Here is a 47466-nt window from a genome sequence, read left to right as displayed (position 1 = left end):
CGGCTCGCGCATGAAGGTACTTGCCATCCATGCACCCGCTTGAATTACCGAATCGTCTCTGCTATCTCAATCCACACCCAACCAAGGGTGTTGGATCAATGTTTGTGTCACCACGCCAGACCTGGTAATCGAGATGCGGACCACTCGTCACACCGGTATCGCCCATTAACCCGATCACTTCGCCGGCTTGCACCTGCTGCCCATCGATCACCATCACCACTGCGAGATGGGAATAGCCGGTACGCCACGTTCCGTCAGGCGCCACGACCCACACATGGTTACCGGCAGGGTAACTATTCAGGGTTACTTTGACCTTCCCCGGATGAGTCGCAATGACCGGTGTGTACCAGCTTGATCCCGGCTCGGCGAACCCATCACCGTTACCATCAACCGCAAGATCGATAGCTCCCCAGACCTGAACAGGGGTATGTGAGCCTATCCCATACCCCTGGGTAATCACCACTTGTCCGGCTGTGGGCTGCACCGGGCAACCATGCGGCCCGTTCTCGTCGAGGTAGAACGACACGCTAGGTTTATTACTCGCTAGGTGGGGCAGACGCGGTGCAGGTGCGATGAGCGGAGCTAATGCCTCTCCTGCGGAAAGAGGGAATACGATTGAGGACTCCGTTGCGATCTCAGATGTAGTTTCGGTTGGCGTTGATGTCATCGGCGGTGGTACCGACAACGACCGAGTTACCAACCACTCACCGGCTTGTACAATAATCGGTGTATACAGATGACGTTGCTGGTCCGGCAATAGCTCGTTCATCAGCGGTGCGATCGACAGAACTGCTGCCAAACCGGTCATTAACGCCCATGGTATTACCGACGACTGCGCTTGATGACGAGATAACGAGGGTAGTGGGGTAGGTGTTGACAACCCCAACACCAAAGCAAGCGTCTCAGCTTCAGGACGACTAAGGTGACGCAGACCGTATTCCGCTTCGGCGATAGTCCGTGCTGGAATGCCGGTGAGTAACGCTAAATCGACAAACGTCAGATGACGTGAACGACGAAGTTGACGAAGTGTTTGCATCACTATCCTCTGACAACAAGACGGTCAGCTTGAAGATAGCACAACCGGGTTGTTGTCAAGATGACAAGACGGATACAAACAGCAAGGTACGATCGGCTAACAAGGCGAAGAGGCGGAGTGGGATCCGCCTCTTTTGCACAACATGCACCGTGTAGAGCGTAACTCAATCGCCAACCGCCCGTCGCTCTTTGGCAGCATACTCGGCTTCAAGCTCGGCGAGTTTGCGCTTGCGTTCCCGTTTTTCTAGCCGATTGAGCGTAATATATCCGGCAAGCACAGAGACCAGCAACGCCGGCCAGACGAGCAGCTCAAAGCCGGTTTTAATACTGATCAAGAACAATAAACCAAATAGCCCGATGAATACTCCACCGGCGGCCATATACACTTCAAAGCTGGTGCTGGCAAGATAGACTTCATCTCGTGGGCTGAACCGTTGCTGTCGTGGCATACGCAACCTCGTTATCACGCACAACCGTCTACCGACACCTGCATGCTAGCACAGCGGCCTGGCAGATGGTAGTAGCTGAAACGATGCATTTTTTGTGCAATATCTGTGCTTTTATGCAAAACACCAACTAAAAGAAACGGCGGTCACTCGTCCGCCGTTACCTAAATGTACCTTACCGTGATTGCGCCGCTGCCGGTTGGCCCTTACCCTCGATAATCATGCGCAGACGTTCAAGCTCCACGCGCATATCGAGCGACACAAATATCTGCCCAATCCCTACCACAAAGACCCGTAGACTCGGATCAGGCACCTCATACTCAACCCGATGCTGAACAATCGTGCGGTCACCGTCGGCAAACCATCGCCAGAGTTCCTGACCACACCAGAGCCCATCGATAGTCAGTAAGATGTGACCACTATCGCGTTCGGTGACGGTGTAGGTGGAGCCAGCCAATGCCAACGACTTCAAGCGCAGCTTATGTTTACTGCCTAGCGTCATTAAATTACCCTCAATTGGCTCGAACACCACCAACGGCGAGCGCCACTCGGTCAGTAATTGGGGATCGGTCAGGTAACGCTCAACCGTCGCGGGGGGAGCTTTAATGGAAACAAACTGTTCCTGCACGATCATAAATGACTCTCCTGCGGCTTACAACATATCTACCTTCCGAATCCACCACGACTCCCGGCAAACGAGACATGCGTACAACCGTTACGCATTCTCGATAGTTGCGCGATAATACTCCTCAATGCCCCGCTTGAGCAATACCGCCGGATACCCTACCACCGGCACACCGAGGGCGTTCCCGATAGCATCATTTGGCCCCAGTGAAACCACCTCGCCAAGCTCAACCGGTTCATAGGCACGCGGCGCTTTCCCTTGGGCCTCGGCAGCCAACACCTCGGCCAAATGGGCACCCTGACGGATAGCATACGAAGCGGTAGGAGGCAAGAATCCGCCTCGCCCATCCGATACTGCCGCACAATCACCGATTGCAAAGATAAAAGCTTGCCCATCAACACGCAAATAGCGGTCAACCAACACCCGACCCATCCGGTCGGTAGGAAAACCGGCTTCGGCGAGGAGTGCCGGCGCACGCACGCCCGCCCCCCAAACAATCGTTCCGGCGCGCAAAATCCGCCCGTCGGCGAAGCGAAGGCGTTGTGGCTCAACCTGAACAACCGGCGTATTGAGGAAGACATTTACTCCGAGCCGTTCAAGCCGGCGAACAGCCTCATCACTCGCCCACTTGCCAAAATGGGGCAGTAATTGATTCTCGCGCTCGATCAATGCAATACGGACTTCCGTCCGCGGAGCACCAGTTTGACGACAGAGGTCATCAGCCCAGACTGCCAATTCACCGGCTAATTCACAACCGGTATAGCCACCACCGACGATTGCCGTCGTCATCGTAATCCGCAACTCGGTTGGATCGGTCAATGAAGCTGCTTTCGTAAATTGAGCAACAATATGCTTCCGTAACGCCACAGCGTCAGTAAAGTTGTGGAGTGGCAACGCATACTCGCGCGCTCCCGGCACATTAAACGCTGTCTCGCTACCAAGCGCAATGACCAACCGATCGTATGACAAGGTACGACCATCGGCCAACGTCACCGCACGTTCGAGGGGATGGATAACCGTCACCCGGCCTTCGACCCGTTCAATCTCGCGCCCTTGCAACAATTGATCAAGCTGATAGATCGTCTTTTGGTCGGTAATCCCGGCCGTAGCGGTGAGATGCAATAACTGGATTAACTGGTGATACGGATACTGATCGACAAGCTGAATCGTCACATCAAGTGCATGCTCACGACGAAGCCGAGCGAGATCAAGGGCAGTGCGTAAACCAGCATAGCCGGCGCCGAGAATAACGATCCGCATGGTTATAACGCTCCGTGGACTGATCGCGACAACGAGAGAAGCACAACGCTTCCTCTCTTTTACAGCATACCACGGCTCGCCTGCCGGTCAACCACACAATCGAACGTGTAAAGCGACAAACACAGAGGGAGGGATACGGTGAGCGCATCCCACACCTCTGCGCAAACCCGCATCACGAAACGATCACAATCACTGCGCCGGCGGGGTCTTGGGCGGCGTTTCAACCCACTCATCAACCTTTGCCGCGCCTTGCTCAACAGCATCGGCAGCACGGCCGGCGGCTCGGCTAAAGCTGGTGCCAAGCTCCTCGGCGGCACGTGACAGCCGTTCGGTGAACGAACGCACCTGCTTACCGACTTGACGGGGGCTGGGCAACGACACCTGCGGTGGCTCAGCTGCAACGATCTCATCGACAATGCGCTCAGAGACGTTTGCCAGCTCCTTCGGGAAAGCCACCACCGCAAGCGCTACTTCAGCCATTGCCCGACGCACCCGGCGACGCGAATTGCGCGGGAGCAACACCAGCGGAACTGACGCCACTGTCAACCCGATCCGGGTCGCACCGCCAACAAAAGCGGCTGCCATCTCGAACAACCCATCGCGCTCGTTGGTCGTCTCATTGCTCATACGATACTCCTCCTTTGCTCACGGGGAGCAATCGGTGTTACTTCGTCTCGGTCTTTTCTTCGCCCTCAGCCGCCCACTTCTCGATGCTCTTACCGGCAATCTCGGCAAAATCGCGTGGCAACGAGGCGAAGGCGTACATCAACTCCTTAGTAGCGTTACGCATATGCTGGCGCGACTCGGGCGGCAGCAGCGCAAACGGCAAGGTAAAGATCGACATGCCAAGACGGACGACACCACCACCGAACTCCATTGCCGACTCGACAAAGCTGTCGCTGCGTCGCACCGGGACGCTGCGCACTCGCACCTCACCTTCAGTCTCCGTCATGTTCGCACCTCCTTAATGGTCAGCCAAAATAGCCGCCTACGAGAAAACCCGAGATTATCTGAATCAAGGCGACGAACGGATTAGAGGCCAGCAAATAGCGCACATAATTCTGCTGGGTTGGCTCACGGTAGAGCTTGATCTGATTGTAGATCGGTGCTACCAATGCCAACAGCATAAACAGTGCTACCCAATACTGACCCCATATCAACGCCAAGATCATCAGAATCGCCTCGAACGTATTAATCGTTACATACGCTACGATCAGCGTGCGCTTGACACCGATCGCTACGGTCAGCGATTTCAACCCCAATTTACGGTCACCTTCCACACTTTTAATGTCGTTGAGGAAGAGCAGACCGGCTGCCAAACCACCGTTGATCAACGCCACGATAACACTTTGCCACGTAAGCGGAGCAAAGATCAGGTGACCGGCCAACCAGCTCATACTGACATAGCCTAAGCCGACAGCCGGTGGTCCGAGCCAAAAGTGCTTCTTTAGCTTAATCGGCGGCATGCTGTAGATCACCGACAGCACAATACCGACGAAGGCAAGAACCACGATCAACGGCTGCCCAAACACCAACGACACCAGCATTGTCGCGGTACCAAGCACGATCCAATTCCAGCGCGCCTCATTGAGCGTCAGAATACCTGCCGGAATCGGACGTTGCGGATCGTTGATCGCATCAAGTTCACGATCAAAATAGTCATTGATACTCTGGCTAAAGCCGGTACCGAGTGGACCGGTCATCAGCGCACCCAAGAGCATCAGCCACCAGTGATCGGGCCGTGTCCAATCAAAACCCCGCTCGTACCCTGAAGCCAGTGCCCCACAGAAGCAGACGAGTACCGGTGAGATCCATGTCACCGGATCGGCCAGTTCGATATGGGCTCGGATCTTTCGGCTGAGCGAGACGTGCTGTTCCGTCGAAATCATAGGTGCTTACCGGATTGCCGGGCAGCAACTGCACCGGTCACAAAATGCCTACTCTACGATTTACGGTTTGACCGCCTGATACAACACGTGATCGTAGCCCTCGTCAAAAGTGACATCGGTAAACCCGATCTGACGCAACAAATCGGGATAGATCGCGTGGTCCTTAAACTCCAGCACCGAGAATCCCATTCCAATCGCGCAGAGGTAGTGGGTCAGGTAATCGTAGTTCGGACGCTGTGGGTCGCTAATCACCATATCGAGGATCAGCACCCGCCCGCCACTCGGCAACGCATCGTAAGCCTTCTTGAGCAGCATCGAACAGAACTGTGCGTTCATCGGATAGAGAATGCGCGAGAAGAGCACCGCGTCTCCGGGTGGATACGGGTCGCGGTACATATCAATGGCCACCGGTGTAATGCGATCACTCAGGCCTTTGGCCGCCACATTTTCGCGTACCAGATCTAAAGCGCTCGGCAAGTTGATCAACGTCACTTTCAGATTGGGGAAGGCCTGACAGAGAGCAGCCGCAATATCACCAATCCCACCACCGACATCAACCAGTGTCTGCACATCGGCGAGACGAGCACGCTTGACCAAAAGTTCAACGAAAAGTTGGATATTTGAGCGGTGCAACGTCTCGTAGAACAAGCTATCTTCACGAGTACGCGGTGGATGCGGCACGATGCTGGTAAAATCGACTTTACCGCGCACAACATCGGCCAAACGCAGGTAATAGTTCTCGATCAAATCGGAAATATAATCAACAAATGGCACCATCGTCATATTGCGATGGCGTTCTGGATCGGCGAAGAACTGTTCGGCAAAGGGGGTCAGCTTCCAGCGATCGGCATCGCGCGCCACTAAACCCACCTGTTCGAGCGTAATGAGAAACTTCTCCAGTCGTGGCTGGACGGTCTCGGTCAAGGTAGCGAGATCGGCTAAGGTGCGCGGTTCGGTAGCAAGCAAATCGAACAGACTGAGGTCTTTAGCTGCCTTAATCACGAAGAAATCAACCGTTCCCTTGAACACCATATCGTAGGCACGGTTGGTAGCGGCAAAGAGTTCTTGCTGCTCTAGTGCCGTGCCGGCGGTTGTGGTCGCGTCGACCGAAGGTGCATTTGTCATGTATTCCCCTTTCGCACGCGTAGATTTTGCTTATGAAACAATCGATGATGTATCCTTTGGCGCCGCAGCCAATCGGTTCAACCACGGCTGAAAAAAGATCGGGATAAAACTCAGCCACCAGCTTACATAGCCGAGCCAGGCAAAGGTGCGATGCAGACGCCGTCGCTGCGGATGGTCACGCAAACGTTCACCCCAGCGATGACCGGTAATCATTGCTCCCACCATACCGATGGTCGGCAAGGGGCCGGTAATCATAAAGTAGATCTTCAACCAACGCGGCTGGTGCTGCCCGCCGAACTGCTCATCACGGAAGAGACGGCCAATCCCTACCAGTGCCACCATCACGTTCATCAACCAATCGAGGGCGTGAGCAATGTTGGCTAACCGGTTACGCCATACCGCCCGCACCGGTTGATGGCAGATGTGCTCCTCCCGACAGAGATACAACACTGCGGTATAACACGCAAGCGATACAGCCGACACAGCCGCCATAGCGTACAACATGTAACGGTCAAAGTGCGTTGACTTCATGCAGTTTGTATTATAGTACAAATTCGCGACATTTCAAACAACAACAGGAGCGGAACTCAACAACACACGTTGCCAGTATCTTAACCCTTCCGGGTCGCCATACCACGGCCGCCCGTGGATCGGCGAGTGATGTAAGCCGGGAACCACTAAATACTCTGCCCCGGGTAGTGCGGCACACGTCAGTGTCGTGATGCCATCGCCCCACGCTTCGGCGCCGGCAGGCCCGTCGATCATAACATAGCTGTTGTACGCCATCCGTTCAATCCAGCGTCCGCGCCGATTGGCGCGAATACTACGCCCAATGATCGAGGTGTAGCGTACATGGTTATAATACGCACCCGGATAACAACGGTTGGTAAAGCCGACGGTTTGGCGCGTCCAGAACTCTTGGCTATGGTGTGGTGTGCCCAGCATAATCAAATGGTGAACGAAGCGATGACCGCCGTAGATTTCACCCTTGTACGGCTGATCGCCAAGATACATCCGCGCGACCGTCCCACCGACACTATGGGCAAGAATAGTTACCGTCTGCGCACCGGTCTCACGTAACGCTTGGGCAACCGTCTCACGGACAATCCGCAACACCGGTCGAAAATCCCAATCGCGGGTTAAGGCCCAGCGTAAGCGACCGATTGGTGTCACAAACACCTGAAAATGAAACGGTGCCTGCGTCAGCGCCTGGGCTAACGCCCGAAAATCGTGCGGGCTTGTCAGGTAACCACCAATAATGACCAACGGACGGGCCATAGTACTCCTTAGGTATCAAACCAAAGTGGTACGACCTCACGGGCGCCGTACCACGTAGTCGGGGCGTTATACGGCGCATGCCGCGCCCCTTCCAGGATCAAATTATCCGCTCCGGGTAGATAGCATGCGGCCGTCGGTACAATGCCATCACCGATCAGATTGCCATTACCGAACGAGACTTCATACGAGCGATAGGCAATCATCTCTTCAGGCGTACCAAAGCGGCGACCACGCACACTACGCCCGGCGACGGTACGGTACTTGATCTGGGGGAAGGCAGCGCCAGGATAGCGTGCCTCAAGCCAATCGGCGAACTGCTTCACCCAAATTTCAGACGTGGCATGGGCCGTGCCCAACGTTGTCAAGCTAGCCACGACTTCATGACCGGCGTAGCGCACACCCTGATACGGCTCATCGGCAAGATAGGCTCGCGCGATCCGGCCACCCGCACTGTGGCCGATCAGATCAACCTTATCGGCACCGGTTTCTGCCAGGGCAATCCGCACTGTAGCGGCCAAGGCATCGAGTGCCGGACCGAAATCCGGATCGCGCAACCGTGCCCAGTCCAGGCGACCAAAATCGACTACGTACACAATACGATTGTACGGCGGCGACGCCAAGACACGTGCCATACCGAAATAATCGGCGGGTGACGACAGCCACCCGCCCATAATAACCACCGGACGGGACATAGGTTACTCTTTAGGTTCAGTCTCTGAGCTAGTAGGAGTTGTCGATATGGCAGACGATGTTGTGGAGACACTACTCGACCCACTAGCATTACCGTTGCCGTTATCGGCTATGACCTTAATCCGCCGGATCGTTGGCGGTGTTTGCGATTGAGCAGGTTCGCCAGGTAGAGCATTGATCAGGGCATTGCAGAGATCACCACCGATTCGCAGCAGCTCTTCGGTCTGGAAGCGGAACCAATAACCGTAGAAATTCAGAACCTTTTCAGTCGTGGTACGCACCTCGCGGGTAAATGCCTCCAGGCCTTGTGGTGGCAATGCCCCCCGCGCATAAGCTCGCAATAAATAACCAATTGGCTGCACATCCGGTGACAATTCATCACCAGCCAGACTCAGGCGTGCCGGTGTCGACGGAGAAGTATCTGCCGCCGGCCGGTAGCTTGGTGCAGTAACGCTACGCGGTGTGAATGACGGTGTTCCCGGTGTGAATGACGGCGTCCCTGGCGTATACGACGATGGATATGCCGGTGAGGCAGCTCGACGCGGCAGTGAGGGTTCATCGGCATACTGGACAACATCGTCATCGAGATTCAGCAAGCGCTTTAACCACATCGGCATCCATCCATAACGCCCCCCCACACTACGACGCGGATCGTCGTTGGTCAGCCCGAACCAACGGCGAACAAAACCGGGAAGCCAACGAACGGTCGGATTTTCTTCCTCGAAGCGATTCATACGCGCTCCTCTCTATTACGAGCCAAAGGCGAAGAGACGACGACGTTGCGGCACATACGGCGCGAAACAGAAATTAATAATCCGTTCGAGATCGTCATTAGGATAGCGCCGATCGAGGGTAGCTATTGAATCGAGTACATAGAGCAACTGTTCAACCGGCGTTTCCGGTTTACAGCGTACCAATTTTTTAATCAAGTGACGGCGCAATTCCAGACTATAGCGCAATGACGTATTTGCCAAACGGGCCAGCAACTGATCACGTACATCAACATTTTTGGTCAGGCGGTCGAGCCACCGAGCCAACCCCAGTCGCTCACTCCGATCAAGGTAATAGTGGATCAGATCGACCAAACCGACTGCGGAATTCACACTGACCACTTCTGCCCAGCGTTTGGAAAAGGACATCCGATTAAAAGCCGACAACGACTCCAATTGTTCGATCAACTGGCAAGCCGAATGGTACGGCTCGCGCTCAAACGTGCGGCGCAATCCGGCTTCACGTTCAGCCAGCATCGCCAACGCCTCACGCACGACGCCATCGCTATCATCATAACCGCCGTGACGCAGATGCATTTCGTGAGCTAACTCGTGGAGGGCAATGCCAACACTGCCATCTTCATCCCACCGACCCAACAGCACCGTTGAGCCAGAGCGTGGTGAAAAACTACCGCTATCGCCCCAAGCGGTCTCACGCCCATTATCAACCGCCTCGAACGTTAATCGCTGATCAAGCACCGACAGCGGCATATCGGGCCACATCTTGGTTGCCAATCGGCGTACTTTACCGGCCAAACGGCGGGGACGATACGTATACTGACCAACCACCAACGGTCGGTCATCAGCACGTTCCATATCGATCATGATTTGTTGGCCGCCGGAGCGAAGCAACAACTGCATACCACGACCTCCCTAGCGAACGCCTTTCAAAAAGAGGCGCATAATTTGAATGACGTGCTCGGGCAATTCAAAGAGGATCAGATGGCCACATTTCGGTACTTCTAAGAATGAGCCATTCTGGGTCAACGCGACCAATTTGCGTCCATCAGCCGGACGCATAATCGGATCATTTGCGCCGGCCACCAGCAAGAGTGGTTGCCGGATCATCTTTGCCTGTTCCGCCACTGCTGCCAAAATCTCGGGTCGCGACAGCTCAGTTGCCGACACCCGCACCGCAATCGGATCGCAATAACGCAAGCCCAGCGTACCAAGCCGAATATCGCTTACCGGTGGGGTATTTTGCGCCATGACCAAACGCGCATATATAAAGGGCAACCACCAGAGATTCCGCCGTTCAATTGGACGGAGCACCTTGTTGAAGACAGTATCAAGCAGCCAGGGTACAAACGTCGAGGCCACCTTATTGTAGGGTAGGAGACTAAAGTTAAAGAAGATAAGCGAGCGCACCATATCGGGATGATGGGCAGCGACGTGCAGACCGATAAACGCACCGAGTGAAAAGGCAGCCAGATGCACTGAACCAAGATCGAGAATACGGATCAGCTCTTGCAAATCGGCGCTAAACCCGGCCACCGTATACTGTTGGCGCGGATCGTTAGCCGAAAAGCCATGCCCCTTCAGATCGTAGCTAATGACGCGATAGCCCGCCTGCGCCAACGGATCGATCACATGGTGCCACCAGAACGCCGAACAATCCCAGCCGTGGATCAATACTAGCGGCTCACCATCTGACGGCCCAACATCTTGATAATGATGCACTACACCGTTTAACTCAACAAAACGGGCACGGGCCAACAACGCGCGCTCACCTTCCAATCGGCGTCGTTCCCGCGTACTGAGCTTTCCGGCAAGGCGAGTCGCCACTTCATGAGCATACTCGACATACTTCGCCGTAGGTGGGGCATCAAATGGCCGTGTCGGTGGACGCTCAATAAGGATTGTCTGGGCAAGCACTGACATAGGCGCCCTCTTCCTACTCTACCCATAGCCGTAGCAGTTCACCCTCCACCCGCGCCCGTAGACGACCGCCATCGACTAAGCCCGGCAACAACACGTGACGGCGCAACTGTTCAAGCTGCACAACGACCTCTTCGTTGGCAACGGCAATATCGAGCGCTTTCGGATTCAGGAACGGTATCAGAAGACGGAGATCCCGATCACTACTCGTCGGGCGTGGTGGTTCGGTCGCAAAAATATCACCATCGCGGTACAGGGAGGCTCCGCGCAACGCCCATGTATCCCGATCGGTCGGTGTTAACTCCAATTGCCCAATCCGCAAGATAGGCCGTGCCCGACTAGTCTCGTGACTAAAATCGTGACGGCTTTCATCATCGACCTGATCAGGCGTACCATTGACAATCACTTCATCACTTGCCAACCCGAACAGCCCAAAAGCGGTCAGTGACTTCCGTAGGGGCGGTAAGCGAAGTTCGGGCGGCAAGACAACCATACGAACCCGAGCACCGCTCTCGGTTTCGAGCCGCGCCCGTTGTGCCTCAAGTTCAATCCGCAACTCTTGGAGAGGCGCCGTCGCGCTTGGCGCCAGGATGGCAGCCGGGATCATTGCCTGTTCCTGAGACGCACGCGACTTACCAGGTCCACGATCAAGACCAAAAATCAAGCGGACAGCCCAACGCAACACATCAGGTAAAGTTAGTGCACGGATCAGTGAATCGGGTGAGGGGCCATCGAGGATCAAGAGATCAAACCGACCTGACTGACGCGCACGTTCGGCGACCAACATCGCCGCAACTGCATCAATACCGGGAAAGGCCGGCAACTCATCAGGACCAAGATCGCGTAACCGGGCCACCAAGCCACTCCGCAACGAAGGACGTACCTGTTCCCAACGGCGAGCTACCTCCTCGTGCGGATGGATCTCCATTGCGGCGAAGTTTGGCTCGAGTTCAAGCGGGCGCGGCCCCAATGTCTGATGGAGTAAATGACCAATCAGATGGCCGGGACCACTTGACGCAAGCAGGGTCCGATAGCCGCGGCGAGCGGCGTGACAAGCTGTTGCGAGCGCAGCAGCGCTCTGTTGCAGTTGATGATGGGCAGTAAAGATCAGCGTGCGCATGCAGAAAGCTCGCAACCGGTGCAGAACGCAACCGGCATAGACAACGGAGAGACGGCCTGATTCGGCTATGCCGCCTCGACTTGCTGTTTACCATTAGCACGGGCGGGACTAGCTTCATAGAAAGCCAGCCGCAAGACACCATCTTCGTAGCGATGTTCACCCAACACACAATCGTACAAGACACGTGGCAAAGCAATGGTACGTTCGAGCCGACCAATTGTGATGGTCAGATCAGGCCCACTATGACTAACCTCAATCGCTTCATCCAACTCGATAAACGGCAAGCGGAGACAGAGATCGTACTGACCGGGTTCACCGTCTTCACTCCACTGTTCGAGCCAAATCGGTCGCTCATCGTACAACAGCTCACCGGGATCAACATCGCCAAACGTCAGACGCCCCACGTGTAACAACGCATCAACACCTATCGGCTCTCCACCTTGCAATACGGTGCGGAAGATCGGGGTTGGGGCAAAACTCGCTTCAATCTCGGCCAGATACTGTTGTTGCAAATTGACCCAGTAATCAAAATAGGGTCCGAGATCGGTTCGGTGGGGTAAAATCTTATTCACCAAGACGGCATCGAGCTGCAACCCATACAGACTCAGAAACGTATAGGCACGGCGTGTCTCAAGGAGGGGCAGCCGTTCGGGATTGAGCACCAACCGCACCGAAACTGCCGAACTCACCAAGAAATTAGCTAATTGATCCATGCGTTCGAGCAGCTTACCGACCTCTTCAAAGAAGCGGTCGTCGGGCAGATCGCGTCGGAAGGGACGAGCAACATTAGCTATTCCACGATACACGCGAAACAGCCGCTTACCGGCTTCACCACCGATGATCATTTCAGGGTAGGCCAACAAACGCAAGGTATTACCGGTCGGCGCGGTATCGAGGACAATTGCGTCCCAGCGCCCACTCTGAGCTTCATCCATAACCCGTTGCAGGGCGAGGATTTCATCAAGACCCGGTTGGTTAGCCAGCTCAGCCGCAGTCGAACGTTCTACCCCACGCGCAGTGTAGGTTGCCGTGACAAACTGTTGGAAACCACCGAGATTTTGTCGCCACTCGTAGATCGTATCCACCTCAAGCCCATAGAGATGAGGCGCCAGTGGCGTGGGCCGCTCGCGGCTAATAGAAATACCCATCACATCGGCCAACGAGTGAGCCGGATCACTCGATAGCACTAATGTCCGGCGACCGGACTGAGCCAGCATGACCGCCGTCGCCGCAGAGAGTGTTGTCTTACCAGTACCGCCCTTACCGGAATAGATAATGACTCGCGTCATACGTCCTCATTCGTCTGCTGAACCCTCATTCACCCACCCAACACCATCACTCTCCTGCTGGTTCATCGACAGTATGGCCATTCAGACGTTCGGGCGCAGACATACCGACGCCACTGCCACCGGTTGCCGCCGGGCGATCGGTACGACTCACCACCACGCGGCGGACCGTCATTGACCCATTATTCGCCTCTGCCGGAGGATCAACACGACGCACACTGATCGAGCGTCGTACCGGTTGTGGAGCGGCTGCTGAGGGCGCAGACGCAGCAGTGGTCGGCTCGGACACCGGCGATGGTTCGGCAGCAGGTATCGGTTGCGACTGGGGCTGAGCTTGCCGCACCGTCGCACGGACGGCGATCCGGCGTTGGACCGGTGACTGCTCAACCGGCGGTTCAACCGGTTCGGCGAAACGGACGGCGGCACGCACGACCGGACCAACCGACGCTAACGGTCCACCTTCGGCCTCTTGTTGGGCAGCGGCGTAATAGATCCCACGCATTGCATTACGGCGCACCGTTGGATCTTGCATATTGTTCAGCAGCTCGGTCGCGCCGCTTATAATCTCCGTTGCCCGACGCAGCCCACGCGCCAATCCACGCGGTACTTCGAGCATCAGGCGTAATGAACGGCTCACCTCATACATATTCGGCTGTTCGGGCAAGGTAGGAATTGGCCCAACCGGAGCTGCACCGGCAACCGGTGAGCCACCGCGTTGCTGCTCATACGCCGCGATCAGATTAGCCGGTGATGCCGGGACCGGCTCTGCCTCATCATCAGCAGCTCCAAACTTCCACCACGGCTTCTTCGCCGGCTTCTTCGGCTCCGGCTCTGGTGCAGGCGGTGGCGCCGGCTCACTAGCAAGGAAAAACGGCGGTAACGGCTTACGCTCGACCGCCGGGAACTCGGCTTCAAAAGCCTTGATTAGATTTTCACCAGTAACGCCGGCCAGCACCTGATCGCCCACCCACGCAACCATCTTTGCCAGCACATCAACATCTTCTGCCGGCATATAGTCAAGGGTATTCACAATCACGCACTCAGGCTGACCGGGGTCTTGCACTTCGCCAAGAGCCACCCGACGCTTGCGTGGCGAGGTCGCCGGAATCCGCAACGCCAGACTCACCCGGCCGTGCCAGGGATCCCACGTCTCGGCGCGCACCACATCGACATCACTCCACGGAAAACCATCAACAATATCGTTAAAAAAGCCGCGCGCCCACAGGATCAGCCGGCGGTCGGTCAACGCGACGAAATCGGCAAGCGCAAGACCACCGATACGGCGGCGATTCTCATCGAGCAGCGTACCATCGAACAGCGCCAGCAACGTCTCGCCTTCTTCAAGCAACTCGCGCTGGTGCAGCTCTTCAACGCTGGCCATACTCACATTGACACCGAGAAATGGGCTCATACCTGCTCCTTAGGGCGGTTGCGGCCGCCAATGCTACAAGCTCTCAGGATTGATCAGTATCGGCATCGCCTGAACCACTCAACGCAACCAACGGTGCTCGCCGCACAGGAGTGCTCCGGCGACGGAGCGGAATCTCACGCCGATCAGGCAAATCATTGGGCGACACCCGCACCGGTTTCTCCGTCGAAACCGGCGGTGCAGATGAGCGATCAGGCGCTGAAGTTTCACGGGATGACATGTTCCGTCGCCGTAACGGAATTTCATGGTAGCGCGACCCAGTCGCCGGTGGCGAATCGGGCATCGGCATTTCGACAGAGGAGGGCGAGTTTGCCGCTCCTGATGTTTGGCGAGCTGCCGCTTGCCGGTTCAGAAACGCCATTGCCATCTGCTGGGCAGCAGGATTACTGGTCACCGTTTGAACTAATTCATTAACTGCACGGATTGCTTCTGTCAATTCACGAATACTTGCCGGACTCAAATCAAACGGCAAATCCGCTTCGCGCAGCGTGCGGCGCAAGGTATCCCACGCCGAACGAGCAAGGCGTCCGGCGGTAAAGATCTGATTCGGCGGCAACATTGCCGGATCAACCACAAACGGCGCACTCGGCACTGCCGGTGTGCGCGGCGCACCACCGGGCCAGCGATACGGCGTCTCATCAGGGCGCAGCGCATCTTCAGAACCATAAATCGCCGCACCGAGGGCCGTCATCACTTCCGGGGCAGCTTGACGAGCATCAAGACCGGCTACCAAAGCGGAACGGGCCGTCTCAGCCGCTGTACGCAATAATATCATCAATGCCGGTACATAGGCTTGAGGAATCAGGGTTAGGGTAAACAATTGCTCTTCAGCTTCAGGAGCGCTAAACCCCAGCGTAACCTCACCGTGGATCGGATCGATACCGCGACCGTCAATCAACGTCAACTCAGCGAGCGGGAAGGCGTAGCACAAATGACGACCGTAATCACGCGCCCACAACACGACCCGCAAATCGGTAATCAGACAATAGTCATGCAAGGTTGGTCCGCTCAGGCGTTGACCCTGATGATCGAGCAACACACCATCGACCGCGACCAGCACCTGCTCATCAGGATCGAGCACGTCAAGCCGCGTAATCTCTTCAAGGTGAGCTGGAATGATAGTATGACTATGATAGAGCAGGTTAATCATAACGCTTCCCGGGGATCGGCGTGAGGCAGCAAGCGAGACGCCTCACGCCTGCCCGCAACCTAGCGGTTGAAGCGCGAGCGAATGCGCTTCGGACGGAACACGTTGCCCGAGCTGCCAAAAGAACTCTCGCCCGAGCCGCTCCGGGACACACCCGGGTACGCATTGCGATTGATGTTATCAACCGCAGCGGCGGTAGCCTGCAGCGCATTCGAGACCCACTGCCAGTGGCCCTGGAACATGATGTCGCCGATCTGCGCCACCTGCGCCGACGACTCCGAGAACCAGCCTCTCGTCGCCATGCACACACCTCCTTAACAATATGAACTCCCTCTATAGGTTACCGGAGGCAAGCCTCCGTGAAACCCCATCGTTCAGCCGACTCAGCGCGACGCCAACTGCGGCGCCATGAAGGGGACGATCAGCCACTCACCCTCCATCTCCGCCTGTCCGGCTTCAAGGCCGGCAAGGCTCGTCGGCAGGGTAATAACACGGCGGAAATCGCCGATCTGGACAACCAACTCATCACCGTTCTGGTAGAGATCGAGTTGTGAAACATCGGCAAACGGCAAGCGGATCTTCACCCGGTAGAATTTATCGCCAGCCTTGGTAATCTCTAGCGGTGCGCGGTCGTAGAGCACGGCCGTTGGATCCATATCGCCGTAGATATCATCCCCCATCCGGCGCAGCTTCTCAAGGCCGACAACCTCTTCGGGATAGTAGGGCACACGCCGGATCGGCAACGGCACAAATGAGTGCTCCACGTCTTGCAGATACCGCTGCTGCACATCACGCCAATGGTTCAGATAACCGCTATCTTGGTCAAGAGGTAAAATCTTATTGACCACGACCATGTCAACGGTCATCCCGTACATCGAAAGGTAGGTCAACGCCCGCTGGCTCTCCTTGATCACCATCTTTTCGGGGTTCATCACCAGGCGGATCGACGTCTCGCGCGGATTAGCCAGCGTCGCGGTTACCCCCTCCATCTGGCGGAACATCTCATCAACGGCATCGTACACCTCAGGTGGCGCGACCATTTTGTTGAGGCCGGGCGTGATCTTGCTCATTGGGCGGATCAGTGGCCGGATGACGTAACGCTCGGCACCACGCAACATATTGATCGCCCACTTGAACGTCTCAGGGGCCGAAAGGAGCCGTAGCGTCTCGCCGGTGGGCGCGCAATCGATCACCAAGAGATCGTAATCACCGCGCTCCTTATGCTTCTTGATCCGAATGAGCGGGAAGGCCTCTTCCATACCAGGCAGGACGCTCATCTCATCGGCCAACACGCCCTGTACGCCCTGCTCGGCCATAAGTTGGGCGAAGTGCTCGCGCACAATACCCCAGTTGCTTTCGATGTCGTGATAGATGCTGACTTCGAGCGCATCCAGGTTCTTCGTAATCCGAACGGGTTCAGGACCCAGCGGTCCCTCGAGATCGAGCGAATCGGCCAGTGAGTGGGCAGGATCGGTGCTCATGACCAGTGTTTTTAAGCCACGATCGGCAGCCCGTAGGGCCGTTGCTGCGGCGACGCTCGTCTTACCAACGCCGCCTTTTCCGGTAAAGATCAGAGTGCGCATCAGGGCCTTTCCAGGAGCTTACTGCTCGGCTGTCATCTACTGCCGCCAGGGCGGCGCCTCCAGAGGTTGTGAACGAACTTTACATGAAGTTTTTGCTTAAAAGCCAAAACCGGTGGTATCCCTCGCTAGTTTGGCTTGTATCGCAATAGTAGCACGAATATTGATGTGTGTCAACAAATATTACTCATATGTACCGAGACCCCGTCAGCGATTGACGGCATTCTAATGACGTATAACGACTTTCATCATCCATCGCTCAGCACCGTCGAGCAACCATTCATTGCGGTATAATACCACCATCTCGTCCGTGGAACCAACCCCTACTGCGAAGAAGCTCGTAGTATAATTTGCAACGAGGCATGCACGTGTGGCTGAGGCATAGCCTCTTACCCACTGCCAACGGTGTCAGTATCAATCTCTTGCACAACTACTGCGCCGTTATTATACCAGCTCATCGACCAATTTGCTGAGGGGTTTGAAAAGATCTTTCCGATCTTTTGGTACTGACCATGGCGTGAGGAACCAGATCTCATCGTGGGTGATGGTCGCGCCGGGCGCAAGGTGTACCAACGGCGCCAGTGTTTCAAGTTCAGTGCAGCCTTGGTCGTAGTAGATTTCGAGATTGCAGTTCCGATCAGGGTAAATACCGGTCGGTTGGTAGGCAGCCCATTTGACGACAACCACTCCCTGATGGATATACGCTAGCCAGCCGGCGGCACTGTGCGCACCGACTTTGGCCGGTGGGCCGGTGAGCGCTGTATCGATCAACAAGGCATCGTCGGTGATGGATAACCGCGGATCAGGCAACGACGTGTAGGGCCACAACGTAATCTGACGATTGGGAAGCAATGGGTTTGGCGGTGGCTGAGCATCGTGGAGCGGAAGAACGGCGAGTCCCCCTGGTACCAGTTGCGTGATGGCCCATGGAGCCAATTCGACCGGCCAAAGACCGTGATTGGTCAAGGCATGACGCAGATGGAGTCGCGGTTGCTGTGGATCGAGCGTAACGGTGAGTCTCTTCGCGATGCCACCGGGATCGATGGCGCTGCGCAGGATCACACCATGATCGACCGGTTCAGCAGGTGGGCCATCGAGATCGGGCCAGTAGCTGCGCGGGAATGCTTCAGGGGCGTGCCAGAGCCGATGACCACCGAGCAGGGCAAACTCACCCCAAGGTGTCTGCCAGCGTGCTGTTGGTGTTTCGGCCAGAAGGTTGGGACCGTTATCAAGATGAAGCGCAAGAATGCGCGGCCCGCCGGCAGCCAGTACGGTGAGACGAATCCGTTCGGTGGCGATGGTGATAGTGGGATACTTCATACCTGCCGACCTCTACATGACGGTGGCTTGTATTTTGTGCAAGAAAACGGTTAGGCAAGAGCGGGTCGACCGATTCAGCCGGATAAGCACAGAAATCCTGAGGACTTATGGTAGCATAAAAAGAGCGCCGGTGACGGCACAAGCGTAATCGCTACAATGTGGGTACTTCGATGAGCGAACCAACCATTTACGAACAGATCGGCGGCGAGTCCACGTTTCGCCGGATCGTTGATATCTTTTACGCGCGGGTCGAGGCCGATCCGCGTCTGCGGCATCTCTTCCCGGCGAACCTCGAGCCGGGCAAAGAGCATCAACGGCTTTTTCTCATGCAATACTTCGGCGGGCCACGCACGTATAGCGAACGGCGCGGCCACCCACGGCTACGAATGCGGCATCTACCGTTTCCAATCGGCCCAGTTGAACGCGATGCATGGCTCGAACATATGCTGGCTGCGCTGAATGAGGCCGGGGTACCCGAACCGGCACGCGGCGTGATGGAGGCCTATTTCCGTAGTGCTGCCCAGGCGATGATGAATCGTGATGAGTAATGAGGAAACGCGCCGGTGGAATATCACCGGCGCGAAGGAGCTATGCGAGGATGTACCGCTACGCCTCGTAAGCAATACCAGACTCACCATCATCGCCCGACAGACCTACGCAGAAGACACATCACATCAACCGACGCACCCATGGCAACAAGATGTCGAGAAACTCCTGCGGAGTTTCATCGAACGGACAGTGACCACTATCAGGAATGATTTTGATTTCGGCGTCCGGGATCATACGATCTTTGATAATTTCAGCATGAGACGGTGGAATGGATTGATCTTCTGCACCCCAGATCAACAGCGTGGGCATCTGAATCTCGCCCGGCTTGAGATCGAGCACAAGGTTGGCGAACTCACGGCTAACCTTCAGGTAAGAACCGGCCCCATAGCGACGTAACGGGCCACTAAACGTCTCCACCAATGCGGGCGTCACCCGCTCTTTGCGATGGTAGGCCGACAACAACCCCTGACGTACTCCCCAACGATTACCGAACACGCCGGCTAATGTCTCGCCGATCAGCGGTGCCCCGATTGCATCAAGCATCAGCCGGTCGAACGCGCTCAGCGGACGGGCTTGTAACTGCGCACCTGAACTGTTAACGAGAATCAGCGCCCTCACCAATTCAGGATACGCGCGAGCCAACTGAGCACTAACAACACCGCCCATCGAGTGCCCGACGACAACCGCCGGACGGCCGATGGTGTCGCGAATAAACGCCGCTGCTTGAGCAGCCCAACGTTCGCGACTCGGTCGACCGGTAGGACGCGCTGAGTAGCCGAAATAGTAGAGATCAATTGCGTACAAGGTATGTTCGGTGGCAATCGGGCGCATCACCGGACTCCAGTGTTCGATGAGTGCGCCGTAACCGTGGATGAGCATGATCGGCAGGCCATGTTGCGGTGACGAGATCCATGCCCGCATTAGGCCATCAGGCCCGCTACGGTACTCTTCACGGATCTCAAACTTGCGTCCTGTGGTAGAAGCTGTTGTTGTACTCATATATCTCAAGCTTTCTTGGTATGCTTATGGTATCTACGTCTTTATCAGCATACCACGTCTGCAAGGATTTTGCACAGATTTTGCAAAAATACCACACCTCGTTGCCGGTCGCCATCGCACACCAGATCAAGTCTCAGCAAACCGCAACACGTTCCCACCTGCAAGATGCCGTGTCACTGCTCCGCTAAGCGCAATGTGATATTGCCCGACGTTGCCTCAACATTCAAAAGTGACCGACCATCACCGAGCATTGTTTGTAGTGAACGAGCATTACTCACTTGCGCAGCCAAACCGGCGGGTGCATCGATCTTTCCACCGATAGTACGGAAGTTGAGCTGAACATCGAACGGCGGCAAGAGCGTTAATTGCACATCACCGGAAATCGTGCTCACGTGCTGTTCACCGGCCGCTAGACGACCGGAAAAGGTAATATCACCGCCGGTGGTGTCAATAGCAAGCCGAACCGCCTCGTCACTCGCAATATCGACATCACCGGAAACGGTTGTTACTTGCACCGGCCCACGCACACCGCTGAGCTTGACATCGCCACTCGTTGTCTGAGCGATGACCGCGCCAAGTAGGCCACTTGCCGACAGATCACCGCTCACCGTCAAGAAGTTAATCTCACTGCGATGATCGCTCAGCGTGACATCACCGCTTGTTGTGTTGAGGGTAAGCTGACCGGTAGTTCCTTCGGCTCGCACTTCACCATTGATCGTTGTAATCGTGCCACGAGCGGCTACCTGACGTAATGTAGCATCGCCGGAGACAAGGGAAACCTCAAATGTAACATCGGATGGGAGCGCTAATTCGAGGTAGGCATACGGATTACGACCGAAACTCCACGGCGCCCATTGCGGGTGTTTCACATTGATATAGAGTGTATCACCGCGTTGTTCAATCTGTAGCTCGATCTTGGTCGCCGCATCAGCAGCAGCATTGGCCGCCCAACCAAACCCACGCCGTTCGCCACGGAGGACGACTTCATCATCGGTGGTGCCGATCAGAACGACCTGATCGTTTACCCCGACAACTTCTACCCGCTTCACGATAAATCGTTGCTCTGCAATACGCTGCACACTATCAGAGCGAGCAAGATTGAGATCAATACCGGCAATCGTACCGCGAATCAACAGTTCAAACAACAACCATCCTAGTCCACCGAGGATCAACACCATCCCCAGCCATCGTCGGCTGAGCTGCCGCTCGACCGGACGTTCGGAATCTCTTGGTAGATCGGTTTTCATAGCACATACCCTTCACTTGGTACTTTTCACTGCATCCGACGTTATGCCAACACTGGGGGTTGCATCGTTGCCCAACTCCACCCATCCGCCTGTGTACGATATTGCGTGACTGTGAGTATGAACGGTTCATTTGGCAATCGTTTGCCGACAACGAGCGCGTGTTGCCAACACCGAATCGTCCGTATGACTATGGTAGACCGACGAACTCCACCAACCATCACGATACGGCGGCAACAATGGAGACAAACCCGCTCACTACCAACTCACACAGTATCTATCATCGCCGGCGATACCGGCACACCAACATCGGGGATCGAAAAGCGGGAATGCTGTGCAACTGCAGATTGTGCAACAATAAATCACGAGACACCAATCGTGACATGCCATGTCAGAAGAGGCCCATCTGCTGCGGTAGCAGCGAGATGCTCATCGGCGATCATGTGCAGCGTGACGAAATATACGTTACGATAAGGTAGAATGATGGCACAAAGCAGTGCAACGATGTCGGTTACATCGCCATATCCTTCACACCAGCATACTCATCGACATCAGGTACAATGAATATATGCCTATTCTCATTGACGGCCACAACCTGATTGGGCAAATGCCTGACATTGAACTTAGTGACCCCGACGACGAAGAAAAGTTGGTCGCGAAACTTCGCCGCTACGCTACACGTAAGCGTGGCCGGAAGATTGTGGTCGTCTTTGATGGTGGCGTATACGGTCACCCGCAAAACTTGAACGGCTATGGCGTGGAAACACGCTTCATCAAACCGCCACACAACGCCGATCAAGAGCTAATCCGACAAATTCGCGCGATTCGTCGTCGCGATGAGTGGCTGGTCGTTTCATCAGACCGAGCAGTCGTCAGAGAAGCGCAGGCACGTGGCATTCCGGTCATCTCGGCCCAAGAGTTTGCCCGTCGTTTGCAACAGCTCGACCAACCACGGATCAATGCTCGTGACAAACGTGGCGACCGCCCGTTGAGTAAAGCCGAAATTGAGGATTGGCTCCGTTTTTTTGGCGTCGATGAAGACGAAGACACGCTCTATTATTGAATGCATGTGCCTCCCGCAGCGGGGGACTGTGTTCAGCATATCATTGCGATTCGCATCGAGACTATGACACCTGACCCGATCACCGAACAAAACCGCCGCTCGTGGAACGCCGTTGTCCCGGTCCACACCAGCCATCGTGCCGACGAAGCCAGCTTTCTCCGTAACGGTGGCTCGACCCTCTTTCCTGAAGAGATAGCCTTGCTCGGCGACATACAAGGTTGCCGTCTCCTCCACTTGCTCTGCAACACCGGCGCTGACAGTCTCTCGTTAGCAGCACGCGGAGCGATCGTCACCGGTGTTGATCTGAGCGATGCTGCAATCGCCTATGCGCGGGCGTTGAGTGCGGCCAGTGGGATTCCGGCCACGTTCGTGCAGGCCGATGTCTATGACTACTTGGCAGCGGCAGCCGCAGACGGCTTGCGCTTTGAACGTATCTATGCCGGCTATGGGGTAATCTGCTGGTTACGCAATCTGCACACCTTCGCCCACGACATCGCCACGTTGCTCACCCCCGGCGGACGCTTCGTGTTGATGGAGTTTCACCCAACATCGAACATGTTCAATGCCGATTGGCAGTTGGCCCACGCCTACCCTCAAGATGGAACCGTCCTTGCGCTGCCAGGTGTCGGTGATTACGTCGGTGCCGCCGAAGGCGGGTTATCGCCATCCGGGTTTGTGGACGGTGTGCGCGATTTTAGTAACCCCGAGCCATGCATCCTCTACCGTTGGGGAATCGGTGAAGTGGTGACAGCCTTCGCACAGGCTAATCTGCGTTTGCGGGTTCTCCACGAGTATTGTTATGTCAATGGAGAACGACCTTTCACCCGCATGGTACAAGCTGAGGGTCGGCGACTGTATCCACCACCAGACATACCGGCGCTGCCCCTCATGTACGGTTTGGTGGTAGAAAAGGATTACAACGATGAGTGATTGGGGTATTGGTCATGACCGTATTATCCTGAGCGGCATGCAATTTATCGGCTACCACGGTACACGCCTCGAAGAGAACCGGCTCGGCCAGCGGTTTGTGGTAGATGTGGCGGTTGAGCTTGATCTGCGGGCCGCCGGGGCCAGCGACGACTTGAATCAAACGGTGGACTATAGCCAGATTCACGATCGGGCGCGCGAGATTGTCTGCGGGCCGGCATTGCGGTTGACTGAAGCGGTCGCTGAGCGGATTGCGACGGCAGTACTCACCGACCATCCGCAGATCCGCGCGGTGGCGGTGCGGGTGACCAAGCCGGGGGTGCGTCTCGGCGACACCATCCTCGCAGGATCAGTAGTTGAGATTGTGCGCTGGCGATGACTCGACCGCGAGTGACGCTCAGTTTTGCCCAGACTCTCGATGGGCGGGTGGCGGCGGCTGATGGCAGTTCGCAATGGATTAGCGAGCCAGAATCGCTGCGTTTCTGCCACCGGCTGCGCGCTGCCCACGACGCGATCATGGTTGGCATCGGCACGGTACTGCGCGATGATCCGCGCTTGACGGTACGGCTAGTCGAGGGGCGCGATCCGCTGCGGGTCATCGTCGATAGCACACTGCGCACACCACCTACTGCGGCGGTGATCCGGGACGGTGCAGCGCGTGGTACAGTACTGGCCTGCACCGCCGCCGCGCCGTCAGAGCGACGCACGGTCTTACGGGAGCTTGGAGCAACTATCCTTACGCTACCGGCTACTCCAGAGGGTAAAGTTGATCTGGTGGCGCTCCTCGCGAGCCTAGCAGAACGAGGTATTGCCAGCATCATGGTCGAAGGTGGCGCATGTCTCATAACCGGTCTGCTACGCGCACGCCTAGTTGATGCAGTCACCATTACCATTGCACCGTTGATCCTCGGCGCGGGGCCGGCAGCCGTTGGCGACCTTGGGATCATGACGTTAGCGCAAGCCATCAAACTCGGTAATGCACGCTGGACGACCTACGGCGTTGATGTAGTCCTAGAGGGTGAGGTGTTATGGACAGCGACATAACCACCGGCGCGAGTAGTCTACTCCCTGCCGATGCGATCTGGTTTACTGCGCCGCGCACCGTCAGGGTACAACGCGAAACGGCACCACCACCCGATGTCGGTGAAGTGCGTGTGGCTGCCATCGCCTCACTAATCAGCCACGGCACTGAACGGCTGGTCTATCGGGGAGAGGTCGATCCAACACTCCCGCTCGACTTGCCGACCATACGAGGCAGCTTCGCGTTTCCAATCAAGTACGGCTACGCAATTGCCGGACGGATCATCGATGTTGGTCCCGGCGTCGATGATCTGCACATCGGTGATGCGGTCGCTGCTTTACACCCACACCAGAGTGTCTTTACCATCCCGGCGGCGCTGGTCAAACGCCTACCTACCCATCTCGATCCGGCCTTGGGAGGCTTTTACGCCAATGTCGAAACAGCGCTGACCATCTGCCACGACGCCGCACCCCGGCTCGGCGAAACGGTGATAGTTTTCGGGCAGGGGGTGGTTGGGCTGCTCGTTACGCAACTGCTGCAATTGGCCGGTGTACACGTGATTGCCGTCGATCCCGATCCGCAGCGACGGGAGCTAGCGGAGCATTTTGGGGCCACCGCGTTGGCCCAGCCCGATCCAGCAATTATTGTCGACCTGACCGACAAACGAGGGGCTGATATTGCGATTGAGGTGAGTGGCGCACCGACAGCATTGCAGCAGGCGATAGAGGCGGTCGCTGTGGAAGGATTGGTCATTGTGGCATCGTGGTACGGCCAAAAACCGGTAACGCTCACGCTCGGCGGACACTTTCACCGCGGTCGGGTTCGAGTGCGCTCATCGCAGGTAGGACGGCTCACGCCAGACAGCCTCCCACGTTGGGATTATGCACGGCGGACGGCAACCGTGATGCACCTGTTGCCGCGTCTCCACCTCGCTGAACTGGTTAGCCACCACTTTCCGCTGGAACAGGCGGCAGCCGCATACGAACTGCTTGATAGGGGTGCAACAGGTCTGGTGCAGGTAATGATCAGCTACAGATAGCTATCTGAACCGGTCGATGACCGTTAGTTGTGTAATCGCGCATGTTACGCCGTGACGGTCCTTCCAGGCCTAATGCGATCTCTGAGTGGAAAGGGAAATGTCGTTCAACGCGTTCGGGCGGATGGTGGAGACGGCACCATATCTCATACTAAGGTTGAGCAAGTACGACACAAGGAGCGGTTATGTATGAAGTATGCGTCAGTGCTCAATTTGAAGCTGCCCATCGTCTTGAAGGCAATTTTGGTCCGGCCACCCGTATGCACGGCCACACCTACCGGCTAGAAGCCATTGTCACCGGTGAGCGTCTCCAACCCGACGGCACTCTCTTTGATATTAGCCAACTACAAGCAGCAGTGCAGGCAATTGTCGCCGATTTACACTATCGCGATCTTGGTACTGTCGAAGGGCTGCGTGACGTCAACACCACCGCCGAGCAAGTTGCCTACTATTGCTGGCGACGGATTGCAGCCGCGCTCAGCGGAACTGACCTCACCACCCTGGCGGTGCGTATTTGGGAAAATCCACAGGTCTATGCGGCATACAGCGAAACATTAGCGTCATCAGCCGGTACATAGGTAGATCACCTCATGCCTTACACGATTGGCTTCCTCACCGTCGGTGATCCCAACCGGCTCACTGGTGGCTATCTCTACCATCGCGAAGTCTTCCGGCGCTGGCGTGCGCAAGGTCATCGCGTGGATGAAATCGTCTTAGGTCCGGCCGATGTCGCCGGGCAACTGGCTGCCGCTCCATACGTTGGTGCACGGATCAGCGTTGACCAGTACGATGCGATCATCGTTGACGCCTTAGCCCGTGCGGTCGTTGCTCCATGGCTTGAGTATTGGCGCACCCGGCGGCCACTACTCGCACTGATCCATGAATTACCGGCAGTAGCCGGCGCAAGCGATCCGCGGGAACGGGAATGGGAACAGGCACTCCTACGCGCTCATATACTGGTCACGGTAAGCGATGATGGGGCGGCAACCCTAATCGCCCGTGGTGCAGATCCGAATCGACTAGTTGTCGCTTCCGGCGGATGTGATCGTCTGCTCCCCTTGCTACCGGTCAACTGCACCCGCGAGCCACTGATCATCACCGTTGGACAATGGATTCCGCGCAAGAATCTAGCCAACCTAGTACGAGCCTGGGGAAAAGCTGCAGTGAACGGCTGGCATTTAGCACTGATCGGCGAGACTGACGCCGATCCAACTTACGCCGCCGAAGTCTGGCAAGTGGTGCGCGACTGCCCGGCTTCGGTGATAGTACGAGGCACGCTCAGCGATGACGAGTTAGCGCACCTCTACGCACGCGCCGGCGTCTTTGCCCTCCCCTCCCGCTTTGAAGGCTACGGACTAGTCTTTGCCGAAGCGCTCGCCTGCGGCCTACCGGTGATCGCCGGTGCAGTCGGCCCGGTCCCGGACTTAGTCGGTGATGGTGGTCTGCTCGTACCACCCGACGATGAACGAGAATTGGCGACAGCTTTACACCGCATTACTACCAACACAGCACTCCGTCAACGTCTCAGCGCCGCTGCTCGTCGACGCGCCAATACCCTGCCACGTTGGGATGACACTGCCCAACGTTTGTTAGCTGCCGTAATCCACGCATGCACGTATTCGGCAGGCGATCACACCTAATCAAATTGTCATCTATACTTCGTCTTGTGAGACGAATTCTCACATGCTATAATCTCAATCGAAGCCTGCCTACCACCGCAACTACAGGAGGAAATCTCCAATAATGAACAAAAGTAACACAGTGCTGATCCTCATCAGCATCGCCTTCGTTGTTGTACTCACCGCCTGTGGCGATACGGCCGGTGTCCCTCCTCCTACTCCCACGACAGCAGAATCGGCGCGCCCAACACGCACTCCTCGCCCGGCAGCAGCTAATACGCAACCAACAACAGCTCCAACCGCTGCCTCAGAGGGAACGATTATCCGACCGCCACCCACCAACAACCAAACCGGACTGACAACACTCGGTAATGTTCAAGTAGAGATGAGCCTTGAGGGGACCATCAAAACGGAAGGGCAAACTGACGAGTCGATCCGAATAGTGATGCAGGAGATTCGGCTGCAAAATGGCAATAGTAGACTTGTGATCGAGTCGACGACACCTGACCAAGGAATCAGCCGTATCAGCTATTTTCTCATCGACGGTGAAACCTTTCAATACACTGAACGTGGCGACGAGCGTACCTGTATTAGCGTGAGCGGCAGCGATTTCTTCACCGGAAGTATGCTCACCCCAGAGTCATTGATCGGTGATCTCAAAGAAGCAACTCTCGCCGAACGTGGTGTACAAGTCAACGGTTTTACCACCGATCGTTACACCTTCAGCTTAAACGAGCAGAGTCTTGGTTATCAAGGGCAAGCGAGCGGCGAAATCTGGGTGGCGAGCAGTCCGAACATTGTGGTACGACATATCGGCACCCTGAACGGCTCGTTTGGTGGAATAGCCGTCGAAGAAGGGGGTGAGATACTTCCGCAATCAACAGGGAATCTGAGCTGGAAATACAACGTCACTCAGATCGCGCAAACACCAACCATCACTCTCCCTGAGACATGTACACAACAGCAAGCCGCCGGTGCCGACATTCCATTACCACCGAACATCAGCAATCAGTTGCGGACAAACGACGTGATCAGCTTCGAGGCAAGCGATACAGCCGCAAACATCGCCCAGTTTTATCAGACTGAGATGGTGGCAAAGGGATGGCAAGCGGGAACAGTCACGCAGTACGGTGACACCTACCAACTTACGTTTACCAAGGACGGTCGTACTGCTACGATCACCATCTCGACGACCGATAACAGAACGCAGGTGATCATCTTCCTCGGTTTGTAGGTAATCATTGAGAGCTGTGCGCATCTGATAACGGTGACGAACGACAAAAGCGATTGTCAACACGCCCAACAGGATCAAACACCAACTGCTCGATTCGGGCGGCATTACAACGTAGCAACAACGCATCGGGAAAGGACAGGATACAGTCCTTTCCCATTCCTTCGTCAGCCAGATCGCTTTTCGGTATGATCCCAGATTGACAAATTCGTCACCCTATGGTATCCTCATCGCGGATTGATATTCATGTTCGGATAGTACACACAAACCTATGGTCGCTCACTTTGTAAGCCTTATCCTCCTTGTACTCGTACTCCTCCTTAGCCTTATTGGCGGGTGGAGCAAGCGTGTTTAGGGAGGGGAAGGTCACAAAGCCCCGGCTCAGGATGTAAGACTGAACCTCCCGCAAAACGGGAGGTTTTTAGTATCCTATTGGAACATATGATGCGGCTCATCAATATCATCATCAACTATTGGCAACACCTTTGGTTGCAGCCGCACGTCGTGCTCGCGCCGGTTGTCATCAATCGGCAACGCAAACAATGATTCACCGCCGCCACGTCGGCGCATTGCCGCGCGTCGGCTTGCTCACATCGCAGTGAGCAGCGGCGAAATGCCCCACTGCTGTGGCTCGTCGGTTGTTGGATCGGTCGTCGTCAACGGTGCCATCGCTTACGAGAATGGCAACCGTGAGGTACGACTGTGCAAGCAATGGTTGTTTCAGATTCATCACATGAGGACAGGAGTAGTTCGATGACCAAACCACTCACCGGCGCCCAGATCATGTGCGAGGCCCTCATCCGCGAGGGGGTCGAAGTCATGTTTGGTATTCCCGGCGGAGCAATCATGCCCTTCTACTATGCGATGTGGGACTATCGCGACCGACTGCGCCACGTGCTCTGCCGCCACGAGCAAGGGGCCGGTCACGCGGCTGAAGGCTACGCCCGCGCGACGGGTAAAATCGGCGTGTGTATCGGAACCAGCGGACCCGGCGCGACCAACCTTGTCACCCCCATCGCCGATGCGATGATGGACAGCACCCCCTTATTGGCCATCACCGGCCAAGTCGGTAGCCACGTACTCGGGAAAGACGCCTTCCAAGAGACCGACATCACCGGCATTACTATGCCGATCACCAAACACAACTATCTCGTCAAGAATGTTGACGAAATCGCCTACGTGTTCAAAGAAGCCATCTACATCGCGACGACCGGACGCCCCGGCCCAGTTTTGATCGACATCACCAAAGACGCGATGCAGAAAACGACGGTGCCGAATTGGGACATCAAATTGAATTTACCCGGGTACAAACCAACCTATCAGGGCAACCGTCGCCAGATCCGTGAAGCGATTAAGTTGCTCATCAACGCCAAGAAGCCTCTCATCATTGCCGGTCATGGCATCATTATGTCGGGTGCGCATCGTGAACTGCAAGCGTTCGCCGAACGACTACGCATCCCAGTGATTACCACCCTCCACGGGATCGGCGCCATTCCCGAAAATCACCCGCTCTGCATCGGTATGCCCGGCATGCACGGCTGGGTCCACGTCAACCGCGCTATTCAGGAATGTGATGTTCTGTTCAACATCGGTGGTCGCTTCGATGACCGGGTGACCGGCAAAGCAAGCACCTTTGCGCCTAACGCCCGCATCATTCACGTGGACATCGATCCATCGGAGATTGGGAAGAACGTGCGGGTTGATGTGCCGATCGTCGGCGATGCCCGGCTCGTGTTGCAGGCGCTGCTCGAGGATTTGCCGCCGCCGAGCGAGCTGGCCGAACTACACACCCATGCTTCCGACTGGATGGAGCATATTCGCGAGATGCAGGACAAGCATCAGGGTAAGCAACAGTACAAGAACCGAGCCGCAATGTCCAACATGGCGTTACCGCCACACGATGTCTATGAAGCGCTCAGCCGTACCCTTAACGCACGTGGCAACTATCGAGTGGTGACCGACGTTGGCCAGCACCAAATGTGGGCCGCTCAGTTGATCGACTGGAACCATGGGCCGCGCACGCATATTACCTCTGGGGGTGCCGGAACGATGGGCTTCGCGGTACCGGCAGCACTTGGCGTGGCAATTGCGTGCCCGAACGAAACCGTCTGGGCAATTGTCGGTGACGGTGGTTTCCAGATGACCAACCAAGAAATGGCGACGATTGTCCAAGAGGGACTTAAGAATATCAAGGTGGCAGTGATCAACAATGGCTATCTCGGCATGGTGCGGCAATGGCAAGAACTGTTTGAGAACAAACGCTATAGCGGCACACCGCTTTCAGGTCCCGATTTTGCCAAGCTGGCCGAAGCGTATGGCTGGAAGGGGCTAACTGTCGAGCGCAGCGAAGAGGTCCAAGCCGCCATTGATGAAGCGTATGCGACCGATGGCCCAGTCCTGATCGACTTCCGCGTTGAGCGCGAAGTGAACGTCTTCCCGATGGTGCCACAGAACAAGTCGATTGGCGAGATGATCCTCTCGGAGTCGCAGGCGTAAGGGCGCAGTCATTCCTATTACTAAAGGAGAGTATTCATTATGAAGAAGCATACCATCGTCGCCCTCTTGCAAGATCGGCCCGGCGTGTTGAGCCGTGTGATCGGGCTGATCCGTCGCCGCGGCTATAACATCGAGAGTCTGGCCGTCGGCCATAGTGAAACCCCTGGTGTAAGCCGATTGACTATCGTGGTCGAATCGGAAGATGTGGAGCAGGTCGTCAAGCAACTCTACCGCCTGATCGAGGTGCTCAAAGTCAGCGATGTTACCGATGATCCGACGGTCGAGCGGGAGATGACGATGATCAAAGTGCATGCGCCGCCGGCAGCCCGCCACGAGATTATCTCGATGTGTAGCGTGTTCGGTGCCCGGATCGTTGATGTGGGGTCGAACACGATGATTATCGAGATGACCGGGACGCCCGGCAAGGTTGAGAACTTTATCGAGGTCGTGCGCCCTTATGGGATCAAGGAAATGATGCGCACCGGTCGAATTGCCATGGTACGCGGCGCCCGTGGGCACAACGCTGGCGAGTATGTCGAGCCGGCGACAAACGGTGCGAAGGTACCGGTGCTTAACTAGATGGTGCTACGACTGAGACGCCCGCAAAGGGCGTCTCGGTATTTCTAACCAACCGCTTGTGGCATAGGTTTGCCGCATTAGAGTGAGGAAAGAACCATTATGGCAGAGCTGTACTACGACAATCAGGCTGACCTTAATCGCTTGAAAAACAAGCCGATTGCGATTATCGGCTTTGGTAGCCAAGGTCACGCTCACGCCCGTAATCTGGCCGATAGCGGTCTCGATGTACGGGTCGGCCTCTACCCCGGCTCGAAGAGCTGGGCTAAAGTTGAGGAAGCCGGACTGAAAGTGATGACGGTGGCAGAAGCCGCCCGTGAAGCTCAGATGGTGATGATCTTGACACCGGATATCGGTCAAGCTGAGCTGTACCGCGAGCATATCGCCCCGGCGATGGAACCGGGTAAAACCCTGATGTTCGCTCATGGCTTTAACATCCGCTTCGGCCAAATCGTGCCACCAAAAGGGATCGACGTCAGTATGGTCGCGCCCAAAGCCCCCGGGCACCGTGTGCGTGAGGTCTTTGTGCAAGGTGGTGGTGTGCCGGCGCTGATTGCAGTAGAACAAGATGCAACCGGTGGTGCGTTCGAGGATGCGCTGGCGTATGCTAAGGGGCTTGGTTGCACCCGTGCCGGCGTGTTGCGCACCACATTTGCCGAAGAGACCGAGACCGACCTGTTTGGCGAGCAGGTTGTCCTCTGTGGTGGGGTGAGCGCACTGGTGAAGGCTGCCTTTGAAACGCTTGTTGAGGCCGGCTATCAGCCGGAAGTGGCTTACTTCGAGTGTATGCACGAGCTGAAACTGATCGTTGACCTCTTCTATCAAGGTGGTCTCAATTACATGCGTTATTCGGTGAGCGATACGGCGGAGTGGGGAGATTATACCGCCGGCCCTAAGATTATCACCGAGCAGACACGTGCCGCAATGCGCCAGATTCTGGCCGATATTCAGAGTGGTGCGTTTGCCGAAGATTGGATCGAAGAGAACCACAATGGCCGACCGCGCTTCAATGCGTACCGACAGGCCGACATTAATCACCCAATTGAGCAAATTGGGCGCGAATTGCGCCGAATGATGCCGTTTGTCAATCCACGCGAAGTGAAGCCAGGTGAGGGCGGTGCGTAATGTAATGGGGGCACACCGTCGTGCGTGCGCCCTATTAAGCACTCAACAATGTTAGCAGGAGGCAATGTATGACCAACACCACCGAACCGAGTGTAGAATACGTCCGTATTTTCGACACGACCCTCCGTGATGGCGAGCAAGCTCCCGGCTGTACAATGACACTAGAGGAGAAACTGGAAGTCGCACGCCAACTTGCCCGCCTCAACGTCGACATTATCGAAGCCGGCTTCCCGGCGGCATCGCCCGGCGACTGGGCTGCCGTTCACGAGATTGCCCGCGAAATCGGGACACCTGATGGTCCGATCATTGCCGCCCTGGCCCGTGCCAACCGCGACGACATTGATAAGGCGTGGAGCGCGATCCAGCCCGCCGCCAAGAAGCGCATTCACACTTTTATGTCAACTTCAGATATTCATCTGGAGTATCAATTCCGCAAGACTCGGGCCGAAGCGCTGCACCTGATCCATGAGATGGTGAGCTATGCCCGTTCCCTGTGCGAGGATGTCGAGTTCTCACCGATGGATGCCGGACGTACCGATCCACTCTTCTTACGGGAGGCGGTGGCGGTGGCGGTAGCTGCCGGCGCCACGACGTTGAACATCCCCGATACGGTCGGCTATCTCACCCCCGATGAGTACGGTGCAATGATCCGTGATTTGCGCGAGAACGTGCCGGGGATCGAGAACTGCATCCTCTCGACCCACTGCCACGACGACTTAGGCATGGCCGTGGCCAATTCACTGGCCGGAGTGCGAGCAGGCGCACGGCAGGTGGAGTGTACGATTAACGGGATCGGCGAGCGAGCCGGCAATGCTTCACTCGAAGAAGTGGTGATGGCGCTGCATACCCGCCAACAGTATTACGGACTGCGCACCCGTATCAATACGCGCGAGATTGCACGTACCTCACGACTGGTCAGTAGTTTTATCGGTGTGCCCGTACCGCCGAACAAGGCGATTGTGGGTGCGAATGCGTTTGCCCACGAATCGGGTATCCATCAAGACGGCGTTTTGAAGTATCGCCAGACCTACGAGATCATGAGCGCCGAGACGGTCGGTTTCGATAGCAATACGCTGGTACTCGGTAAACACTCTGGGCGTCATGCTTTCCGCAAGTATCTCGAAGAGAAGGGGTACAAGCTGAACGATGACGAATTCCAGCATGTCTTCGCCCGCTTTAAGGATCTGTGTGACCGCAAGAAGAAAGTTGATGATCGCGACATCGAGGCGCTGATCGCAGGTGAGATGCAGCACACCCCAGAGCTGTACAAACTCGATCACGTGCAGTACGCTTCAGGGGTTGGCATGATCCCAACCGCAACGGTGCGGCTGATCGGCCCTGATGGTCAAGCTAAAGTGGATAGCGCACAAGGCACCGGCCCGGTCGATGCAGTGTATCAGGCGATCAACCGGATTATTCAGCGGCCAAATGAGTTGATCGAGTTTTCGATTAACGCCATTACCGAGGGGCTTGATGCTGTCGCCGAAGTAACGGTTCGCATTCGCGAGCAGGGTTCGTCGGCACGCCTTTCGGAAAGTAGTAGCACGGCAACAAGCTTGACCGGCCGCCGGCAGTACCAGCAGATCTTCAGTGGGTATGGTGTTCATACCGACACGATTGTTGCCGCTGCGCAAGCGTATATGGCGGCGTTGAACAAGATGCTGACCGCCCGCCAAGAGCGGATCAAGGCTGAGGCGATGGCATATTCTGCCGGGTATAGTGGTGAAGCAACAACCCTGCCGGTGGACATTTTTGGCGGCAGTACATTAGGGTAACGGACGATACGATGGGTGGGGGCAGGGTTCATCTGCTCCCACCCACATACCGTTCTTGTGCAGGTGGTACAAAGTATCTGGTTGTTGTCATTGATGTTGTATGCAAACGATTGCCTACCTCGGTCCACCGGGGACATTTAGTGAAGAGGCTGCGCTGGCGTATGCTGCCGGTCGAGAAGTGCGTTTGTTACCTCTCGCAAGCATCCCAGCCGTCGTGACGGCAATTGAAACCGCAGCAGCGACGGTCGGTGTCTTACCGATTGAGAATTTACTTGAGGGGAGCGTCAGCTATACGCTTGACTTACTGATCCACGAGACCAATTTACAAATCACGGGCGAGATTGTCGTACCGATTCGACAATATTTGCTGGCCCGACCCGGTTTACAGTTGAGCGACATTAAAGTCTTGTACGCGCACCCCCAGTCACTTGCCCAGTGCCGCCGTTTCGTTGAACGATGCCTACCCGGTGTGATCACCGTCGCATCGCTGAGCAATTCGGCTGCACCGGCTGAAGCGATGGCCGATGAGCGTCCGGCAGCAGCTATCGGTACGCTCCGTGCTGCCGAGCTGGTGGGAGCAAGTATTTTAGCACGCGAGATCGCCGATAGTCCGCATAACGTTACCCGCTTTGTGGTTTTGGCACACGAAGATGCTCCACCGACCGGCGATGATAAGACGAGTTTCTGCTTCGGTTTCACCCGTGAGGATCGCCCCGGTAGTTTGGTTAGTGCGTTGCAGGAATTGGCCGCTGAAAATATTAATATGACGAAACTTGAATCGCGACCAACCCGTGCGATTCTAGGGCAATATATCTTTTTGGTTGATATCAACGGACATCGGCACGAACCACATGTTGCACGTGCCCTTGAACGGATTCGCGAACGTACTGGAATGCTGAAGATTTTTGGCAGTTATCCGCGCTGGAAAGGAAGCAACGGCAATCATCACTAGCCGTAGCAAGGAGTAGTAAGGATGGATAAACCGCGCACGTTATTTGAAAAGGTCTGGGAATCTCACCTGGTGCGTCCAGAGACACCGGAAACACCGGCTGTTCTTTACATCGATCTGCACCTGATCCACGAAGTAACGTCACCACAGGCATTTACCGAACTGCGCCAGCGCGGATTGCGTGTGCGCCGACCAGACAAGACGTTAGCAACGATGGATCACAGTACACCAACAACACCCCGTAATCATCTGGGTATTATCCCGGTTGTTGACCCGATGGCCCTGAGTCAGCTTGAGCAATTGCGGAAGAATTGCGCCGAATTTGGGATTCCGTTGTTCGAGTTGGGTGATGAGAATCAGGGGATTGTCCACGTGATCGGGCCGGAACAGGGGCTGACTCAGCCGGGTATGACGATTGTATGCGGTGATAGTCATACTAGTACTCACGGTGCGTTTGGAGCGTTGGCCTTTGGCATCGGCACTTCGGAAGTCGGTCATGTTCTGGCGACGCAATGTCTCCTACAGCGCAAACCTAAGACCTGCGCTGTGCGGATCGACGGTCGGCTTGGTCCTGGCGTGACTGCTAAAGACATTATCTTGGCTCTGATTGCGAAATATGGTGTCGGTGGTGGCACCGGCTATGTTTTTGAGTATATGGGTGAAGCTATTCGCACGCTCTCAATGGAAGAGCGGATGACGATCTGCAATATGAGTATCGAGGGTGGAGCTCGCGCCGGAATGATCGCACCTGATGATACGACGTTCGAGTATATTGCCGGTCGTCCATTTGCTCCGAAAGGGGCTGCATTCGAGGCGGCAGTCGCTTACTGGCGCACGCTCCCAACCGACGAAGGGGCGGTTTTCGATCACGAACTGACGTTGTCGGCTAGTGATTTGAAGCCGATGATCACCTATGGGACGAATCCCGGTATGGGGATTCCGATTGATGCACCAATCCCCCGACCTGAAGAGATGCCTGATGCGCGTAGCCGGGTGGCACTCGATAAAGCGCTGGCATATATGGGTCTTGAGCCAGGGAAGCCGCTCCTCGGTCATCCGGTTGATGTTGTCTTTATCGGTTCATGTACGAACTCGCGCTTGTCGGATCTGCGACAGGCAGCGCAGTTCTTCCGTGGACGTAAGGTGGCGCCGGGGGTTCGGGTCATGGTGGTGCCGGGTTCGCAGCAGGTGAAGCGTGCGGCGGAAGCTGAGGGACTGGATCGGATTTTCAAGGAGGCAGGCGCTGAATGGCGCGAAGCTGGTTGCAGCGCTTGTTTGGGAATGAACGACGATAAGGTACCGCCGGGTAAGTATGCGATTAGCACCTCCAACCGTAACTTCGAGGGGCGACAGGGGCCGGGTGCCCGCACAATGTTGGCTAGTCCGTTGACAGCGGCGGCAGCAGCGGTCACCGGAGTGGTTACCGATCCGCGCACGTTGTTAACGCAAAGGCGCTAAGAACGCAAAGGCGCGAAGAACGCAAAGGCGCGAAGAACGCAAAGGCGCGAAGAACGCAAAGGCGCGAAGAACGCAAAGGCGCAGAGGGCACAAGCCAAGGTTTACAGGAGATGGACATGCAACCGATTTCAACGATTACCGGCAAAGCGGTCACCTTACCGATTGAGAATATTGACACCGATCAGATCATTCCGGCGCGTTTTCTCAAAGTCACAGACAAGAGCGGTTTGGCTGTGGGGTTGTTTGAGGCATGGCGCTACCTACCCGACGGGACCCTCAACCCCGATTTTCCGCTGAATCGGCCAGAAGCAGCAGGGGCTACTATTCTCATTAGCGGTCGCAATTTTGGCTGCGGTAGCTCACGTGAGCACGCGCCATGGGCTTTGCAAGACTACGGTTTCCAAGCCGTGATCGCTCCCTCGTTTGCCGACATTTTTCGGAGTAACGCGCTCAAGATCGGGTTGTTACCGGTAACGGTCGAGCAAAGTATCTACGATGAATTAGTGATCATGTATGCGAATGACCCTCACATGGTGCTAACGATTGATCTATCAGCGCAGACTGTCACCTTACCCGATGGCCGGCAGGTACATTTTCCTATCGATGCGTTTAGTAAGTATTGCCTGCTACACGGAGTCGATCAGCTCGGCTTTCTGCTTCAACAAGAAGCGGCTATCGCGGCTTACGAGACCACTCACCCACAGCCGGTACGGACGACGACTCGTCGTTAACCAAATTGACATCCGTTGCGGAACTAATCGGCGCTGTCTGCGGTATTATAAGTAGACGCAGCAGCGCCGAAATGTCTTGATTCTGTGTTGGCGAACTATGCACCGATTTGCCCGCTGGCTCATAATCTTGTGCTTACTCGTCGCAGCTACATCGGTACACGCACAGCCGGCGGGTGGGTGGAGTGTTGCCGAGTTTTTAGCCGATCAACCGGGACAGTTACGCGATCTCACCTTTGATGGACGTAGTGCAGCTCAGATCATTGAGGAGCAGAGTAGCTATTTTGGAGTTAGTCCGTTTCTAATCCTTGCGCTGCTCGAAGCAACTGCCGGTCTCTTGAGTAATCCGTCACCACCGGCAGAAGCAATTTCGTATCCTTTCGGACGCCACGGCCCTGATGGTTTCGTCGCGCAAATTGAATGGGCCAGTCGTGAATTGCGTGCCGGATTGGGGCCTTACCAACAACCTCCGACACTTCGCCTGAGTGATGGTTTAACACTAACCCTGTCGCTCGATGAACCGGCAGAATGGATTGCGATCAAGCGTTTCTTGGCACACGGTCGCGATTCGACAGCATGGTTAGCGGCGGTAAAGGCCACACATACCGCATTGCGCACCTATTTTGATGGGCAACTGGCTCCTCCGGCAACGATTGCCTCGTTGAGCACAGGTTGGTTGCGTGCGCCATGGCCACTGGGTACACGTGTTATCCATTTGGCTTATTTCGATCACATGTACCCTATGGTTGATCTTGGCAGTGATGGCAATAGTGAGATGGTTGACTATCTGGGTCGGCGTAATCTCCAATACAACAGCCACGATGGGCACGATTATGTCTTTCCAGATGCACCGTTTACTACACCTATTCTCGCTGCCGCTGCCGGAACAGCCTACGCCTTTAACGAAGCGCGCGGGTTGGGTGTAGTGATTGTTCACCCAAACGGCTATGAAACTGTCTACTGGCATTTGAGTGCGCTCGATCCTATCTTTAACACCGGCAACGGTGTGTCGGTCATGGCCGGTCAGCCGATTGGGTTCAGTGGTGCTAGTGGGGTAAGTGGTACACCCCATCTCCACTTTGAAGTACGCCGTTGGGAAGGCGGGATACGTAAACAAGTCGATCCGTATGGTTGGTATGGTCCCGGTGTCGATCCTTGCCCTATGTACGCCGGTTGTGCGACAAGCACGTGGCTGTGGCATCCCGATCTGATTGGACAGTATGACTTTACCCCACCCGATAACCTACCACCACCTAGCGACACAACACCGCCGATTGGCACAATGCGGGTCACTCCACCGTCTGATCTGCTATTGGCTGTCACTTTTGATGGGCATCCCCTCCACACGGTAGGGCAAGGGTTGCCCCAGATCACCGGTGTACTTCGCTTTGAAGCAGGGCGTTTTGGGCAAGCGTGGAACAGTGAGCGTGGTTCCTTGGCCTTCCCCACAACCGGTAACCTCGATCTCGCGCAGGGGACGATTAGTTTGTGGGTAGACATTCCGACCGACTATCCGGTCAATAGTCGCAACCGTCATTACCTCTTCGCGACGAGTGCTGACCCAACGGGGGCACCGGTGTATACGGGAACGCTGGCGCTGCGACGAGACCGGTTAGGTCTGCAAGGGAGCGCCCAATGGACGTTCTGGACGGTGCAGGATGCCGATAAGGGGGAGGATCAATTGAGTGTACCGGACACCTTATCGCCGGGATGGCACCATTTTGCGGTGAGTTGGGAAGCAACGAGTGGTACGAAAGCGCTTTATATCGATGGTGTGCTGGTTGCAGAGCGGAGCAATACTGCCTTACCGACAATCGGTGGCACTCTCTTGCACCTCGGTCGTTTTAGTAGTGATGGTCCAGGAGCCGGGGTGCGATTTGATGAACTGGCCGTCTACAACCGTCCGTTAACAGCAGAGGAGATTGCCGATTTAGCCACAATGCCGCCGCTTAGCGCAGAGCCGATACCGGTTATCGACCAAGTCGTCCGAATTGATACTAACGCTCTCGACGATAATGGTGTCATTGCAGCGGTCATTCTTGGGATCAACAATGAACTGAGCGATCCATTGCCGTACTACGACAGTTACCGATGGCGTTTGCCGGCGGTGAAGGGTGAGCATGTGGTATCTATCCGGTATATTGATCGGGCGGGTAATACCACTGTAGTTAGCCAGACGGTACGAGTTAATCTACCACCACACGTTGATGTAGATAGCGAATGGATCGATCAAGTGACGGTGCGCTTGCATTTTAACGTGCACGATGCTGAACTACCGGTCGAAATGCAATTCAGCACACAGCCCGACTTTGCCGATACGCCATGGTTACCGCTGTTCCCGGAGGTACGCTGGCGTTGGTCAGAAAGCGACGTACCACGTCTATTCGTGCGTTTTCGTGATGCAACCGGTCTGGTGAGTGTCCCGCGGGAGATTACCCTACGCCATCAGGTGTTTATCCCGCTGGTAGGACGTTAACCTTCGGAAGAAGCGATTGAAAACCGGCTCCGCCACCATACCAACCCCAAGACTCCAACCAGATGGATGGCTAATACACTGACGAAATAGACGGTATGTGGACCCACGGTTTGGCGTGCCGCGTCGGGGGCGAGTACACTCTCGATACGAGCCGCAACAAAGGGTGTGAAAAAGTAGAGCGCACCACAACAAGCAGCGGCTAATCGCCACTCATCACGGCACGCGAATACCCAGCCGATAAACGTCGCCAGCGGTGTCGCAAGGATGACCAAGGCGAGCCAGCGTAATATCTCAGGGTTACGATTCTCGGCAAGCGGATAATAGGTTGCCAGTGCAATCACCCAGCCGACACCACCGGCCAACGCCACGAACAACGTTGTACGAAGAGTGCGATCCATTGCAGTACGTTATTATTGTAATTGGCTCAGCATGTGATCAAGCCGATCTTTGAGCTTTTTGATCAGATTCTGTTGATCGGTGATGGCTGCGATGGCTGCCTCAATCTGTTCGAGCTAATTTTCAAGCTGATCTAACGTCGCGACATACCGCTGCCGCAACGCCCCTTGCTTACCATCGCTATGCAAAGGTGTGAGCTGTTGCTGTAAACGCTTTTGACGCTCGAAGATGCGCTGCTGCTCGCGCTCATACTCGACAATCTGCTGTTTGGCAGCATCAATTTGGCGCAACAGATTCAAAACACATGACAAGCGCTGAAAGGTTGTGTCGTCGATAACTTTATCGTGTAACCACGCTTGCAACTTTTCACCGGTCAGACTGGAAATTGTTTCGTAACGTGAGCCAGGGGAGCGTTCGCAAACCGTGAACTCGACACTACCGAAGGCCGGCACTTCAACATTCCAGCTTGCCAATTCGTTGGTTTGGCTCTGTGGCGGTGGTGTGTCAACAATTTCGGCATTATCCGAGAGCGTATGTTCAATGATAACCGTACACGATTTGGCCAATGTACTGGTAATCTTGTACCGGGAAAACGTCAGAAGGTACGAATCGGCAATCAAATCGCCTTGCCCCAAACGAATACTCTGCAATATATTTTGGACATCAAATGATTCACTCACCGTCACCCCTAACTCGGCAGCGTAGAGCACTTTGATCTCTGCGCCGGCACGGGTAAACGGTACGACCGCTTCACCGGTATACTCACCGCCGATCAAGACCGTTACCGGACCTTGCTCGAGAGTCAAGTCGGTGGTATTGGTGAGAAACAAGGCGACAAAGGGATAGCGATTCATCTGTTTTGAGTTGTAAACAAGGACACGCCGCGCCGGCAGGTAGGAACCGACAATAGGCGCCATCGCCGACTGACCGCGTCCGACACTCACCGGCTGGTGAACACGATAGGCAAAGAGCACATCACGATCCTCACCGGAAGCTGCCGTTGGTGTACTTTCAGCCGCTTCTGTTGAATCAAACACCGCAAGAGCGTGTATTTGTATGTCATCCTCACTAACACTTTCTTCCAAAAGCGACGCTCTTCTTTTCGGCTTCGGTGATGGAGGCGGTCGATCGATGACAACGGGTCGATCAGGCGTCTGTGGTTGATACAACTGGTAACGAAACGAGATCGGCTGACCGGCGACTAATGTCACCTCTACATCACGCAGATCCTCGTCTAAAAGGTTATCGAACAGACCCCACCCCTGTAACCAACAACGAGCCTCGTTACCGTCCTCCTCGAACAGCAAGCGATAGCTCACCCGCCAGGCCGGCGCCGGCGCCACATAACCGATCAGCAAATCGTGGTTGCCGGGTGTAAGGTGAACGGTGACCAAGCGGTCGCTCCGATCGCCATGGTCGGCGTGTAGGAAAAAGATGAGATCATTATGGATGACTTCCTCAAGCAATTCGACTTGAACGATGTCGTCAAGAGCAAACGGTCGTACCACCCGTTGATCGCTCAGGTACAGGCTGACCAATGCCCGACGCAACGGTTGCTCATGTTCAACATCAACCCCAATGACTAAACCTTTGACTTGTTCAGCTTGCTTACCGGCAAGGGTGAGCCGCACAGATCGGCCACGCAGATCGCATAATAAATCGAGCAAACTCTGCTCTTGAGAAAGATGAAAACCGGACCGCGCTAACCGGTCAGCGCGATCTTCGGGAGTCGTAAAATCGATATTGCGCACCTGTCCACTGCGGTCGATCACGATCAGGCTCTTCAACACGTCGTCCATCGCGGTGAGGGGAAAGCTCAACGTCAACGTCTCGCCATGGAATTGACCACGACGTTCAAAATAACCGACACCGTGTTTATAGAGCACCATACGCTTAATCGGTGACATCGTCATAGCTCACTTCTGCGGTAAGCGATCGAGTCGGATCGGGTTGTAAGCAGTGTACACGAGGCGACTAACATCGGCAATTGCACCGCCGAGCAGTTCGTCGGGCCAAGCCCACCGATCACCAAGCGGCTTATACACATAGACTGTCAGTACATAATCACCACCGGGCGAACGGACAATACCGGTATCGGCTTGCGTATGTTCGATCCAGCCCGACTTGTGTTCAACCCGAATATTTGGCGGCAACCCGGCGACCATACGGGTCGTATCTGCATTTTCGGCTAACAGATCGAGCATCTCTTGACAACGTTCGGGACTAAGCAGATCAAATTTCTCGAGCAAAACCCCCTCACCTCGGGCACACTCATCGATCATACGATAGAGCTGGCCGATGGCATACGGTGTCGCACGGAGGGCACAACCGGTTTCGGCGTAGGGCGGTTCGCCGACCGGGTCCTTCGGGCCACAACGAAACTTCACATTGTACAGCCGAATGTAATCAAGTGACTCGAAGGGGATGTACAGATAAAGATACTCTAGCCCCAAATCGGCCAGCATATCACTCATCTCTTCGGCGCCGCGAAACGCACTCTCGGTATTTGTACCACCGACGCCGGCGGCCAAAATATCGTTGGCGGCCAGATTATCGCTTTCGATAATCATTGCCCGCATCTGTTGCCACTGATCTTCGGTGAACGACGCCAATTTGGTATAGCCATACAGCATGATTGCCGTCTTGATGGTACTTGTCCCGGCGAAGACGGTACGTGCATTGATTGCCGTTTCGGTACCGGTTTGCAGATCGTACAGATAGATTCCGATCACACCGTCCCATTCAGCCACCAGTGCTTCGAGTTGTTCGGTCAGTTGTTCGGGAGGGACTCGTGGGACTTCAGACGTTGGCCAGCGCGTCAGGTAGATCGGATGGGTAAACTGACCACGGCGGAGTAAGCTGCTGACAATTTCCAGCGAGCGATCCAGATCAATAGCCCGTCCGGGCAGATAGGCAAAACTGCGTGAAAGCACATCGGTCGAGGTGATAACGGTAAACGTTGGAGAAAGGGCCGATGCAGCGGCGAACTCGGCAAGCTTGGCGTGAAGAGCAGTTGCATCAAACGAGTATTGCACCGGCACCTTCAGCGGTGTACCACTACCGAGTGCCGGAGCAGCCGCTGCCAGCAACTGATTCAGATCGGGACGCAAACGAATAGCCGCCGGATCAATGGGTTGGCGAACATCTCCGGCGACCAGTAGGATCGGTGTCGTTGGTGCAGGCAACGCAGTGGTCAGTAAGGTCTGCGCTTCTGCCATGCTCAAACCACCTACAGGCACACCGGCAATTTCGGTACCATCAGCATAGACCGGGACCAACGGTGGGAGAGGGATCGGTGTCGACGGAGGTTGTACTGCTGCCGAGATCTTCGCGGAATCGGTAACTACAGACGAACGCGGTGACGTGGTACACCCGGCAAGAAGAGCCACGCAAAGCAGGGCAGTGGCAAACAAACGTGGCCGGAAGTTCATAGCAGTGGGCTTGCTCCTTGATAGACTACTACAACGTTGTGTGTCATCGGTTGTGGAAGACGTACCCATCAACCACCGACGGTACGAGTATGCCCCTACGAATCAGGCTCGAGGTAGAAGGTGAGAGGATAACCGGCCTCACGAGCCGCATGATGCGCTTGATACACCCGTTCTTGAGCCTCTTGGAACGGCAACACCGTCACCAGTGCGTGCCCTTCGTAATGGGCAGTAAGCATCACTTGTTCGGCCCGCGCCAGATCAAGACCAAAAAAGACCCGCAATACGATGACCACAAAATCCATCGGCGTCACATCATCGTTTTGCACGATGACACGATACGGGCGTTCCAGCTCCTCATCACCGGCAACAACAAAAGTGACGGTGGGCCGCACGACGACTGTTGGTTGTTCAGTTGACATGGGCTGCTCCGTCGCTACACTACAACACCTTATAGGCAGTATAGCATAAACCGTTATGGTTCTTTACGCCGGCGTCGTTTTGCTGTCAGTAAGGCAGCGATTCGCTCTTCATCACTCAGTGGCCGTCGCAGTGCATCAGATGCGTCAGGCGAAGATGGTGATGGCCGGTCAGACGATGAGGACGACGGGACAGGCGCAGCAGTCGTCCGCGACCGTGACTTGCCGATTGCCGATGGTAGCTCAGGCAATGGCACCAACAAGCGACGCAAAGCGACATCGATCGGTAACAACACGAGTGCTATCCAGAGGAGTGGGATTGTCACCGACCGCACTTCGTAAACCGGTTGTGTAGTTGGCGTGAAGACCGTTTCTGGCGGTGGATCAACAGACCCACCGGTTAGCGCAGCGATGTCGGCGAGTAAGCCGGGATTGGCGGCCAACCGGCCATATTCAGGAAGGAAATTGATCGCAAAAGCGGTGGTCACGTTGCCTAAAGGTTGACCGGCGCTATCGCTTGCACCGATTTGTACAAGATAGGCGCCAATCTGATCGATGGTCGTGACCGCCCGATACCGATCAGGAGCCACTTGGCTAAACGACAGCTCGAAACTCGCTTCGAGACCACTGACCCGATTATGAAGCTCGCCGAGTTCAAGGGGACGACCGAGTTCGTCACGAGCCAGCACCTCGATTTCGACGCGGTTCGCATTGACAGTCGTAGTAACGGCTAGCCGTTGATCGTTACCCAACGGCAACGCTTCGGCAACCAGATTTGCGGCAAAGCGCGGAAAATCCGACCACGTCAACCATGCCGCTGCCCATCGTCCACTCAGATCGCTCGTCCAGGCCACAACACGACCCAAACCAACCTGCGCCGTTGCCAGCAGCGGCGCACCATCTTCGGCCATCAACAACACGCGGGAGGTAGAGCGGGCAGATGCCGCATTCCGACCGCGCAATAGTGGCAGCGGCCCTAGCTCACGCAACCACGCAGTGGGGAGCGCTAATACCGGTCTGAACGGCTCTTCGATTACATCACGATCGGCTACCCGTACTGTCTCTTCGAGCACAACCCGTGGCAAATCCGGGACGCGTTGCACCAGATAGTACTTCCCACCACCGATTTGGGCCACTCGTTCGAGCGCCGGATCGGTATCTAGTCCGATTGCAATGGCACTGACGGTAACACCTTGAGCACGGAGATCAGCAACGAGATCGGCATATTCCGTCTCGGAGACCCCGTCGGTGAGAAGGATTACATGACGGATCCGGGCCTGCGAGGTCGCAATTGTCTCGGCAGCCAAGGCGATACCACTGCGAATATTCGTCCCACCACCGGCCACCAAGCGACTGAGGGCGCCTTCAATGGTGAAGAGATCAGGCAATGGCTGTAACGGTAACAACGTATCGGCAACACTATCGAAAGCGATCAAGGCTATCTGATCGCGCTGGGTCAAACCACGACTAGCCTGATAGACAGCTTCACGTGCCAGATCGATCTGGGTGCGCCCATCATCAACGACCTCGCGCATACTACCACTGCGATCGATCACCAACACCAATGCCAGATCAGGTCGTTCTTCGCGGAGCGGCGGATCGAGTGCAACCGGTAAGATTGGTTCTAACAAGGTACGACGCCAACCGCCGGCACCAAACGAGCGAGGGCCACCGATCACGAGCAAGCCACCACCGTGCTCACGGACGTAAGTTGTCAACGCACGTTGCAAGGCGGTTGGCATCTGATCTGCCGGTGTATCAACCAATGCAATGGTATCGAACGCACGCAGCGCGCGCGGATCGGCCGGCGCTTGTGAAGGTTCGTTCACCACAACCGTGATACCGGTAGCTTGCCAGGCTGCGACCAAGGCAGCAACCTGATCGGGGGTTGTGGTAAGGAGAAGGAGGCGGGGAGGGCCACTGACAAAGGTAAAAGCCACCGCTCGATTATTCGCCGGTTGGGTATCGAAAGGGGCAACGAGACGCACTTCAAACTGACGAAAACCGGGTTCGCCGGCAGGTGCGGTGATCGTGAGTTGATTATCACCGATCACCAAATCGAGCGGCACCTCCGTCTGCAACTGACCATCGACGAGCAATTGCACCGTCGCCGCACCACTGACCGCGCTCTCGATCGTCACAGTAAGGGGAATTGTCTGCTCAGTCTGAGCCGTCTTCGGCGCTACAAACGCCGTAATCAACGCATCAGCGGCCCGTTCGATCACGAGCGGCACCACCTCAATCGGTACACCACGGGCCGCCGCTAGCCGAGCAGCAGCCAATGTATCGCCCTCATTCGCGCCGCCATCGGAGAGTAGTACCAAACGCTGGTGCATTGCAGCCGGCAAAAGGGCTAGACCAAGCTCAATCGCATCGGCAATGTTCGTCCGTGAGGAAAGCACCGGCGTATCGATCCGGTTGAGCGGATACGGCGGTTCAGCAATACGTTCGACAGCCGCCCGCGCCCCAAACACAACTACAGCCATACGGTCATCGGGATCGGCGTTAGCTTGGGCTTGCGCGAGATAGTCAAGGATTGCTGTGCGCTGGACGGGTGCGATCGAGTCGCTTGCATCGATTAGAAACACCGTCGCCGTTGCCCACACCGGACGACCGATCTGCAAGCCGGCCATCGCCAACACCAAAGCCGTTAGCAAACCCAATCGCACGATCAGCAGCGCCCATACCCGCCATCGGCCAAGGCGACGACGCAGATCGGCCCAACCTAACCACATAAAGAAGAGGATAGGAACGGCGATAGCAAAGAGCCACAGCGCGGCTGGTTCAACAACACTTAGCACAGCTTACTGCTCTCAAGAACGTGCGCGAAAGCACAATATCCCTTCCCACCCCCAAAAACGCAAAGGCGCGAAGCCGCATAGCGAGTCGGGACCGCGCCCCCAAAAACGCAAAGGCGCGAAGCTGCATGGGATGTCGAGTCGGGACCGCGCCCCCAAAAACGCAAAGGCGCGAAGCCGCATGGGATGTCGAGTCGGGACCGCGCCCCCAAAAACGCAAAGGCGCGAAGCTGCATAGGATGTCGAGTCGGTGAGCTGGACCACCGCGTCGACCG

At 55.8% G+C, this 47466-nt stretch carries 46 protein-coding genes; 17 read left to right on the top strand and 29 right to left on the bottom strand.

Annotated features, from left to right (window positions below; all coding sequences use genetic code 11):
- Window positions 1–61: 61 nt before the first annotated feature.
- The 21 genes from AC01ZF_RS15770 to AC01ZF_RS15670 all read right to left on the bottom strand — a co-directional run bounded on the left by AC01ZF_RS15770 (window position 62) and on the right by AC01ZF_RS15670 (window position 18878).
- Window positions 62–1036: a peptidoglycan DD-metalloendopeptidase family protein gene (locus AC01ZF_RS15770; protein ID WP_428112340.1), complete on the bottom strand. Its 975-nt coding sequence runs from the start codon at window positions 1034–1036 to the stop codon at window positions 62–64.
- Between the two features lie 163 nt (window positions 1037–1199).
- Window positions 1200–1484: a hypothetical protein gene (locus AC01ZF_RS15765; RefSeq protein ID WP_424676412.1), complete on the bottom strand. Its 285-nt coding sequence runs from the start codon at window positions 1482–1484 to the stop codon at window positions 1200–1202.
- A 172-nt stretch (window positions 1485–1656) separates the two neighbouring features.
- Window positions 1657–2115 (bottom strand): SRPBCC family protein, encoded by a 459-nt coding sequence (locus tag AC01ZF_RS15760; protein ID WP_424676411.1) that lies wholly within the window; start codon window positions 2113–2115, stop codon window positions 1657–1659.
- Between the two features lie 81 nt (window positions 2116–2196).
- Window positions 2197–3366: an NAD(P)/FAD-dependent oxidoreductase gene (locus AC01ZF_RS15755; RefSeq protein WP_424676410.1), complete on the bottom strand. Its 1170-nt coding sequence runs from the start codon at window positions 3364–3366 to the stop codon at window positions 2197–2199.
- A 189-nt stretch (window positions 3367–3555) separates the two neighbouring features.
- Entirely contained in the window at window positions 3556–3993 is a 438-nt protein-coding gene (locus AC01ZF_RS15750; RefSeq protein WP_424676409.1) for a hypothetical protein, read from the bottom strand.
- A gap of 37 nt (window positions 3994–4030) precedes the next feature.
- Window positions 4031–4318 carry a hypothetical protein gene (locus AC01ZF_RS15745; protein ID WP_424676408.1) on the bottom strand — a complete coding sequence of 96 codons (288 nt, stop codon included), beginning with the start codon at window positions 4316–4318 and terminating at the stop codon, window positions 4031–4033.
- A 19-nt stretch (window positions 4319–4337) separates the two neighbouring features.
- Window positions 4338–5255 carry a (bacterio)chlorophyll synthase gene (bchG, locus tag AC01ZF_RS15740; RefSeq protein ID WP_424676407.1) on the bottom strand — a complete coding sequence of 306 codons (918 nt, stop codon included), beginning with the start codon at window positions 5253–5255 and terminating at the stop codon, window positions 4338–4340.
- A 60-nt stretch (window positions 5256–5315) separates the two neighbouring features.
- Window positions 5316–6380, bottom strand: a complete 1065-nt coding sequence (gene bchU, locus AC01ZF_RS15735) for a bacteriochlorophyllide d C-20 methyltransferase BchU (RefSeq protein ID WP_424676406.1) — start codon at window positions 6378–6380, stop codon at window positions 5316–5318.
- A 30-nt stretch (window positions 6381–6410) separates the two neighbouring features.
- On the bottom strand, window positions 6411–6872 hold the full coding sequence (locus AC01ZF_RS15730; protein ID WP_424676405.1) for a hypothetical protein: 462 nt from the start codon (window positions 6870–6872) through the stop codon (window positions 6411–6413).
- Window positions 6873–6944: 72 nt separating this feature from the next.
- A complete protein-coding gene (locus AC01ZF_RS15725; protein WP_424676404.1) occupies window positions 6945–7658 on the bottom strand; it encodes an esterase/lipase family protein in 714 nt (237 codons plus the stop codon).
- Between the two features lie 8 nt (window positions 7659–7666).
- Window positions 7667–8350 carry an esterase/lipase family protein gene (locus AC01ZF_RS15720; RefSeq protein WP_424676403.1) on the bottom strand — a complete coding sequence of 228 codons (684 nt, stop codon included), beginning with the start codon at window positions 8348–8350 and terminating at the stop codon, window positions 7667–7669.
- A 3-nt stretch (window positions 8351–8353) separates the two neighbouring features.
- A complete protein-coding gene (locus AC01ZF_RS15715; RefSeq protein ID WP_428112337.1) occupies window positions 8354–9082 on the bottom strand; it encodes a hypothetical protein in 729 nt (242 codons plus the stop codon).
- 15 nt (window positions 9083–9097) lie between these two features.
- The gene (locus tag AC01ZF_RS15710; protein ID WP_424676401.1) at window positions 9098–9979 is read right to left on the bottom strand and encodes a hypothetical protein; all 882 of its coding nucleotides are present in this window, start codon (window positions 9977–9979) and stop codon (window positions 9098–9100) included.
- A 12-nt stretch (window positions 9980–9991) separates the two neighbouring features.
- Entirely contained in the window at window positions 9992–10999 is a 1008-nt protein-coding gene (locus tag AC01ZF_RS15705) for an alpha/beta fold hydrolase (protein ID WP_424676400.1), read from the bottom strand.
- A gap of 13 nt (window positions 11000–11012) precedes the next feature.
- On the bottom strand, window positions 11013–12116 hold the full coding sequence (locus AC01ZF_RS15700; RefSeq protein WP_424676399.1) for an ArsA family ATPase: 1104 nt from the start codon (window positions 12114–12116) through the stop codon (window positions 11013–11015).
- Between the two features lie 65 nt (window positions 12117–12181).
- Window positions 12182–13405 carry an ArsA family ATPase gene (locus AC01ZF_RS15695; protein ID WP_424676398.1) on the bottom strand — a complete coding sequence of 408 codons (1224 nt, stop codon included), beginning with the start codon at window positions 13403–13405 and terminating at the stop codon, window positions 12182–12184.
- 46 nt (window positions 13406–13451) lie between these two features.
- Complete coding sequence (locus AC01ZF_RS15690; RefSeq protein WP_476575487.1) at window positions 13452–14813, bottom strand: hypothetical protein; 1362 nt, start codon at window positions 14811–14813, stop codon at window positions 13452–13454.
- A 43-nt stretch (window positions 14814–14856) separates the two neighbouring features.
- Complete coding sequence (locus AC01ZF_RS15685; protein ID WP_428131333.1) at window positions 14857–15981, bottom strand: hypothetical protein; 1125 nt, start codon at window positions 15979–15981, stop codon at window positions 14857–14859.
- Window positions 15982–16040: 59 nt separating this feature from the next.
- The gene (locus tag AC01ZF_RS15680; RefSeq protein ID WP_012616495.1) at window positions 16041–16280 is read right to left on the bottom strand and encodes a bacteriochlorophyll c-binding family protein; all 240 of its coding nucleotides are present in this window, start codon (window positions 16278–16280) and stop codon (window positions 16041–16043) included.
- An 81-nt stretch (window positions 16281–16361) separates the two neighbouring features.
- A complete protein-coding gene (locus AC01ZF_RS15675; RefSeq protein ID WP_012616496.1) occupies window positions 16362–17561 on the bottom strand; it encodes an ArsA family ATPase in 1200 nt (399 codons plus the stop codon).
- Between the two features lie 441 nt (window positions 17562–18002).
- Window positions 18003–18878, bottom strand: coding sequence for a hypothetical protein (locus tag AC01ZF_RS15670; protein ID WP_424676395.1), 876 nt, complete (start codon window positions 18876–18878; stop codon window positions 18003–18005).
- Between the two features lie 170 nt (window positions 18879–19048).
- Between AC01ZF_RS15670 and AC01ZF_RS15665 the strand changes: the two genes are divergently transcribed.
- A complete protein-coding gene (locus AC01ZF_RS15665; protein ID WP_424676394.1) occupies window positions 19049–19426 on the top strand; it encodes a globin in 378 nt (125 codons plus the stop codon).
- Between the two features lie 121 nt (window positions 19427–19547).
- Here AC01ZF_RS15665 and AC01ZF_RS15660 read toward each other — a convergent pair whose 3' ends face one another.
- Both AC01ZF_RS15660 and AC01ZF_RS15655 read right to left on the bottom strand, forming a co-directional pair.
- A complete protein-coding gene (locus tag AC01ZF_RS15660) occupies window positions 19548–20426 on the bottom strand; it encodes an alpha/beta fold hydrolase (protein WP_428112330.1) in 879 nt (292 codons plus the stop codon).
- A 173-nt stretch (window positions 20427–20599) separates the two neighbouring features.
- Window positions 20600–21673, bottom strand: a complete 1074-nt coding sequence (locus tag AC01ZF_RS15655) for a DUF4097 family beta strand repeat-containing protein (protein WP_424676392.1) — start codon at window positions 21671–21673, stop codon at window positions 20600–20602.
- 565 nt (window positions 21674–22238) lie between these two features.
- Between AC01ZF_RS15655 and AC01ZF_RS15650 the strand changes: the two genes are divergently transcribed.
- From AC01ZF_RS15650 to AC01ZF_RS15615, 8 genes are all read left to right on the top strand, one after another.
- Window positions 22239–22733, top strand: coding sequence for an NYN domain-containing protein (locus AC01ZF_RS15650; RefSeq protein WP_424676391.1), 495 nt, complete (start codon window positions 22239–22241; stop codon window positions 22731–22733).
- A gap of 63 nt (window positions 22734–22796) precedes the next feature.
- Window positions 22797–23663, top strand: a complete 867-nt coding sequence (locus tag AC01ZF_RS15645) for a class I SAM-dependent methyltransferase (RefSeq protein ID WP_424676390.1) — start codon at window positions 22797–22799, stop codon at window positions 23661–23663.
- Window positions 23656–24039, top strand: a complete 384-nt coding sequence (folB, locus tag AC01ZF_RS15640) for a dihydroneopterin aldolase (RefSeq protein ID WP_424676389.1) — start codon at window positions 23656–23658, stop codon at window positions 24037–24039. The genes AC01ZF_RS15645 and folB overlap by 8 nt, the downstream gene beginning before the upstream one ends.
- Window positions 24036–24704, top strand: coding sequence for a RibD family protein (locus AC01ZF_RS15635; protein WP_424676388.1), 669 nt, complete (start codon window positions 24036–24038; stop codon window positions 24702–24704). The genes folB and AC01ZF_RS15635 overlap by 4 nt, the downstream gene beginning before the upstream one ends.
- A complete protein-coding gene (locus AC01ZF_RS15630; protein WP_424676387.1) occupies window positions 24689–25720 on the top strand; it encodes a zinc-dependent alcohol dehydrogenase in 1032 nt (343 codons plus the stop codon). The genes AC01ZF_RS15635 and AC01ZF_RS15630 overlap by 16 nt, the downstream gene beginning before the upstream one ends.
- A gap of 182 nt (window positions 25721–25902) precedes the next feature.
- Window positions 25903–26295: a 6-pyruvoyl trahydropterin synthase family protein gene (locus tag AC01ZF_RS15625; RefSeq protein WP_424676386.1), complete on the top strand. Its 393-nt coding sequence runs from the start codon at window positions 25903–25905 to the stop codon at window positions 26293–26295.
- A gap of 12 nt (window positions 26296–26307) precedes the next feature.
- Entirely contained in the window at window positions 26308–27357 is a 1050-nt protein-coding gene (locus AC01ZF_RS15620; RefSeq protein ID WP_476575486.1) for a glycosyltransferase, read from the top strand.
- Between the two features lie 103 nt (window positions 27358–27460).
- Window positions 27461–28570 (top strand): hypothetical protein, encoded by a 1110-nt coding sequence (locus AC01ZF_RS15615; protein ID WP_428131335.1) that lies wholly within the window; start codon window positions 27461–27463, stop codon window positions 28568–28570.
- 544 nt (window positions 28571–29114) lie between these two features.
- On the opposite strand, the gene AC01ZF_RS15610 is transcribed toward AC01ZF_RS15615, so the two are convergent.
- Window positions 29115–29297 carry a hypothetical protein gene (locus AC01ZF_RS15610; RefSeq protein ID WP_476575485.1) on the bottom strand — a complete coding sequence of 61 codons (183 nt, stop codon included), beginning with the start codon at window positions 29295–29297 and terminating at the stop codon, window positions 29115–29117.
- A gap of 23 nt (window positions 29298–29320) precedes the next feature.
- Between AC01ZF_RS15610 and ilvB the strand changes: the two genes are divergently transcribed.
- The 8 genes from ilvB (at window position 29321) to AC01ZF_RS15570 (ending at window position 40150) form a co-directional block, all read left to right on the top strand.
- The gene (gene ilvB, locus AC01ZF_RS15605) at window positions 29321–31063 is read left to right on the top strand and encodes a biosynthetic-type acetolactate synthase large subunit (protein WP_428112327.1); all 1743 of its coding nucleotides are present in this window, start codon (window positions 29321–29323) and stop codon (window positions 31061–31063) included.
- Between the two features lie 39 nt (window positions 31064–31102).
- A complete protein-coding gene (ilvN, locus tag AC01ZF_RS15600; protein WP_424676381.1) occupies window positions 31103–31642 on the top strand; it encodes an acetolactate synthase small subunit in 540 nt (179 codons plus the stop codon).
- A 99-nt stretch (window positions 31643–31741) separates the two neighbouring features.
- On the top strand, window positions 31742–32764 hold the full coding sequence (gene ilvC / locus AC01ZF_RS15595) for a ketol-acid reductoisomerase (RefSeq protein ID WP_424676380.1): 1023 nt from the start codon (window positions 31742–31744) through the stop codon (window positions 32762–32764).
- A gap of 68 nt (window positions 32765–32832) precedes the next feature.
- Window positions 32833–34539, top strand: a complete 1707-nt coding sequence (locus tag AC01ZF_RS15590) for a 2-isopropylmalate synthase (RefSeq protein WP_428131338.1) — start codon at window positions 32833–32835, stop codon at window positions 34537–34539.
- A gap of 100 nt (window positions 34540–34639) precedes the next feature.
- Window positions 34640–35491, top strand: a complete 852-nt coding sequence (gene pheA, locus AC01ZF_RS15585) for a prephenate dehydratase (protein ID WP_424677559.1) — start codon at window positions 34640–34642, stop codon at window positions 35489–35491.
- Window positions 35492–35512: 21 nt separating this feature from the next.
- Window positions 35513–36946, top strand: a complete 1434-nt coding sequence (leuC, locus tag AC01ZF_RS15580) for a 3-isopropylmalate dehydratase large subunit (RefSeq protein WP_424677558.1) — start codon at window positions 35513–35515, stop codon at window positions 36944–36946.
- Between the two features lie 116 nt (window positions 36947–37062).
- Window positions 37063–37677, top strand: coding sequence for a 3-isopropylmalate dehydratase small subunit (gene leuD, locus AC01ZF_RS15575; RefSeq protein WP_428112323.1), 615 nt, complete (start codon window positions 37063–37065; stop codon window positions 37675–37677).
- A 97-nt stretch (window positions 37678–37774) separates the two neighbouring features.
- The gene (locus AC01ZF_RS15570; RefSeq protein ID WP_424676630.1) at window positions 37775–40150 is read left to right on the top strand and encodes a LamG-like jellyroll fold domain-containing protein; all 2376 of its coding nucleotides are present in this window, start codon (window positions 37775–37777) and stop codon (window positions 40148–40150) included.
- Here AC01ZF_RS15570 and AC01ZF_RS15565 read toward each other — a convergent pair.
- The 5 genes from AC01ZF_RS15565 to AC01ZF_RS15545 form a co-directional block, all read right to left on the bottom strand.
- Entirely contained in the window at window positions 40147–40548 is a 402-nt protein-coding gene (locus tag AC01ZF_RS15565) for a hypothetical protein (protein WP_424676631.1), read from the bottom strand. The two genes, AC01ZF_RS15570 and AC01ZF_RS15565, sit on opposite strands and share 4 nt — an antisense overlap.
- Before the next feature lie 114 nt (window positions 40549–40662).
- The gene (locus AC01ZF_RS15560) at window positions 40663–42459 is read right to left on the bottom strand and encodes a hypothetical protein (RefSeq protein ID WP_428112319.1); all 1797 of its coding nucleotides are present in this window, start codon (window positions 42457–42459) and stop codon (window positions 40663–40665) included.
- A 3-nt stretch (window positions 42460–42462) separates the two neighbouring features.
- Window positions 42463–43977, bottom strand: a complete 1515-nt coding sequence (locus tag AC01ZF_RS15555; protein WP_428131341.1) for a serine hydrolase — start codon at window positions 43975–43977, stop codon at window positions 42463–42465.
- Between the two features lie 95 nt (window positions 43978–44072).
- Window positions 44073–44396 (bottom strand): ATP-dependent Clp protease adaptor ClpS, encoded by a 324-nt coding sequence (locus AC01ZF_RS15550; protein ID WP_424676634.1) that lies wholly within the window; start codon window positions 44394–44396, stop codon window positions 44073–44075.
- 53 nt (window positions 44397–44449) lie between these two features.
- Window positions 44450–47194, bottom strand: a complete 2745-nt coding sequence (locus tag AC01ZF_RS15545; RefSeq protein ID WP_428112316.1) for a VWA domain-containing protein — start codon at window positions 47192–47194, stop codon at window positions 44450–44452.
- Between the last annotated feature and the right edge of the window lie 272 nt (window positions 47195–47466).

This window comes from Chloroflexus sp., from assembly GCF_056331925.1.
This window is presented reverse-complemented; position numbering and strand designations above follow the sequence as displayed.

What these genes read in the sequence shown, in the direction of transcription:
- AC01ZF_RS15770 (WP_428112340.1), bottom strand. Translation starts at nt 1,036, where the DNA reads ATGCAAACACTTCGTCAACTTCGTCGTTCACGTCATCTGACGTTTGTC.
- AC01ZF_RS15765 (WP_424676412.1), bottom strand. Translation starts at nt 1,484, where the DNA reads ATGCCACGACAGCAACGGTTCAGCCCACGAGATGAAGTCTATCTTGCC.
- AC01ZF_RS15760 (WP_424676411.1), bottom strand. Translation starts at nt 2,115, where the DNA reads ATGATCGTGCAGGAACAGTTTGTTTCCATTAAAGCTCCCCCCGCGACG.
- AC01ZF_RS15755 (WP_424676410.1), bottom strand. Translation starts at nt 3,366, where the DNA reads ATGCGGATCGTTATTCTCGGCGCCGGCTATGCTGGTTTACGCACTGCC.
- AC01ZF_RS15750 (WP_424676409.1), bottom strand. Translation starts at nt 3,993, where the DNA reads ATGAGCAATGAGACGACCAACGAGCGCGATGGGTTGTTCGAGATGGCA.
- AC01ZF_RS15745 (WP_424676408.1), bottom strand. Translation starts at nt 4,318, where the DNA reads ATGACGGAGACTGAAGGTGAGGTGCGAGTGCGCAGCGTCCCGGTGCGA.
- bchG (WP_424676407.1), bottom strand. Translation starts at nt 5,255, where the DNA reads ATGATTTCGACGGAACAGCACGTCTCGCTCAGCCGAAAGATCCGAGCC.
- bchU (WP_424676406.1), bottom strand. Translation starts at nt 6,380, where the DNA reads ATGACAAATGCACCTTCGGTCGACGCGACCACAACCGCCGGCACGGCA.
- AC01ZF_RS15730 (WP_424676405.1), bottom strand. Translation starts at nt 6,872, where the DNA reads ATGGCGGCTGTGTCGGCTGTATCGCTTGCGTGTTATACCGCAGTGTTG.
- AC01ZF_RS15725 (WP_424676404.1), bottom strand. Translation starts at nt 7,658, where the DNA reads ATGGCCCGTCCGTTGGTCATTATTGGTGGTTACCTGACAAGCCCGCAC.
- AC01ZF_RS15720 (WP_424676403.1), bottom strand. Translation starts at nt 8,350, where the DNA reads ATGTCCCGTCCGGTGGTTATTATGGGCGGGTGGCTGTCGTCACCCGCC.
- AC01ZF_RS15715 (WP_428112337.1), bottom strand. Translation starts at nt 9,082, where the DNA reads ATGAATCGCTTCGAGGAAGAAAATCCGACCGTTCGTTGGCTTCCCGGT.
- AC01ZF_RS15710 (WP_424676401.1), bottom strand. Translation starts at nt 9,979, where the DNA reads ATGCAGTTGTTGCTTCGCTCCGGCGGCCAACAAATCATGATCGATATG.
- AC01ZF_RS15705 (WP_424676400.1), bottom strand. Translation starts at nt 10,999, where the DNA reads ATGTCAGTGCTTGCCCAGACAATCCTTATTGAGCGTCCACCGACACGG.
- AC01ZF_RS15700 (WP_424676399.1), bottom strand. Translation starts at nt 12,116, where the DNA reads ATGCGCACGCTGATCTTTACTGCCCATCATCAACTGCAACAGAGCGCT.
- AC01ZF_RS15695 (WP_424676398.1), bottom strand. Translation starts at nt 13,405, where the DNA reads ATGACGCGAGTCATTATCTATTCCGGTAAGGGCGGTACTGGTAAGACA.
- AC01ZF_RS15690 (WP_476575487.1), bottom strand. Translation starts at nt 14,813, where the DNA reads ATGAGCCCATTTCTCGGTGTCAATGTGAGTATGGCCAGCGTTGAAGAG.
- AC01ZF_RS15685 (WP_428131333.1), bottom strand. Translation starts at nt 15,981, where the DNA reads ATGATTAACCTGCTCTATCATAGTCATACTATCATTCCAGCTCACCTT.
- AC01ZF_RS15680 (WP_012616495.1), bottom strand. Translation starts at nt 16,280, where the DNA reads ATGGCGACGAGAGGCTGGTTCTCGGAGTCGTCGGCGCAGGTGGCGCAG.
- AC01ZF_RS15675 (WP_012616496.1), bottom strand. Translation starts at nt 17,561, where the DNA reads ATGCGCACTCTGATCTTTACCGGAAAAGGCGGCGTTGGTAAGACGAGC.
- AC01ZF_RS15670 (WP_424676395.1), bottom strand. Translation starts at nt 18,878, where the DNA reads ATGAAGTATCCCACTATCACCATCGCCACCGAACGGATTCGTCTCACC.
- AC01ZF_RS15665 (WP_424676394.1), top strand. Translation starts at nt 19,049, where the DNA reads ATGAGCGAACCAACCATTTACGAACAGATCGGCGGCGAGTCCACGTTT.
- AC01ZF_RS15660 (WP_428112330.1), bottom strand. Translation starts at nt 20,426, where the DNA reads ATGAGTACAACAACAGCTTCTACCACAGGACGCAAGTTTGAGATCCGT.
- AC01ZF_RS15655 (WP_424676392.1), bottom strand. Translation starts at nt 21,673, where the DNA reads ATGAAAACCGATCTACCAAGAGATTCCGAACGTCCGGTCGAGCGGCAG.
- AC01ZF_RS15650 (WP_424676391.1), top strand. Translation starts at nt 22,239, where the DNA reads ATGCCTATTCTCATTGACGGCCACAACCTGATTGGGCAAATGCCTGAC.
- AC01ZF_RS15645 (WP_424676390.1), top strand. Translation starts at nt 22,797, where the DNA reads ATGACACCTGACCCGATCACCGAACAAAACCGCCGCTCGTGGAACGCC.
- folB (WP_424676389.1), top strand. Translation starts at nt 23,656, where the DNA reads ATGAGTGATTGGGGTATTGGTCATGACCGTATTATCCTGAGCGGCATG.
- AC01ZF_RS15635 (WP_424676388.1), top strand. Translation starts at nt 24,036, where the DNA reads ATGACTCGACCGCGAGTGACGCTCAGTTTTGCCCAGACTCTCGATGGG.
- AC01ZF_RS15630 (WP_424676387.1), top strand. Translation starts at nt 24,689, where the DNA reads ATGGACAGCGACATAACCACCGGCGCGAGTAGTCTACTCCCTGCCGAT.
- AC01ZF_RS15625 (WP_424676386.1), top strand. Translation starts at nt 25,903, where the DNA reads ATGTATGAAGTATGCGTCAGTGCTCAATTTGAAGCTGCCCATCGTCTT.
- AC01ZF_RS15620 (WP_476575486.1), top strand. Translation starts at nt 26,308, where the DNA reads ATGCCTTACACGATTGGCTTCCTCACCGTCGGTGATCCCAACCGGCTC.
- AC01ZF_RS15615 (WP_428131335.1), top strand. Translation starts at nt 27,461, where the DNA reads ATGAACAAAAGTAACACAGTGCTGATCCTCATCAGCATCGCCTTCGTT.
- AC01ZF_RS15610 (WP_476575485.1), bottom strand. Translation starts at nt 29,297, where the DNA reads ATGAATCTGAAACAACCATTGCTTGCACAGTCGTACCTCACGGTTGCC.
- ilvB (WP_428112327.1), top strand. Translation starts at nt 29,321, where the DNA reads ATGACCAAACCACTCACCGGCGCCCAGATCATGTGCGAGGCCCTCATC.
- ilvN (WP_424676381.1), top strand. Translation starts at nt 31,103, where the DNA reads ATGAAGAAGCATACCATCGTCGCCCTCTTGCAAGATCGGCCCGGCGTG.
- ilvC (WP_424676380.1), top strand. Translation starts at nt 31,742, where the DNA reads ATGGCAGAGCTGTACTACGACAATCAGGCTGACCTTAATCGCTTGAAA.
- AC01ZF_RS15590 (WP_428131338.1), top strand. Translation starts at nt 32,833, where the DNA reads ATGACCAACACCACCGAACCGAGTGTAGAATACGTCCGTATTTTCGAC.
- pheA (WP_424677559.1), top strand. Translation starts at nt 34,640, where the DNA reads ATGCAAACGATTGCCTACCTCGGTCCACCGGGGACATTTAGTGAAGAG.
- leuC (WP_424677558.1), top strand. Translation starts at nt 35,513, where the DNA reads ATGGATAAACCGCGCACGTTATTTGAAAAGGTCTGGGAATCTCACCTG.
- leuD (WP_428112323.1), top strand. Translation starts at nt 37,063, where the DNA reads ATGCAACCGATTTCAACGATTACCGGCAAAGCGGTCACCTTACCGATT.
- AC01ZF_RS15570 (WP_424676630.1), top strand. Translation starts at nt 37,775, where the DNA reads ATGCACCGATTTGCCCGCTGGCTCATAATCTTGTGCTTACTCGTCGCA.
- AC01ZF_RS15565 (WP_424676631.1), bottom strand. Translation starts at nt 40,548, where the DNA reads ATGGATCGCACTCTTCGTACAACGTTGTTCGTGGCGTTGGCCGGTGGT.
- AC01ZF_RS15560 (WP_428112319.1), bottom strand. Translation starts at nt 42,459, where the DNA reads ATGACGATGTCACCGATTAAGCGTATGGTGCTCTATAAACACGGTGTC.
- AC01ZF_RS15555 (WP_428131341.1), bottom strand. Translation starts at nt 43,977, where the DNA reads ATGAACTTCCGGCCACGTTTGTTTGCCACTGCCCTGCTTTGCGTGGCT.
- AC01ZF_RS15550 (WP_424676634.1), bottom strand. Translation starts at nt 44,396, where the DNA reads ATGTCAACTGAACAACCAACAGTCGTCGTGCGGCCCACCGTCACTTTT.